Below are 55274 nucleotides of genomic sequence, written 5' to 3'. Positions count from 1 at the left end.
ACGGCTCCAATTCCAACGGGAACTGGGAGCTGACGATGATGGAGGCCGCCATCGGCATCTCCGTCTACCTGGAGGACAAGACGGTGTGGGACTCCGCCATGGCGAAGTTCCGTACCCGTACGGCCGCGTACATCTACCTCTCCTCCGACGGCGCCGTGCCGAAGACCGTGCCGAGCCAGAACCTCGACACCACGGCCAAGATCGTCGCCTACTGGCAGGGGCAGTCGACCTTCACCACCGGCCTCACCCAGGAGACGTGCCGCGACTTCGTGCACACCGGGTACGGCATCTCCTCCATCTCGCACGTCGCGGAGACCAGTCGGATCCAGGGGATCGACCTGTACACCACCGACGTGGGCGAGCGGCTGCGCCAGGCGCTCGGCTTCCAGGCCAAGTACCAGCTGGGCACGGCGGTGCCCAGCAATCTGTGCGGAGGGTCCCTCACGCTCGGGCTCGGACCGATCACCGAGGTCGGCTACAACGCCATGCACAACCGCCTCGGATATGCCATGTCGAACACCCAGACCCTTACCCTGCAGAACCGTCCGTCCGGCACCAACAACCTGTTCGTCGCCTGGGAGACCCTGACTCAGGGGGACAACCTCAGCTGACGTACGGGGACGACCTCAGCTGAACCGTCCCGCGGCCGGGTGCCCACCAGTGACACGGGTGCCCGGCCGTCAGGGTTGTGTCAAAACGCCCTCCGCCCAGCCCCCCGTCCCTTTTGCCGGGATTATTGGCCGTAAGGTCGACGCTGCGTACACAGCGGTGACGGGAAGACAATAGGGGCCATGGGACGCGGCAAGCTTCGGATCTACCTGGGCGCGGCACCGGGCGTCGGCAAGACGTACGCGATGCTCTCCGAGGCGCACCGGCGCGTCGAGCGGGGCACCGACTGTGTGGTCGCGTTCGTCGAGCACCACCGTCGCGCGCGTACCGAGGTGATGCTGCACGGTCTGGAGCAGGTCCCGCGCAAGGAGCTGGAGTACCGCGGCTCCGTCTTCACCGAGATGGACGTGGACGCCGTACTGGCCCGGCACCCCCAGGTCGCCCTGGTCGACGAGCTGGCCCACACCAATGTCCCCGGCTCGCGGAACGCCAAGCGCTGGCAGGACGTGGAGGAGCTGCTCGCGGCGGGGGTCGATGTCGTCTCCACGGTCAACATCCAGCATCTTGAGTCGCTGGGCGACGTGGTGGAGTCGATCACGGGTGTACGACAGCGGGAGACCGTTCCGGACGAGGTGGTCCGGCGGGCGGACCAGATCGAGCTGGTCGACATGTCGCCGCAGGCGCTGCGGCGGCGGATGGCGCACGGGAACATCTACAAGTCCGACAAGGTCGACGCGGCGCTGTCGAACTACTTCCGCCCCGGCAACCTCACCGCTCTGCGCGAGCTGGCGCTGCTCTGGGTCGCGGACCGGGTCGACGAGTACCTCACGGAGTACCGCACTGATCACAGCGTCAAGAAGATCTGGGGTTCGCGGGAGCGGATCGTGGTGGGGCTGACCGGCGGTCCGGAGGGCCGGACGCTGATCCGGCGTGCGGCGCGGCTGGCGGAGAAGGGTGCGGGCGGCGAGGTGCTGGCCGTCTACATCGCCCGCAGCGACGGGCTGACCTCCGCCTCGCCCAAGGAACTGGCCGTCCAGCGCACCCTGGCCGAGGATCTCGGCGGCACCTTCCATCACGTCGTCGGGGACGACATCCCGGCCGCGCTGCTGGACTTCGCGCGGGGCGTCAACGCCACGCAGATCGTGCTCGGCTCCTCGCGCCGCAAGACCTGGCAGTACGTCTTCGGCCCCGGCGTCGGCGCCACGGTGGCCCGCGAGTCGGGCTCCGACCTGGACGTGCACATCGTCACCCACGACGAGGCGGGCAAGGGCCGAGGGCTGCCGGTGGCGCGCGGAGCGCGGCTCGGCCGGTCCCGGATCATCTGGGGCTGGATCGTCGGCGTGGCGGGCCCGGTGGTCCTCGCACTCTTCCTGAACACGGTCGATCTGGGCCTCGCCAACGACATGCTGCTGTTCCTGGCGTTGACGGTGGCGGCGGCTCTGCTCGGCGGTCTGTACCCGGCGCTCGCCTCGGCGGCCTTCGGTTCCCTGCTGCTGAACTACTACTACACGCCACCGCTGCACCGGCTGACGATCGCCGATCCCAAGAACATCGTCGCCATCGCGATCTTCTTCGGGGTCGCCGTGTCCGTGGCGTCGGTGGTGGACCTGGCGGCCCGGCGGACCCACCAGGCGGCCCGGTTGCGCGCCGAGTCGGAGATCCTTTCGTTCCTCGCGGGCAGTGTGCTGCGGGGGGAGAACAGCCTGGAGGCGCTGTTGGAGCGGGTCCGGGAGACGTTCGGGATGGAGTCGGTGGCGCTGCTGGAGCGGGAGAGCGACGTCGATCCGTGGACATGCGCGGGGAGCGTGGGCCCGCGCCCGTGCGTCCGTCCCGAGAACGCGGACGTCGACATCCCGGTGGGCGACCACATGGCGCTGGCGCTCTCCGGCCGGGTACTGCCGGCTTCCGACCGGCGTGTTCTGGCGGCCTTCGCCGCGCAGGCCGTGGTGGTGCTGGACCGCCAGCGCCTTCAGCACGAGGCCGACCAGGCGAAGGAGCTGGCCGAGGGCAACCGCATCCGTACGGCGTTGCTGGCGGCCGTCAGCCACGATCTCCGCACTCCTCTCGCGGGCATCAAGGCGGCTGTCACGTCCCTGCGCTCGGACGACGTGGCCTGGTCGGAGGAGGACCAGGCGGAGCTCCTCGAGGGCATCGAGGACGGCGCGGACCGCCTCGACCACCTGGTGGGCAACCTGCTGGACATGTCCCGCCTCCAGACCGGCACCGTGTCCCCGCTGGTCCGCGAGATCGACCTCGACGAGGTGGTCCCGATGGCGCTCGGCGGCGTACCCGAGGACAGCGTCGAGCTGGACATCCCGGAGAGCCTGCCGATGATCGCCGTCGACGCCGGACTACTGGAGCGAGCTGTCGCCAACCTCGTGGAGAACGCCGTCAAGTACAGTCCCGCCGACAAAGTCGTCCTGGTGTCGGCGAGCGCCATGGCCGACCGGGTGGAGATGCGGGTCGTGGACCGCGGCCCCGGTGTCCCCGACGAGGCCAAGGACCGCATCTTCGAGCCCTTCCAGCGCTACGGCGACGCCCCGCGCGGCGCCGGCGTGGGCCTCGGCCTCGCGGTCGCCCGCGGTTTCGCCGAGGCCATGGGCGGCACACTGAACGCCGAGGACACCCCCGGCGGCGGCCTCACCATGGTGCTCACGCTCCGGGCGGTGCCCAGCCGCCCCGCCCCGACCACCGCGGTATCAACACCTGCGTCAGCAGCATCGGCACCATCAGCGGCAGCTGCATCAGCACCATCAGCAGAGAGGCAGGCCTCATGACCCGGGTCCTCGTGGTCGACGACGAGCCCCAGATCACGCGAGCCCTCGTCATCAACCTGAAGGCACGCAAGTACGAGGTCGACGCGGCCCCCGACGGCGCCACCGCGCTCCAGCTCGCCGCCGCCCGGCACCCCGACGTCGTCGTGCTCGACCTCGGTCTGCCCGACATGGACGGCGTCGAGGTCATCAGGGGGCTGCGCGGCTGGACCCGGGTGCCCATTCTGGTGCTCTCCGCCCGGCACTCCTCGGACGAGAAGGTCGAGGCCCTCGACGCGGGCGCCGACGACTACGTCACCAAGCCCTTCGGCATGGACGAGCTGCTGGCCCGGCTGCGCGCCGCCGTCCGCCGCGCGGAACCCACCGGGGGCGGTGAGGACGACGTGATCGTCGAGACCGAGGACTTCACCGTCGACCTGGCCGCCAAGAAGGTCAACCGCGACGGTCGCGATGTGCGCCTGACCCCCACGGAGTGGCACCTCCTGGAGGTCCTGGTGCGCCACACCGGCCGCCTGGTCAGCCAGAAACAGCTGCTCCAGGAGGTCTGGGGGCCGTCGTACGGCACGGAGACGAACTATCTGCGGGTCTACATGGCGCAGCTGCGCCGCAAGCTGGAGGTGGACCCCTCGCATCCGCGGCACTTCATCACCGAGCCGGGGATGGGATACCGGTTCGAGCGCTGACCCTTGTGGGTACGACGCTGTCAGCGCTCCCCGGTACGCTTTCGGTATGAGTGCTGTTCCTGGTTCCGAAAAGTCTGCGGGCCGGTTCCGGCGCATGCTGGACAGGCTCTCCTCGTCCCAGGAGGACCTGGAGTCCGAGGAGCTGCGCGAGGACGCCGAGACCGCGGGCTGCACGCGTATCGGTGACTGCCACGACCGACAGATCGTGACCGTTACTGGTACCTTGCGCACGGTCACTCTGCGGCCACGCGCCGGAGTCCCGGCCCTGGAGGCCGAGCTGTTCGACGGCTCGGCGGCCCTGGACGTGGTGTGGCTCGGCCGGCGCTCCATCGTGGGTATCGAACCGGGGCGCAAACTCATCGCATCGGGCCGCGTCTCCATGAGCCGGGGCCGTAGGGTGCTGTTCAACCCGAAATACGAACTCAGACCGCTTGGACGGGAGTAGCCGGTGACGTCGCTCGACAAGCCGACCGAAGACCCCCAGCAGGACGCGAGGGCGGTGACGGAGGCCGCGCTCTTCGAGGCGTTCGGCGGTGTGCGGGGCATGGTTGAGACGGTCGTGCCCGGCCTCCTCTTCGTCACCATCTTCACGATCAACAAGGACCTGCATTCGGCGGCCATCGCCGCCCTTGCCATGTCCGTGCTGCTCGTCGTGGTCCGGCTGGTCATGAAGGACACCGTCAAGCACGCCTTCAGCGGCGTCTTCGGCGTCGCCTTCGGTGTGATCTTCGCGATGATGACGGGCAACGCGAAGGACTTCTACCTGCCGGGCATGCTCTACACGCTCGGCCTGGCCCTCGCCTACATCATCACCACCCTCGCGGGCGTCCCCCTGATCGGCCTGATCCTCGGCCCGGTCTTCAAGGAGAACCTCTCCTGGCGCACCCGCAACCCTGGTCGCAAGAAGGCGTACGCGAAGGCAAGTTGGGCCTGGGGCCTGATCCTGCTCGCCAAGTGCGCGGTCCTCTTCCCGCTCTACTGGTGGGCCGACACCACCCAGTTCGGCTGGGTCCTGATCGCCCTGAAGATCCCGCCCTTCCTGCTCGCCGTCTGGCTCACCTGGGTCTTCCTCGCGAAGGCGCCGCCGCCGATCGACGTGTTCGCCGAGATGGAGGCCGAGGAGCAGGCGGAGAAGGAGCGCAAATCGGCGCTCGCCCAGGAGCGCGGCGACACCGCGCCGACCAGCCACCGCCGAGAGGCGTAAGCGCTTCAGCCTGGACGAGGACGTAAGCCCGTCCGCCTGGACGAGGACGTAAGCACTCAGCCCGTACGTGGATGGGGGCGCCCGGAGATCTCCGGGCGCCCCCATCCACGTATCGGAAACTGCTAGTTGTCCGCGTCCTCGCGGCGTACCGACAGCAGGTCCTCCAACTGCTCCTCGCGGGCCTGTGCTGCCACGAACAGGAGTTCGTCGCCGGCCTCCAGGGAGTCCTCCCGGGAGGGGGTCAGGACGCGGGTGCCGCGGATGATGGTGACCAGGGACGTGTCCTCGGGCCACTCCACGTCGCCGACCTGGGTGCCGGCCAGGGCGGACTCCGGCGGCAGGGTCAGCTCGACGAGGTTGGCGTCGCCGTGGCTGAAGCGGAGCAGGCGGACCAGATCGCCCACGCTGACGGCCTCCTCGACCAGGGCCGACATCAGGCGCGGGGTGGAGACGGCGACGTCGACGCCCCAGGACTCGTTGAACAGCCACTCGTTCTTGGGGTTGTTGACGCGGGCGACGACCCGCGGGACGCCGTACTCGGTCTTCGCGAGCAGGGAGACGACGAGGTTGACCTTGTCGTCGCCGGTGGCCGCGATGACCACGTTGCAGCGCTGGAGCGCGGCCTCGTCCAGGGAGGTGATCTCGCAGGCGTCGGCGAGCAGCCACTCCGCCTGTGGGACGCGCTCGACCGAGATGGCGGTGGGCGCCTTGTCGATCAGCAGGATCTCGTGACCGTTCTCCAGGAGCTCGCCCGCGATCGAGCGGCCCACGGCGCCGGCACCGGCAATGGCGACTCTCATCAGTGACCGGCTTCCTCTTCAGGGCCCTTGGCGAAGGACGCCTCGACCTTGTCCACGTCGAAGGTGCGCATCATCACGTGCACCAGGTCGCCTTCCTGCAACACCGTCTGCGAGGTGGGCAGGACCGCCTCGCCCAGCCGGGTGAGGAAGGCCACGCGTACGCCGGTCTCGTCCTGGAGCCGGCTGATCTTGTGACCGACCCAGGCGGCGGAGGCGTGCACCTCGGCGAGCTGTACGCCGCCGGTCGGGTCGCGCCACAGCGGCTCGGCGCCCGAGGGCAGCAGACGGCGGAGCATCTGGTCGGCCGTCCAGCGGACGGTGGCGACGGTCGGGATGCCCAGGCGCTGGTAGACCTCGGCGCGGCGCGGGTCGTAGATACGCGCCGCCACGTTCTCGATGCCGAACATCTCACGGGCCACCCGGGCGGCGATGATGTTCGAGTTGTCACCGCTGGAGACCGCGGCGAAGGCCCCGGCCTCCTCGATGCCCGCCTCGCGCAGCGTGTCCTGGTCGAAGCCGACTCCGGTGACGCGACGGCCGCCGAACCCGGAGCCCAAGCGTCGGAAGGCGGTGGGGTCCTGGTCGATCACGGCGACCGTGTGCCCCTGTTGCTCCAGGGTCCGGGCAAGAGCGGAACCAACTCTTCCGCAGCCCATGATGACAATATGCACGGCCTTACCCCGCACTCCCCGCTAGGCCACTGACCTGCGTAAATGTCCTGCTCATAGCTCTCTCTCGGCTCGCCGGGCAACACGCTGCGGCCTGTTTTCGGCCACTAGGCAACATCATGCCGGTGAATCCCGATGGTGATCCCGCGCAGGTGTGAGCCGTCTGCATCGCTTGTCCGCCTCCACCGTAGCGGCAAAGCCGTACGGATCGACGGGTGGTGGTGGCTCCGGAAGCCCACTCCTGTGATCCGGGTCACGTCGGTCTCGCGTCACGTAACTGACCGGAAGCCGTCTGTCGTCTCCTGTCGGCGGCGGCGTGCTCGGGGCGGCGCTGCGGCCGTCCGTGGATGCGGGGGAGCGGGGCGGCGGGGGTCAGCGGCGGTTGATGCTGCGGACGCTCAGGAGAGTCAGGATTCCGAGGCCGATGAGTCCGGCGGTCGCGCCGATGAGCTCCGCGGTGGCATGCATGGAACCTCCATAAGCGGGCAAATGTGGATGCTTTTCATATAGGCACGCGGATCTGTCCGACTGCGGAATCCGCAACGGGGCATGTGCCTGTTTTCACTCGGAGGGCAGATGTGGTGCGGCAGGTGGGCGGCCGCCCGTTCGAACGCTTACGATCCTCTGCGTGTCCAAACTGACCGACGTGCCCAAACGGATCCTGATCGGGCGCGCACTGCGCAGTGACCGGCTCGGAGAAACGCTCCTGCCGAAGCGCATCGCACTCCCCGTCTTCGCATCCGACCCGCTCTCCTCCGTGGCCTACGCACCCGGAGAAGTGCTCCTGGTTCTCTCCATCGCGGGCGTGTCGGCGTACCACTTCAGCCCGTGGATCGCGCTCGCGGTCGTGGTGCTGATGTTCACCGTGGTCGCCTCCTACCGGCAGAACGTGCACGCGTACCCGAGCGGCGGCGGCGACTACGAGGTCGCCACCACCAACCTCGGCCCCCGCGCCGGGCTCACCGTCGCCAGCGCGCTGCTCGTCGACTACGTCCTCACCGTCGCCGTGTCGATCGCCTCCGGCATCGAGAACCTCGGCTCGGCGATCCCGTTCGTGATCGAGCACAAGGTGTTGTGCGCGGTCGCCGTGATCGTGTTGCTCACGCTGATGAACCTGCGCGGAGTGAGGGAGTCCGGAAAGCTCTTCGCGATTCCGACGTACGTCTTCGTGGCAGGCGTCTTCATCATGATCGCGTGGGGCTCGTTCCGCGGGCTCGTCCTGAACGACACCATGAAGGCGCCGACCGCCGACTTCCACATCGAGGCCGAGCACCAGGGCCTCGCCGGCTTCGCCCTCGTCTTCCTGCTGCTGCGCGCCTTCTCCTCCGGCTGCGCCGCGCTCACCGGCGTCGAGGCGATCTCCAACGGTGTCCCGGCCTTCCGCAAGCCCAAGTCGAAGAACGCCGCGACCACCCTCGCGGCGATGGGCCTGCTCGCCGTCACCATGTTCTGCGGCATCATCGGCCTGGCCATGGCGACCAAGGTGCGGATGGCCGAGAACCCGGCCGTCGACCTCATCCACAACGGCGTTGCGGTCGGCACCGGTTACGTCCAGAACCCGGTGATCTCGCAGGTCGCCGAGGCGGTCTTCGGCAAGGGCAGCTTCCTGTTCGTGGTGCTGGCCGCCGCCACCGCACTGGTCCTGTTCCTCGCCGCCAACACCGCGTACAACGGCTTCCCGCTCCTCGGCTCGATCCTCGCCCAGGACCGCTACCTCCCGCGCCAGTTGCACACCCGCGGCGACCGCCTCGCCTTCTCCAACGGCATCGTGCTGCTCGCGCTCGCGGCCGCGCTGCTCGTCTGGGTCTACGGAGCGGACTCGACCAAGCTCATCCAGCTCTACATCGTCGGTGTCTTCGTCTCCTTCACGCTCAGCCAGACCGGCATGGTCCGGCACTGGAACCGTCATCTGCGCACCGAGAAGGACCAGGCCAAGCGCCGCCACATGGTCCGCTCCCGGGCGATCAACACCTTCGGAGCCTTCTTCACGGGGCTCGTGCTGGTCGTCGTACTCGTCACGAAGTTCACGCACGGCGCCTGGGTCGCGCTGCTCGGCATGGTGATCTTCTACGCGACGATGAGCGCGATCCGTAAGCACTACGACCGGGTGGCCGAGGAACTGGCCGCGCCCGAGGGGCCCTCCGACGACAGCCTCCGCCCCTCCCGCGTCCACTCCGTCGTCCTGATCTCCAAGATCCACCGCCCCTCGCTGCGCGCCCTCGGGTACGCCAAGCTGATGCGTTCCGACAGCCTGGAGGCGCTCAGCGTCAACGTCGACCCGACCGAGACGAAGGCGCTGCGTGCGGAATGGGAACGGCGCGGCATCGATGTACCCCTGAAGGTCCTCGACTCGCCGTACCGCGAGATCACGCGCCCCGTCATCGAGTACGTGAAGGGGCTGCGCCGCGACTCGCCGCGCGACGTGGTCTCCGTCGTCATCCCCGAGTACGTGGTCGGCCACTGGTACGAGCACCTGCTGCACAACCAGAGCGCGCTCCGCCTGAAAGGGCGGCTGCTGTTCACGCCGGGCGTGATGGTGACCTCGGTGCCCTACCAGCTGGAGTCTTCCGAGCTCGCTCGGAAGCGGGCCCGCAAGCGGCAGGAGTGGAACGCGCCGGGAGCGGTGCGACGCGGTCCGGCCCACGACCGTCCGAAGGAGTCGTCGGGGTCGACGAAGGGCTGAGGAAGGGCTGATGCCACGGGGCCTTGATGCTCCTTGCCTTGTGGTGAGCGGCCGGGCGGTGGCCACGTAGACTGGTGGGCTGTTGTCCGGCCGTTCCCCTTTCCCGTCCTATCCCCATCCCCTCCCCGCACCCTTTCCGCACCCTTTCGCATCTGGAGTCACCCCGCCATGCAGGCAGAACCGAAGAAGTCGCTGGTGGGGGAGGAGTACGAGGTCGAGATCGGTCCTGTCGCCCACGGCGGGCACTGCATCGCCCGTACGTCCGAGGGACAGGTCCTTTTCGTCCGGCACACCCTGCCCGGCGAGCGGGTCCTCGCGCGGGTCACAGAGGGCGAGGAGGGCGCGAAGTTCCTGCGCGCCGATGCCGTCACCGTGCTCGAACCGTCCAAGGACCGCGTGGCGGTGCCCTGTCCGTACGCCGGTCCCGGCCGCTGCGGCGGCTGCGACTGGCAGCACGCCAAGCCCGGCGCTCAGCGACGGCTGAAGGGCGAGGTCATCACCGAGCAGCTGCAGCGGCTCGCCGGCCTCACGCCGGAAGAGGCGGGCTGGGACGGCACGGTGATGCCCGCCGAGGGCGACAAGCTGCCGGCGGGTGAGGTCCCGGCCTGGCGCACCCGCGTGCAGTACGCCGTCGATCCGGACGGCAACGCCGGGCTGCGCCGCCACCGTTCGCACGAGGTCGAGCCGATCGATCACTGCATGATCGCAGCCGTTGGGGTCAGCGAGCTCGGCGTCGAGGAGCGTGACTGGTCCGGCATGGTCTCGGTCGACGCGATCGCCGCGACGGGCTCCCAGGACCGCATGGTGATCCTCGAACCCAGGCCCGGCGCCCGGCTGCCCCTGGTCGAGCTCGACAAGCCCGTCTCCGTGATGCGCGTCGAGGAGCACGACGGCGGCATCCACCGCGTCCACGGCCGCGCCTTCGTCCGAGAGCGCGCCGACGGCCGTACGTACCGGGTCGGCAGCGGCGGCTTCTGGCAGGTCCACCCGCAGGCCGCGGACACCCTGGTCAAGGCCGTCATGCAGGGCCTGATGCCGCGCAAGGGCGAGATGGCGCTCGACCTGTACTGCGGCGTCGGCCTCTTCGCCGGCGCCCTCGCCGATCGCCTCGGCGACAAGGGCGCGGTCCTCGGCATCGAGTCCGGCAAGCGCGCGGTCGAGGACGCCCGCCACAACCTCACCGCCTTCGACCGCGTCCGCATCGAACAGGGCAAGGTCGAAGCCGTCCTCCCGCGCACCGGCATCACGGAGGTCGACCTCATCGTCCTCGACCCGCCGCGCTCCGGCGCCGGCAAGAAGACCGTCGAGCACCTCGCCTCACTGGGCGCCCGCCGCATCGCATACGTCGCCTGCGACCCGGCGGCCCTCGCGCGGGACCTGGGGTACTTCCGGGACGGTGGCTACAAGGTGCGGACGCTTCGGGCGTTCGATCTGTTTCCGATGACTCATCATGTGGAGTGTGTGGCGATTCTGGAGCCGGTCGCGAAGGGCTCCTGACCTGCGGTTTTGCGTGTGTGCTTCATGTGCGGTGTGGGCGTTGCGGGCGATATCCTGACGCTGAAATGACGCTCATTTGAAGCTTGTTCTGATGGAGTGTCAGGCCCGTTGCGTCGCTGTTCAGGCGCTCTGACGGCCACTTTGTGGGGCAGGTTCGGCCGCATGGGCCTGATCCACAGTGCGCTGCTACGGGCGGTGAGCGGGAACGTCCAGGCAACACTCTGCCGTCTTGAGCCGTGCGATGCAGGGGGCGCAGGTGCCCATCGGTTCCTGGGTGGACCCCCCTCACAGACCCCTCCAGGAACCGGAAAGAGCACGACCGCCGCAGCATTGGCCGGCGAGCTGAAGCTGCCGTTGTTCACCATCCGCCTGGACGGGCTGATCAGCGCAGGATCCTGAACTCGTTCCTGCTGTTCCTGGACGAGGCTCCCTCGGAGGATCGGGTCGTCGCCGGCACCGACCACGACGCCCTGCCGAAGGTGATCCGTCAGTAACCAGGTTCGGGGTGCCGTGACCCGGTGCCCTCCTGACATGCTGGGCCGCATGGTCACACTCGATGGGAAACCGGCAGGCGCGGACGACTTACTGCCTCTGGCGTTGACGAACTTCGCCCATTTCACGTCCATGCGCGTCGGCGCCGACGGGTCGATTCGCGGCCTGTCGCTGCACCTCGAACGCCTTGTCCGAGACTGCCGGACCGTGTACGGCGTAGCCCTGGACGCCGACCGGGTCCGCGTGCAGGTTCGGGCCGCCCTTCACGGGCGTCCGGGACCATGCGTCGTTCGCGTGACGATCTACGACCCGGCTGTCGACATGGGGCACCCGGTCGACGCCAAGGATCCGCAGCCGCTGATCACCGTGCGTCCTGTCGGCCAACTGCCCCCGCCTCCGCTGCGGGTGCAGAGCGTGCGGTACGAACGTGATCTCCCGCAGGTCAAGCACTGTGGCCTCTTCGGAGCCCTCCATGCACGCCGCGCGGCCCAGCTCGCGGGAGCCGATGATGCCCTGTTCACCGGCTGTGACGGCTTGGTCTCCGAGGGCGGAACCTGGAACGTTGGATTCATCGACGGCAACGGGACGGTCGTGTGGCCTGACGCACCCGTGCTTCCTGGTGTCACGATGGCGCTCTTGAAGCAACACGCGGTCGGAGTCAGCCACCGAACGGCCGCTGTAACTCTCGGCCAGGCCAAGAGCATGGCGGCAGCGTTCGCCACGAACACTTCCATCGGAGTGCGCGCGCTGTCTGCCCTCGACAACGAAAGCCTGTCGACCGATCATCCGGTGCTGACCGCGCTCCGCGACTCGTACCTGTCCGTTCCCGGCGAAAGCCTGTAGACACAGGGAGCAGCGGTGACGACCGGTGTCACACGGTGAAACGGGGAGAGCCGGGGCGCGACGATCAGGTCCAACGCCGGAATTCAGGCCGCACTTGACACACGGCACCTCGGTCTGGGGCGACGCCTTCCGCATCGACGTACATCCGACGACCAACCTCGCCTACGAGCGGTTCGTCCGCGCCACCGGGCACGGAGCACCGGGCATCGAGCCCCGCAGCACTGGCCGAGCGGGCTCTGTCCGCGCACACTGCGCGATCATCCTGTGGTCTGGCTTAGCTGACACGACGCGGAGGCATACGCTCCGAGTTGGGCATCGGCGATAGGAGCACCCTCCGGCACGCGTCGCCGTCCGCGGCGGCTCCTACGGCGGCTCCTACGGCGGTGACGCCGCGCTCGTCGGCCTCACCTTCACCCCGGACCTCTTCGCGGCGGCCGTCGACATCGTCGGCGTCTCCGACCTGGCCCACTTCATGCGCAACCTCCCGCCGTTCACTCGCCCCTCCCCGGCGTACAACTGATACCGCTTCGTGGGCGATCCGGACGTACCGGAGCAGGGGCGGACATGCGCGCCCGCTCTCCGATCAGCCACGTCGACCGCGTGCGCGCCCCGCTCCTGGTGATCCAGGGGAAGGCGCCGCCCGACTGCCCGGGCCGGGAGCCCGCGCGCGAGCACCGGCCCGCTCCCGTGCTCGCGCGCGGCCGGTGCCCGTCACCGCCCGCCGGTCTCCCCGTGCGCGTAAGTCTCCTTCGACAGTGCGCGCAGGGTGGTCTGGGCCTTGAGGAGCATTTCCTCGTACTCGGCCTCCGGGTCGGAGTCGAGGACGATGGCGCCGCCCGCGCCGATGGTCAGTTCGCCGTCGTGGCGGACGGCGGTGCGGATGGTGATGCTCAGGTCCGCCGTGCCCGTGTAGCCGACGAAGCCGATGGCGCCGGAGTAGATGCCGCGGGCCTCGCCCTCCAGGTCGTCGATGATCTCCATGGTGCGCAGTTTCGGCGCCCCCGTCATGGACCCGCCGGGGAAGCAGGCCCGGACCGCGTCCACGGCGGAACTGCCCTCGCGCAGGGTGCCGGTGACGGTGGAGACGAGCTGGTGCACTGTGGCGTAGGACTCCACCGTCATGAGCGAGGGGACGGCGACGGTGCCGATCTCGCAGATCTGCCCGAGGTCGTTGCGGAGCAGGTCCACGATCATCAGGTTCTCGGCGCGCGTCTTGGGGTCCGTGCGCAGGGCCCGGCGCGTGGCCTCGTCGGTCTCCGGGTCCGGGTGTCGGGGCGCCGTGCCCTTGATCGGCTTCGCCTCCACCGTGCGGGCGGCGTCCACCTTGAGGAACCGCTCGGGCGAGGAGCTGAACACCGCGAGGTCTCCGAGGCGCAGCAGCGCCGCGTAGGGGGCGGGGTTGAGCCGCCGCAGGCGCCGGTAGTAGGCGAGGTCGTCGGCCGGTGCGGGCAGGTGCAGGTTGGTGGTGAGGCAGATCTCGTAGCTCACGCCCTCGCGCAGCCTGCGGTCGCACTCCTGGATGTCCGCCAGGTACTGCGCGCGTGGGCGGGCCAGCCATGCCGAGGCGTCGTGCTGCTCGGGGGGCGGCGGGGCGGCGGCGTCGGCGTGCGCGGCGGGGAGTTCGGCCAGGACGGGGATGACCGTTCTGATCCACTTCTGCGCGGCGTCGGAGTCCTGCTGCTCGCAGACGGCGACGACGTACGTGCGGTTCTCTGCGTGGTCCACGGCGACGAAGTGGTCCGCCTGGAGCCACACGGCGTCCGGGGTCCTCGACCGGTGGGCGCGCTGCCCGCCGAGGTCGGCCTTCAGCTCGTAGCCGAAGTAGCCGACGTAACCGCCGGTGAAGTCGAAGGGCAACTCCCCGGTCCCCTCGACCACGCGGCCGGTGCGGCGGTCGAGCGCGTCGAAGACGCTGCCCTCCTCCCGGCGCGAGGCGCCGTCGGGGTGGTCCACGACGGTGTGCCCGTCCTCGACGCGGTAGGTCAGCATCTCCGCGCCCGGCTCCTCGGCGGCGCCGAAGAACGAGAAGCGGGCCAGACCGGGTTCCACGTGCGAGCTGTCGAGCCAGAAGGCGCGGGTGCTCGTCCCATACAGCGCCAGGTACGCGGCCTCCGCGTCCACGGCCCGGTCCAGGATGTCGTACTCCGCGCGCAGCCGCGGCGGTGGCGCGTCCGACGCCGCGACCGATATGGGCACGGCGTCGGCCCGGCCCTCGTACGTACCCGTGCCGCTGTCGCGCCCCGCCAGTGCCAGGTCCCGGAAGTTGGCCACGAGGCGGGCGCCGTGCTCCGTGCAGATCGACTCCGGGTGGAACTGCACGCCCCACCACGGCCGTTCGCGGTGGGCCAGGCCCATGATCACGTCGTCCTCGGCGCGCGCGGTCACCTCCAGGTGCGCGGGCACGGGTTCGGCGACGCTCAGCGAGTGGTAGCGCACGGCGGTGAAGTCCTGCGCGATGCCGGCGAAGAGACCCGTACCGCTGTGCCGGATCGTGGACAGGTAGCCGTGCCGGGGCTCCGGCGCGGGTGCGACCGGCGCGCCCGCCAGCAGACCCATGCCCTGGTGTCCCAGGCACACCCCCAGGACCGGCAGCCCGGAGTTCTCCAGGACATCGCGTGAGCGGCCGAAGTCCCGGGGGAGCGCCGGGTGGCCGGGGCCCGGGGAGATGACCGCGGCGTCGAATCCGTGCGGGTCGAACCGGTCCCAGTCCTCGGCGTCGTTGCGTACGACGACGGGGGCGACGCCGTACACCTTCGCCAGCAACTGGTAAAGGTTGTAGGTGTAGGAGTCGTAGTTGTCGATGAGCAGGACGCGCATGGGTCAGCACCTTGGGTGGGGTGGTGGTCAGGGGGTTCGGGTCGACACCGTTGACCAGTCGAAGGGGAGGGTGTCCAGGACGTCCAGCTCTTGGCAGAGCTGCCGCAACCCGCTGAAGTCCTGGAGGAGCCGCTTGCCGCCGGAGGCGCTGCTGATGTCCCGCAGCATCTCCTCGCCGCCCTCCACGCCGAGCAGGTCCAGGATCCTCGCCCAGGTCGTGAAGTCGTGTGCGGCGAAGGCCTCCATCCCGTCGGCCAGGGCGGCGAGGAAGTAGTCGCGCTGCCCGGGGGAGAAGTGCTTCCACGCCTCCTGGGCGAGGGTGTCCGCGATCGAGGCGTGGCAGTACTCGTCGCGGTTGTGCAGGACGGCCGTCATGCGGTTCACGGGCTGGATCTCGTGGTTCTCGGCGACGAGGTCCAGGTGGGCGTTGACCGAGATCTCCGCGACCGTGGTGAAGGCGAGCGACACCAGGGCCCGCTCCTCGTCCGTCCCGGCCGTGGCGAGCCGGTGCGCCTGCCTGCGCGCCTTGTACGCGAGGGGCAGCGTCGTCTCCGGCATCCGCCAGCCGCGCTTGCGGCGCGTCACGGCACTCGCGTTGAGGTGCATCAGCGTGTGGTACTGCTCGTCGACCATGGCCTGGGTGACCGCGAGCGTCATGGCCTCGCTGTCGATGCCCGTGTCGAAGACGTCCTGCGTGACCAGGGCGAAGCCCGGGTTCACCACGTGCTGCTCGATGTCCATGATGTTCTTGTTGAACGAGATCCAGCCCCACGCGAGAATCCGCGCCTTCATCCCGTCGTCGAGCGCGAGGTAGGTGGGGTGCCGGCGGAAGGGCAGCAGGGCCTCGGGGAAGTCCGGCCGGTCCAGTTCGAAGACGTCGTCCAGGTTCGGCTCCTCCTGCTTGACCGTGGCACGCCGGTGCCAGTTGCCCGCGAGCCTGCTGAGGACGGCGCTCTCCACCGCGTCGTGCGGGTCGTGCTCCGGGAGCGACCGCAGCCGTCGCGCCATGGTGAACGCGCCGGGATCTGTCTCGTTGGGTATGTCGTTCATGGTGACCTCGGTCCAGGTCAGAGTCGTCCGGCGCGCATGGCGCCGGCCTTGGTCCTGAGGGATTCGATCTCGTCCGGCTCGTCCGGCTCGTCCGGTTCCAGCGCGACGCCGCCGACCTTCTCCGGGGCGAACAGGACCTCTTCCACGCCGAGTTCGCGGTGCACCGGCGCCACACCGGCCCGGATCTCGGTGAGGGTGTTCCCGATGGGCATGTGCCGCACCGCCGGCTGGGTGCGCTGGAGGATCAGCCGGTGGTTGAAGGGCGAGCGGGGGTGGCTCAGACAGAAGTGGCTGAGGAGCTCGAAGTCCGCGGGACAGCGGTTGTCCAGCAGCGAGGTACGCATCACGGACCGTCCAAGAATTTCCGGAGGGTCTGGACGTCGCCCGGTTCCAAGGTGATCCCGAAGATCTCCCCGGGAGCGGCAAGCAACTCATCCTTGTCGAGTTCCCGGAAGGTCGCCGGCCGCCCGGGACGTATTTCCGTGAGAGTGCTGCCGGCGAGGAGGTGCCTCACCTCGGGCTGTGTGCGCTGGAGGACCATCTGGCGGTTGAACGGTGAGCGCGGATGCGTGAGGCAGAAGTGGTTGAGGAGCTCGAAGTCCGACGGATAACGCACGTCCGTGGTGAAGCCGTAGAGCTCGGCCGGTCCCTCCGGCCGCAGGAACCGCAGCACGTGTTCACCGGTCGACTCTTGTACGAGATCGAACGACCAGTCGCCGTCCAGCCGCGCGTTCTCCGCGAGCCGGATCGGCTCGTGCGGTCCGTAGGCACCGAAACTCACGTCGTGGAGCCAGCGTTCGCCGTCGAGCTCCACGCACAGGGCGATGTGCAGGGCCGGTCCGAACTTGCTCCCGGTGCGGATCCGCGTTCGGCCGGCGAGCGCCGTGAACGTGAACCCGATGCGGTCGAGGACGGCCGCCATCAGCACGACCTGTTCCAGACACCAGCCGCCGCGGCCCTGTCGCACGATCTTGTCCTGGACGCTGTCCAGGTCGAGCGGTACCGCCGTGCGGCCGAACAGCGCGTCGAGGTTGTCGAAGGCGATCGCGTCGACGTGGGCGGTGTGCAGGCCGCGCAGTGTGGAGAGGTCCGCAGCCACGTCGCCCTGGTAGCCCACGCGGGTCAGGTAGGCGTCCAGGTCGACGCCACTGCCCTGCCACATCGAATCCGTCATACGTAGCTCACCCTTCATGTGAACTGCCCGGCGACCATGGCCGCGAGAATGAGCCAGCCGAAGTAGGTGTTGGAAACGAAGGCGTCCCAGCACGATTTCGGGTCGTCCAGGTCCACACGTACGATCAGGTAGGACAAAAAAATTCCCGCGAGCGCGACGATCAGGTAGAACGCCCACCCCATCGACGTCTGAGAACCGGCCCACAGCACGCCGCCGACACTGAGCACGGCGAAAATCGCCAGCCACGTCTTGGTGGCCTTGCCGAACAGCAGAGCGGAAGACTTGACACCGATCTGGCGGTCGTACTCCTTGTCCTGATGGGAGTAGATCCCGTCGTGAATCAGGGTCCAGAAGGCCCCACCGGCGTACAGGCCGCACACCGCGAGCGGGTAGTCGGCGCTTCCCGTCGCCGTTGTCCAGCCGATCAGCGCGTAGACGCTCATCACCAGCGCCAGGAACGCCGAGGGCCAGAAGAAGACGCGCTTCATGTAGGGGTACGCGACGATCAGCGGGTACGAGGCCGCGGCGACCAGGGATGTCTCCACGTTCACCATCGCCAGGACCAGCAGTGCGACCACGGCCTGTGCGGCGGCGAACAGGAGGGCGTTCTTGACGCTGACCGCCCCGGAGGCGACAGGACGCGACACGGTGCGGGCGACTCGGGCGTCGACGTCCCTGTCGATCACGTCGTTGACCGCGCAGGCAGCGCCGCGCACCAGTACCGCGGCGGTGGCGAGAAGCAGCACCGCCAGCGGGTCCGGTCGTTGCCCGGAGGCGAGGGCGACAGCCCACAGTCCTGGGAGCAGGTAGAGCACGTACCCCGTGGGCCTGTCCAGTCGCATCAACAGGAGATACGCGCGGACCGAGGTGGGGCTCTTCGTGACTACGCCTCTAGATATTTCGTGCAGCATCAGGATCCAATCGCCATGTCACCGGAAGTTGGATCAACCCGCCGATCAGCGTGTTGAGGCGCAGCCTCAGCTCGTCCACACCGACAGCCAGACGCAGGGTCGGGAATCGCGCGACGAGCTGGGTGAGCACCACCTGCAGCTGCATTCGGGCCAGCGTCGCGCCGACGCAGTAGTGCGCACCGTGCCCGAACGCGAGACTGCCCGTGGTGTCGCGATGGACATCGATGCGGTCGGGGCCGGCGAAGGCCTTCTCGTCGTGGTTGGCCGCGATGATGTTCAGCAGCACGAAGTCGCCGGTCCGGATGGTGACCCCGTCGATCTCGAAGTCCGTCAGCGCGTAACGGGGCATGCCGCCGTTGTGCGGATTCGGCATCGACATCCGCAGGGTTTCCTCGACCGCGCCGGGGATGAGACTCGGGTCGCGCAGCAACGCCTGCCACTGCTCGGGGTTGGCCAGCAACAGCGACACACAGGTGCCGATCCGGGCCACCGTGGTCTCATAACCACCGAACAGCAACAACGCCGTCAGCCCGATGACCTCGTTGTCGTTGATCCCCTCGGTCGCGCAGATCCTGGAGATCGCGTCATCGCCCGGGTTTCGCCGTTTGTCAGCGACAAGTTGCTTGCAATAGGCGAACAACTCACCCAGCCCCTGCTTGGACCTGACCGGGTCCCCGACGCTGGCGGCGTCCTGGGTCCAGCCGCCGAACCGGTCCTTGTCCTCCTTGGGCACGCCCAGCCACTCGCACATCACCTGGATCGGCAGCGAGAGCGCCAACGCCTCGCGTAGGTCCACCGGTGGTTTCTGGCCGGCCACTGCGTCCAGGAGTTGCCCGGTCACTTCTTCGATGTAGGGCCGCAGCGCCAGCATCCGTTCGGGTGAGAAGTGCGGCTCCAGCAGTGCCCGCAACCGGGTGTGGTCGGTGGCGAAGTCGCCCAGCAGGCTGGCGAGAATCGCAGAACCACTGTCCTTCGCCGCAGCCTGCGGATCGGGATTCGAGCGGCTGAGCCGGTCGTCGTCGAGCAACTGCCTCACCCAGGCATGACCGGTGACCAGCCACGCCTCGTCGCCCTCGGCAGTACGAACCCGATGGACCGCGCCCTGGGACTGGAGCGTGCGCAGCCCTGGCGCGAGGTGCAGCACATTCGTCTGCTCGAAAGGCAATTGAGCTGGGGTACTCACTGACGGCCTCCGCCGGAATCGAGGTTCGGACCACCGTGTCGAAGACGGTCACGACGAACTGGAGCTCCTCGTCCCGGTGTCCGTCGGGGAACGAGGAGGGCGGACCCGCCGGCCCGCCTCCACGCGGTGGACGGAATACCGCCCAGCGGCAGGTTGATCGGGTTCTGGGTCCGGAGCACGCAGTGGGCCGGCTCCCAGCGCTCGAACTCGCCCCGGATGACGGGCGGGGCCGGGTTGTCGTGGGCCCTAGCCATGATCATGTGCTCCGATCCAGATGCCGGCCCTGCCGGGAGTCACGGGTCATGCCGTGCGATTGACGATGCGGTCGAACAACGCGGTCAGTTCGGTGGACGCGGCCGGGGACAGCTCGGCTCGTCCGAGGTGCTCCAGAGCCGAGTCCAGATGGCTGCGGGACAGCTGCTCGGCCGTGTGTCGGCCGCCGGATTCCTCGACGAGGTCGGCCATCTCCTGTAGGTGCGCCGCCGTGGTGCTGTCGGCGTGCCACAGCCGGCGCAGTCGTTCGCCGGCCGGGCTGTGGGCGGACAAGGCTGCCAGCACCGGAAAAGTCGGGTTGCGCCGCAGGATGTCGCTGCGGACGGGCTTGCCGGTCACTGCCGGGTCGCCCCAGATGTCCTCGACGTCGTTGAAGATCTGGAAAGCGAGACCCAGGTGCCTGCCCGCGCCGCGCAGGGCAGCCAGGACGTGTTCCGGTTTCCCCGCCCGCAGGGCGGGCGTCACCAGTGCGCACTCCAGCAGCGCGGACGTTTTCTCCTCCACGATGCGGTCGTATTCCGAGATCCCGGTGCCCGGACCCAGCCGGAGGGTCAACTCGCGGGCCTGGCCCGCGAGAACGAGACCGAGGGCTTCGGCGAACACGCGGGAGATCTCCGCACGGCCGGGGCCGGGGTCGTCGACGACCATCTGCATCCCAAGAGCCTGCAACGCGTCCCCGGCCAGGATGGCCAGACTGGAACCGAACACCTTCCACGCGGCTGGGCGGCCGCGACGCAGCTCGTCCGCGTCGATGATGTCGTCGTGGATCAGGGTTGAGTTGTGCAGCAATTCCAGAGCCGCCGCCTGGCACCGCACGTCCTCCGGTCGCAGTCCGACTCCCTCAGCCGCCGCCATCATGAGGGCGGCGCGAGTCAGCTTGCCGCCCTCCTCACCGTGGGGGACACCGTGTTCGTCGATGAAGCCGAGATGGTAGGAGCAGACCCGGGCCAGGGTCGGCTCCAGTGCGGAGGCCCGGCGCCGCATCACGGGCAATACCGTGGATCGCGCCGCCTTCGGCGACAGGAAGGTGCGGGGTTTGGTCGACGAGTTGCCGAGTGCGCTCATCGGGATTCTCCTCCGGTCGCGTGCCTTCCCTATTACTGGTCAGAAGCTACGCGCATGGGGTTCGCGAATTGCACCACTGAAAATCGCTGTGCTGGATATGTTGGGGCAACTCCCGCGTCTACGCGCAATGTGAACCCGGGGTGATGCACCGGAATTTTCGTGATCGTTCTGACCGCCATCCTGGTGGGCGGCCCTGGTCGTGTCAACGATGTGGCGTGCGCATTTTCGGGTTTAGGAAAAACCCCAAAGAAGGCGGCGCAGGGCTGGATTTGGACTACTCTGCGGATTGGTAGCCGCTGGGCGGCAGCCAAGGCCGTACTTCGAGTCCGGCTGTTAAGCCGGCGTCCAACGGCGGATAAGACTTCCTGGGAAGGACTCGGTTTCCACTGACTTGCGTGGATGCCCTGTTTCGGCGACGCGAGCCTGGCGTTCCGACGCGGACGTCGTGGCGCGGAACGGAGTGGGACGAGTGGCGGTAAGCGGGTCTTCCCGGCCGAGCGGCGTGTGTCTTCTCCGCGTACGGCATCTCCCCGCAGGTGTGGCGGAACGCGGACGCACGCGGGCTGGACGTGCTCGACGTGACCTGCCCCCCTGGGGGTCAAGGTGCACCAGGGGACCCGCTGGTTCGCCCGCGACGGGCGGACGTTGCTGCTGATCGGCCACGCGGACCACGAGGAGGCCGTGGGTACCTTCGGGCACGCTCCCGACCGGATGGTCATCGTCGAAACGGTCACCGGGGCGCAAGCACTGGACCTTCTCCCTGACGCACCACAGAGATGAACGGCGCAGAACTGCCGCGCTTCGGCCGCGTCGGCCATGCCGAGGTCGCTGAATAGCTCCCAGGCCGAGCAATATCACACAACGTCACTGATCATTGCCGGGAATGGCTCACAGAAAGCTTGAGAGGCGGAATGGCGATGTCTGTTGATTCGGGGCAATTGCATGAGGACAGGTCGTTCGATCCGTATGGCGCGCATCGCGACGACCCGTATTCATTTCTGGCCGACATCGGAGAGACGGAACCGGTGTTCTACGCCCCTTTGCTCGACGCGTGGTGCGTCACCCGGCGCGAGGACATGGTTGCCGTGCTGCGAGACGACCCGAACTTCTCGGCGCGCGACCACAATCCCCGCCCAGCGGTCGCGTTGCCCGAGGACGTGAGTCGGATGCTGCGCACGTGGCGCGGTGCTGATGCTCTGGCCGTCGGCTCGCTCGATCCTCCCGAGCACACCCGGATCAGAGAAGTGCTCAATGTCGGGTTCACGCCGGCCAGGGTCAGAGAGTTCGAACCCACGATCCGCGCGGTCGCCACCGATCTCGTCGAGCGGGTCGCGGTCGCGGAGGAGTTCGACTTCATCACGGAGTTCGCGGTTCCGTACTCCCTTGAGGTGATCGGCAGGCGCCTTGGGATTCCGGACGGGTACCTCGACCGCTGCCGCACGTGGTCCGAGCAACGCATCGAACTCATGATGCTGCGGGGCGACGCCGATCTCGACCGGCTGCGTGAATACGCCCGCGGGCTGATGGATTTCGGAGCGTTCGCCCGGTCACTCGTGCAGGAGCGGCTCGCCTCGCCGCAGGACGACCTGATCAGCGAACTGCTCCACGAGGGCAAGGCCGGCCGTACGCTCACCGCCGACGAGGCTTCCGTCATGATCCCCACACTGATCTTCGCGGGACACATGACCTGTGCCGAGGCGCTTGGCACCATCCTCTTCCAGCAGTTTCAGGCACCCGGCGGCTGGGCCAAGGTGGCCGACGGGACGATCGCCACACGGGACCTTGTCGAGGAGGGGCTGCGGTTCGACAGTCCGCTGGCGGGCATGTACCGGACCGCGGTCAATGACGTCGTGGTCGGCGATGTCCACCTGGCCGCGGGGAGCCGACTGCTTCTGCTGTACGGAGCGGCCGGCCGGGGCAGTCAATCCTCCGCATGTCCGGCCGCGTTCAGTCCAGGCAGTGGGTCCGCCTCGCATCTCGCGTTCGGGCACGGCATCCATTTCTGCCTCGGAGCCGGATTCGCCCGCTCGGAACTGGAGATCGCGATACAGGCCCTCGCCACCAGGATGCCAGGTCTGACTCTGGCACCAGGGCGGCTGCCGCGTCACCGGCCGGTGTTTCCGCTTCGGGCGTTGACCGAGTTGCGGGTGCGGCAGCGGTGACACGGGCATCCGGGCGGTCGTCGGGAGACCTGGAGGACACGCTGCTCCCCGCAGAGCTCACCTGTCCGACGGCATCGAAGGGGAAAACCCTGAGTTCCACGGATCAGGACGCCGGCTGGTAGTGCTTCGTCACGTCGGGGGATCTCGCCTGGTGGTGGGCATCTTCCTTGTCTGGGGCTGGGGGAGGCGGAACGGCTCCGGGGTGAGTTGGCGGAGCTCGTTGCCGATGTGTTCGGGTCGTTGTCCCGGCGGGATCAGCGGCGGTGAGGTGAGTGTTATCTGCGAGGTCTGATGCCGGACGGACGGCGCAAGTCGATCCAGCCGATGGCGGATCGGCTGCCGGACGGCAACATGCAGGCCCTGCAGCAGTTCGTGAACCAGCCGCCGTGGCATCCACTGCCGGCCAGACGACGAAACGCCGAGCTGTCGCACGAGGCGGTCCGGCCCGAGGTGTGGGCCCATGACGACCTGCGGCGCCGACGACCCGTGGCGCCCGACGGGGCGGTGCCATGGCGCGGACTCACCAGAGCGACTCGGTACTCCGCCACGATCAACTCACGCGCCCCAGCCCCCACCATGCATGGTTCTACGATCCACCCGGGCACTGGCCATGGCCAACCGTGCACGAGGTCGTCACCCCGGCCGTACTGTGACGGCCCGTCAGTTCGACGGCTGGCCGTTTCGGTCTTTCGGACTGGTGACAAGCCTGGGGGTGAGTTCTTGCGAGGGCCTGCGCTTGATGCCGGTGGTCAGCCCCGGGCCGGCGCCCTGATAAGGGCTGTCCTACCTTTCACGCGCGGGTCTGATCCGATCGTTCGTAGGATCGGAGGGCCCGGGGGCTCCGGGTACGGCTGCAAAGGCTGAGCCGCTGGACGGGTGTGCGACGGGAGGGTGTGGACGCGGTCCCCAAGGGGTGGCCGTGGAGTCTTCCGCTGGAGGACCGTGCATCGCTGGTCGCGGCCTGCGGGCACACGAACCTGGCTATGCGGCAACTGGCCCCGTCGTTCGGGTGATCCGGTGGTGACGAGTGGCGGTCAGGTCGTGGGCGTGGCCTGGCAGGGCGGGCGAGAGCCACCGTGACCGGCCGCCGGCGCCCGTGAAGACCTGCGCGTTCACACCGTGGCGGCGGTGTTGGTCGGCCCGTCCGTCGTCGACCCGGCCGCACTCGGCGAGACTACCGTCGAGCAGGACGACGTCGGGTTCGTGTGCGCGCGGCGTCTTCGGCGGACCCGGCGCACGTTCGGCGGGCAGGTGGATGACTGCGATGGTGCAGGTGTGTGCGGTGGAGTCGCCGATCCCGAACCCGGCGGCGATCTTCGCCAGGTTGGTGTGTTCGCGCGGGTACACCAGTGCCCCCTCGCGAGTTGAGACGGGCGGAGCTTGCAGCGCCGGCCGCCCTCACGGGTGACGACGAGCATGGTGACCTGTTCCACGCGCGCCTGGGGCAGGTCGAGTGCGGCAGGACTGGAAACCGACGATGCCCCCGAGCAGCGTGATGGAGACGTCAGACATCTCGATCAACAGCTCGGAAGCCTCGCTCGTCGCGCTTTACGGCCGACAGTTGACCGGTGGCCGGCTCGAAGAAGCTCACCTGTTCAGGAAGCGTCAGAAAGTACCTCGACCTCGGCCTTACGCCATGAGACGCCCGGGGACGGCACTCGCAGTCAGGCGCGGACCGCGGTCAGGAAGAGGTAGCCGCTCTCCGGGACGGACCCGAACTTACGCATGAAGTCGAGGAGCGAGGTGGCCTGTTCCTCGCCGACCAGTTCGGCCAGCTTGTCGCGGACGGTCTCCACGGCGTCGGCCATGAGCCCAAGGGTGCGGATGACGTTGTCGGTGATGTCGGTGATCTCCACATCGACGAAACCGTTGTCGGCCAGCGCTGTCCGGTATTCGTCCACCGTGCCCAAGGAGCGCACCCCGTAGTGCTCGACGACGTGGTCCAGGACCACACGTCCTTCAGGGCTGATCGGGTCGCGCTGGATGACGTCGGCGATGGCGAGGCGGCCGCCGGGGCGCAGGACGCGGGCGGCCTCGGAGATCACCTGGCCGCGGTCGGGCATGTGCCACATCGATTCGAACGCCCATGCCGCGTCGAACGAGCCGTCGGGGAAGGGCATGTCCATCGCGTCGCCGAACTGGAACGTGGCCCGGTCGGCCAGCCCGGCCTCGGCCGCGAGTTTCGTGGCGTCCTCCACCTGGATCCGGCTGATGGTGATGCCCACCACGTCCACGTCGGAAGTGCGGACGAGCCGCTGTGCGGGGTAGCCGATGCCGCAGCCGATGTCCAGGACCCGCTGGCCGGGCTGCGCGGCGAGACCCGAGATCATCAGGTCGGTCAGGCGGTCCGTGGCCTTTTCGACGGAGCTGTCGTCGGCGTCGTTCTCCCAGTAGCCGTAGTGGATATTGGGGCCCCACGCGGAACCGTAGATCCGGCCGAACCCGTCGTACACGTTGAGGACATCGCTGTGAGCGGGAGACTGTTCGAGCGTCATGAAGAACTCCGTATCCTTGTGAAGGCTGCGGGAAGCTGGCGGCGGTCCAGCTCTACCGGCGGTGAGCCCGCGAATGATCGTGCCGGTACGCCACCGCAGGTCCTGCCCGTCGTCCCCAGTGCTCTGGTGGAGCGGCGCGACTCGCAGCCCTACCGGCCGGCCGCCGCCGTCTACCTCGACGGTGGGCTTGTCCGCGGCACCTTTCGTGTACCAGCCGTTGATCACGAACTGGTCCATGTCGGCCGATGACGGATCCTCCTGTGGCGAAGATCCTGGTCAACCGCCCTGGAATTCGGCGGTCACATTGAAAGACGAGCGGAAACCCGCTGCGCTGGGCTGGGCAAACCCAGCCCAGCGCTTGCTTGATCTACTGACAACCACGTAAGCCGTCAGGTGCCGCGAGGACCCCGGCTTGCGTGCGGATTTTCGGCCTCTTGCCACGTTCCTTGCTTACTTCAGCTCGAAGCGCAAGAAACCCAGCCGCACGCCCCCGGCTTGCCATTCAGCGCCAAGCGCCTGGTTCGCCAGCAGAGATATCCTCAGCTGCCTGCGGTCAACTGGTGAGAGGCTGCTGTCACTGTCCAGTACCGCCTTCGTCCAGGCGGCACTCTCCTCCCAGAACGGCGCGGTTTCTGACGTAGCGTCGACGTCATCGACCAATTCGAAACCCGCGGCCTGTGCGGCCTTTACGTAATCGAGCACCGAAGCCGGTTTTGTGTAGAAGTATTCGGCCCACACATCGGCCCCGTGAGGACGTGTGATGAATACTTCCTCGATGCATACACTCGCGCCCGGACGAAGCACGCGCGCCAGACGCTCGAACCACAGAGGACGGTCGAAATACCCGCTGCTCTCGATTGCTACTGCCGCGTCATAGGGGCCGCCGTCCAAGGGCAGGCGCTTCGCATCGCTGACCAGTGTGCGGACCCTCCCGTCCACACCGCATTCCCGCGCGAACCCTTCGACCACCGGCGCGTGTTCCGGCGCGTTGGTGACCGCCGTGACGTCGGCGCCGTATTCCTGCGCCCAGAAGAGCGAGCCTCCGCCGAGACCGCAGCCGACATCCAGGATCCTGCCCGACAGCCGCTGTTCAGCGTCCCAGATCTTGGCCGCATACCGCAGCAATTCCTCTTGATGAAGCCGTATGCTGCCGCGAATGGAATCCGGCGTCACATCGTCAGCACGCAGCGGCGCTTCGGAGGAAGGGTAGTGACCCACGTGATAGTGAATCCTGGGCCCAGGCCCGTATTTGCGAACAAGCCTGGCTGTTTTGTCGTCGTAATATTGGCCAACTATTTTCACCTCATCCTGAGGGTCCAGCGCTGTTTGAGGTGAACTTGTAAGCTCATCCAGATTCGACACGGGTCACTCCTCCAGAGCGCGGATGCCGACGACGTTGGCGAATGGCCTGCTTTGAACGTTACGCTGCGCTCGCCACGATTTCGGTGAGGATGCCTGGTTCGGCAAGGATCGCCGGACCAGATTCCATGTTCATCAACTGTGCCAGCACCTTTCGCAAGTGCGAGAGTCACCCGGAACTGAGGAAATTAGGCGATCCATGAAGCCGCCCTCATGATTCGGAATCCTGAGTGGTACCGAAATCGAGTGGCAGCTATTGGATTCCATCCTGGAGGGCGGCCCTGGTCGTGTCAACGATGCGGCGTGCGCATTTTCGGGTTTAGGAAAAACCCCAAAGAAGGCGGCGCAGGACTGGATTTGGACTACTCTGCGGATTGGTGGCCGCTGGGCGACAGCCAAGGCCGTACTTCGAGTCCGGCTGTTAAGCCGGCGTCCAACGGCGGATAAGACTTCCTGGGAAGGACTCGGTTTCCACTGACTTGCGTGGATGCCCTGTTCGGCGACGCGAGCCAGGCGTTCCGACGTGGACGTCGTGGCGCGGAACGGAGTGGGATGAGTGGCGGTAAGCAGGTCTTGCTGGCCGAGCCGCGGAGTTTTTGTGCCGGTGTGCGCCGGGCGATAGCCATCATCGACCTCGCGCTGGAACAGCACGGCGCGCCCGTCTACGTCCGCAAGGAGATCGTGCACAACCACTACGTGGTGCGCGAGTTCGAGCGCCGGGGTGTCCGGTTCGTCGATTCCGAACAGGAGGTGCCGGAGGGCGCGGTGTGTGTCTTCTCCGCGCACGGTGTCTCGCCGCAGGTGCGGCGGAACGCGGACGCACGCGGGCTGGACGTGCTCGACGCGACCTGCCCACTGGTGGCCAAGGTGCACCAGGAGGCCCGCCGGTTCGCCCGCGACGGGCGGACGTTGCTGCTGATCGGCCACGCGGACCACGAGGAGGTCGAGGGTACCTTCGGGCACGCTCCGGACCAGACGGTCATCGTCGAAACGGTCGCCGGGGCGCAAGCACTGGACCTTCCCCCCGACGCACCGGTCGCCTACCTCACCCAGACCACGCTCTCGGTGGACGAGACCAGGGACATCATCGCCGTGCTCCAGCGCAGGTTCACCGACCTGCGCGGGCCCGCCGGCGACGACATCTGTTACGCCAGCCAGAACCGTCAGGACGGCATCAGGGCCATTGTGGACCGGTGCGACCTGGTGCTGGTGGTCGGTTCGACCAACTCCAGCAACTCGATCCGGATGGTCGAGGTGGCGCGCAGGCTCGGCGGCAGGGCCGAACTGGTGCCGGACGTGACCCACTTCGACCCCACGTGGCTGGCCGGCGTGAGCACGGTCGGCGTGAGCGCCGGGGCGAGCGCGCCGGAGATCCTCGTCGACCAGCTGCTCGACCGGCTCGCCGAACTCGGCTACGCGGACACGTCCGTGGAACGGGTGGCGACCGAGGACATCGTGTTCTCCCCGCCCTCGCGGCTGACCGGAGTGGCGGACGTCCCGTGACCGATCGAGACCGGGCGATTCCCGTCGCCGATGGCGCCGGCAAGGACACCGTCGGCGAGAGCGCGTCGGCGCCGAGCCGCGTCGGCCGTCGTCCCGGCCTGTCCGACCAGCCGCGGCCACCACATGCCGTGCGGGCCTTCCCGGCGCCAGCCGGCACACGAGGCCGTCGGCCGAACCGGCATCGCGCCGGGCGGTCGGTCCGAACCGACCGAGAGGGCGGCCACGACCGCTTACCACACCCGGTGAGGAGCACTGTTCGGCATGACGCTGCTGGAAACCGTGCGTGACCCCGCGCGGCTGCGTGAGCTGGCCGCCGGGGAACTCCGCGACTTCGCCGGGGAGTTCCGCGCGTTCCTGATCGAGCGGGTCTCCGCGACCGGAGGACACCTCGGGCCCAACCTGGGCGTGGTCGAGCTGACCATCGCGTTGCACGCGGTATCCGAGTCCCCGCGCGACCGGTTGGTGTGGGACACCGGGCACCAGTCCTACGCGCACAAGATCCTCATGAGCCGCCAGGCCGGGTTCGACCGGCTGCGCAGGTCGGGAAGGGTGTTCGGCCACCCGAGCCGGGAGGCGTCCGCGCACGACCTGATCGAGAACTCGCACGCGTCCACCGCGCTGTCCTACGCGGACGGACTGGCCAGAGCGGACGCACACCTCGGCCGACCCGACCGGGCGACCGTCGCGGTCATCGGCGACGGCGCGATGACCGGCTGCATGGCCTGGGAAGCGCTCAACAACATCGCGGGCGGGCCGCAGCGGTCGCTCGTCATCGTGTTCAACGGCAACCAGCGCTCCTACGCGCCGACCGTCGGCGGGCCGGCCGAGCACCTGGCCGACCTGCGCACCGGACGCGGACCGGGCGTGTTCGAACAACTCGGGCTCGGTTACCTCGGCCCGATCGACGGTCACGTCCTCTCCGCCGTCCAGGACTCCCTGCGCCACGCGGGCGCACTGGGCGGGCCGGTGGTGGTGCATGTGATCACCGCCAGGGGCAGGGGATACCGGCACACCGAGAACAACGACCTCGACCGCGGCCACGCCGTCAAACCGATGGATCCGCGCAGCGGGCAGGCGCTGAAGGCATCGCCCCCGTCGTTCACGTCCGTGTTCGGCGAGAAGCTGGTCCAACTGGCCGAGCAGCGCGACGATCTCGTGGCGATCACCGCCGCGATGGCCGAGCCGACCGGGCTCCTGCCGCTCCAGCGCAGGGTTCCGTACGGGGTGATCGACGTCGGCATCGCCGAGCAGCACGCGGTCATGAGCCGGAAGGGCGCGAATCGGTCCCGTGCGAAGATCCGCGCCCTCGTCGAGCAGGCCATAGCCACACTGGAGGTGCCCGATCGGCGCACCACGGTGCTCCACCACCCGAGTCACCGTCCTCGTCCAAGCCGTCCTCGCCCCGCATCCGGCCGGCTCGGACCGATGGGATGGGGGAAAGGAGCAGTTACACGATGACGCAGCCGGTCATGCATAAACGTACGGAAATACGATCTCGTCAACTACCGAGCATTAATCCACAGTTTCATAGGCGATCTGCGGGGGCCACACATCTGTTCGCAGAATCTGAAGGACGAACGCCTTCGAAACTAACGCGACACGATTCGGTGCCTGAAGCTTGTCGGACATGACGCGGACGTGGTAGTCGATGGTCTTCGAACTGAGGTACAACTCTCTGGAAAGTCGCCCACTGGAGAAGCCGGCCGCAACGCCCTCCAGGATCCTGACCTGGATCGAGCTGGGAACCCAGTCACCGACCGGCTGGGGCACTTCGCAGCCATTCTGATCAATATCCATGGCACCCATCTATTCCGTACAGCCCGAGTGGGCCGTGTCCTTCGGATGATCTGATCGTTGGTTGATGTGTGTCGTTGAGTGGTGTCCAGTGGGCGAGGATCGAGCCGTTATCGCCGGACCGGACACCGAAGCGGGGAGTTCGGTGGTGTGATCACCGGCAGGTGATCGACGCGATCGCGTTCAAGTACCGCGCGGAGACTCCATGGATGGACCTGCCCGAGCGTTTTGGTCCGTGGAGGGCGTCCACAACCGCCTGCGGAAGTGGGCTGCCGATGGCACCTGGGAGAAGGCTTCCACCGCCCTGCTCGCCCAGGCCGATGCCGAGAAGGCCCTCGACTCCACCGCCGTCCGCTCGCGCTCGTCACCCCGCATGGCCGGCGCGGTGGCGCACTCGCATTTCGCGAGGTCGTGGTCCCCTGCCGATCGGTCGGCCAAGGACCACACCGGACGTGGTCCTTGGCGACAAGGCGTACTCGTCCCGGGCGATCCGCGACCACCTGCGGCGGCGCGGTATCCGGGCGGTGATGCCGCAGCCGACCGACCGAGCGGCCCATCGCAAGCGTCTCGGCAGCCGTGCGGCAGACCACCGGCCTTCGACCGCGACGCCTACAAGCAGCGCACCACCGCCGAGAGCTGCATCAACAAGCTCAAGCAGTGGCACGGCCTGATCACCCGCTACGACAAGACCTCCACCGTCTACCTCGCCGCCACCTTCATCTGGTCCACGCGGTGATCCGGGAGAAACGGCCTGGCGGCCACCCGGGCGCGGCACCCGCGCGAACTCCGCGCGAACTCCCCGAAGATACGGGCGTCGAAGGAGAGCGGGGCGAGCTGGCGCGGGACCGGCACGAACGGCTCGTCCTCGATGCGGCCCGTCTCGCCGAGGACGGCCATCTCCCGCTTGGCCTCGGGGACTTCGCGCGCGGATTTGTTGAAGCCGCCGAGGGCGTAGTGGTGGTACAGCCCGTCCTCCTCGCCCAGCGGGAGGTTGGTCGGGTCCAGGGTCCTGGTCTCGTAGTGGGCCGGTGCGCGGCGCCCGAACTCGGAGCGGATGACAGGGGGAGCGGAGCTGTCGTGAGTGGGGGGCATTGTGGGGGGCTACTCCTATCGAGATGTTGCGCCTGCGGGTGGTGCGGTCACGCCGTGCGCTTGACGATGCGGTCGAACAGGATGGTCGGTTCGGCGGTCGCGGAGGGGAAGTCCCGCCTGTGCCAGGTGCTTGACCGCCGTGTCCAGGTGTTGTCGGGACAGTTCCTCGGCCGTCCGGCGGCCACCGGCTTCCTCGATGGGACCGGCCGGCGTGCGCAGGTGCGCCTCGGTGGTGTCCTCGGTCTCCCCCTGCCGGCCCGGCCGAGCCGGCAGGGGGAGACCGAGGACGAGGTAGGTGAGGTCGCGGCGCTTGAGGTCTCCCCGGATGGGCGATGTCCAGGTGCCGGGCCGCGTCGCGCAGGGTGGCCGGCGCGCTCTTGGGTGCCTTCACCCCGCTGGTGCCCCGGAGCGAACCGCAGCAGTGCCGACGCCTTCTTTCTCATCACCTACTCGTACGTCGTCAGTCCGGCGCGCAGGCCCGGCAGGAGGGGGGAGTTCGCGGGCCTGGCCGGTGTGCACCAGGGTGAAAGCCTTGGCGAACGACTGGGCGATTCCTTGCTTCCGGGTGCGGAGTCGTCCACGACCAGTTCTAGGACGCGCCCCGGAGTGCGTTTCCGGTGTCAATCGCCGGACTCAGGCCGAATGCCTTCCACGCGACCGGCCCCGCCGCAAGTCGTCGGAGTCCGCGATGTCGTCGCGGAGCAGTGCCGCGTTGTGCGGCGATTCGACCGCCGCCTGGACCCGTACGTCCTCGGGACGCATCCCGAATCCGTCGGCGACGGTCATCGTGAGGCGCGCGCGGGTCGGTTTCCCGGTGCCGATTCTGCTGGGTTCCCTGCTTTCGCCGATGAAACCGAAGTGGTAACCGCAGATACGGGCCGGGGTCGGCTCCATCGCGGAAACGTTCTTCTCGATGAAAGGCACCACCGTGGTGCGTGCTGTATCAGGTGATATCAGGGCACGCGATCCGGTGGGCGAGGCGATGTCTGTGCTCATCGCTTTTCTTCTCCAGCCGCGTGAGTGGACCACATGGAATTCGCTGACGGAAGCATCAAGCAGTTGTCAATTTGACGAACATTTTGCAAGTGTGTCATGACACCCCTTCACCTCCTGCCCGCTTCGCCGTGCAGCGGAGTTCCGATGCGGAGGTGCGGGAAGTTTCTGGGCGCGCGGCAACATCGCAGATCATCCGGGTTCCTTTCCGGAATTCGGCTGGCTGCCGGAACCGGCCCTACCGGATGTGAGTCTCTGTGACCTCTCCCAGTCATGTCAACGACTTGGGGTCAGCCTGGCGGGATTCATGCCCAGCAACCGGGCGTGCGGGCGCAGGCGCGGACGACGCTGAATCCCCGTCCGATGATCATGGTTTGGCCTGCCTTGGGTGTTTTAGGGCTCATGTAATTTTCCATCCAGGATTCGCCGGGATGCCTCGGCGGGGCGGTGTGGATAGGTGGCCTATACAATGCCGGGTTGACCAGTGCTACCGGTTCTTTTCCGTCTCCATGGCGTATGCGCGTGCATGTTCGTGTGCGGGTGGGGGAGGGTGGGTCATTCGGGCGGGAAACGGGCTGATGAGAACCGCATTCAGGCATCTATCGTGCCTGAATGGCAGGGACCCTCTTCCGGCGGTGGCCGGAATTGTGCGTCTGGCTCCGCTTCCGCTCGACACCGCCTTCGCTGGTGTGCCTTTCGTGGGGGTGAACGCCCGCTACGCCGCGATGAACTGCGCGAATTCGGCCGGTGAGCATTTTCGGCGTTGTCTCTCCAGGGTGTGCACAGGTTTGGTGATGACGGTTATGCGGTTGGGGCTGGTGCGGGATCTGCAGAAGATCTGCCAGGACTTCAGCCGTGCCATGCCTCGTTCGACCGGTACCCTCACCGAGGCCAGGGCCCGGTTGACGGTGCGCTGGGTGAGGGTTGGTTCGCCGCCCGGTGGCCGTTCGGGTCCGGTGCTGACTCCGGGGCCGGCGCCTGTGTAGGCGCGGTCGGTGAGGATCGGGACGACGTGACGCTCGCAGATCCGGATGATGCGGTGGGTGAGGGCCGCGGTCAGGTCGTGAGGGCCGGGTGGCCTGCGAAGTGGCTGGGCATCTCGGAGGCGGCCTCGAACAGGGGTGGCGCGGGCTCGGACGGCCCGTCGTCACCCCGGAGGCTGTCGAGCCCCGTGGTCGGCCAGACCGAAGCCGCGTACGGGCACCGGACCTATGCCGAACTCGTCCGGTACCGGACGACCGCCGCCACGTCGTACTGGCCGCACTCGGGCGGGACGGGCCGCCGCGGAAGGAGGAGAAGTGACGCGTCCCGCGCAGTTCGACCGGCACAGCGCCCCCGACGTCCTGTACGTCGCCGAGCACCCGGTCCCCGAGCCCGGCCCCGGCAGGTGCGGATCGCCGTCGAGGCGGTCGGCGTGGGCCACGCCCAGACCCAGCTGCGGCGCGAGGTCTTCCCCGCTCCCATGTGGCGGCCCGTCTTCCCCGTCGTCCTCGGCGGCCACGTGGTCGGCAGGGTCACCGTGGTGGGACCGGACGTCGAGGGCGCGCCTTCGACGCTCCGGAGCGGCGCCTTCACCCTCGCCGCCACCGTCGTACCCGAGGACTGGACGCGGTCGAGGCCGCTGTCCTGCCGGGCACCGGACTGATCGACCTCGGCATTCTCAGGACCGGGCGGCTGCGCAAGGGCGAGACCGTGCTGGTGCACGCGGCGGCCGGCGGCGTGAGCCACATCGCGGCCCAGCTCGCCCGTGCGGCCGGGGCCGGCCAGGTCACCGGCACCGCGGGCGCAGGTGCCAAGCGGGAGTTGGCCCGTGCGACGGGAGCCGACGCTGTCGTCGACCTCCGCTCCCCGCACCGGGCGGCTGCCACCTGACCCGAGCCGCCGCGGCGTACCGCTCGGGCTGGTGCGGCCGGCCGGCGCCGTCTGGAACGCACGCCGGGGTTCCGCGCACCGCACAGCCGCGACGAGTTCGGTTGACGGCTCGGCGGCGGCCGGGTGTCGGCGTACGGGATTGTGGTGGACCTGACGGACACCCCGCGCGGTGGGACCGGACGCGGGGTGTCGGTGGGTCGGTCGGAGGTCAGGCGCAGAGGACGCGCGTCTCCGGTGTGTAGACCGGGCCGCCGCTGGTGTTCGTGGCGTCGCTGAAGTCCGCGTAGTAGTAGGAGTAGAAGCCGATGTTGCCGTTGCAGCCCGAGTCGGCGGCGACCTGCAGGGTCAGGTTGACCGTCCGGCTCTGCCCGGGCGGGATCGTGGCGCCGTAGTTCGTGCCCAGGTTGGTGGGCCCGGTCCCGGAGCAGGGGGTGCTGCCGGCGCTCGTGGTCAGGCTGCAGCCGGTGAAGCTGTACTTGAGGTCGGGCCGCTGGGTGGTCAGCCAGGTGGGATCGATCGTCTGGTAGACGAACAGGATGTCGTACGTCTTGTTGTTGGTCAGCGTCATCGAGAGGTTCACCGTGCCGCCGGGCGTCGTGGTGGCGGAGTCGGTGGCGAACGTCAGGTCGGTGTCCGCCGCGCTCGCACTCGTGCCCAGGCCGAAGACGGCGAGGAGGAAACCGAGGAGGGGGGCGAGGCCCAGACGTGTCATCAGTGGTGATCGCATGGCTCGGGAGGCTAGGTGGGCCGTACGCACGCCGTCTGCCCCGCGAAGCGCGCCCCGACCGTGGACCGGCTGAATGTGTTCCTTGTGTGACGGCGGTGCGGCGAGTGTGTGAAGTGGGTGCCTGGGCTGCATATCCGCACGGCATGGGGAGGGGGCGCGAGGCTCACAGGGGCGGAGCCCTGCCGGCCGGCTGTCAGGCGGTGCATGCCGATATTGGCGTGATTCCTGATGCGTGGGACGCCGTGACGTCTCGCGTGGGGCGGATGTTCTCAGGCAGTTGTCGCGTTCTGCTCGGACCACGCACCGGGCGCCCGGCGTTCGGGTCGGCGCTGGGGACAGCGCCGACCCGGAGCCCGCTACTTGCTCACGGCGAAGCGCATCAGGGCCTTTTCGTCGCCCTGCTTGATCTTCCCGGTCTCGTTGATGACCTGGAGCTTCCAGTTCGCGCCGTCCCGAATGGCCTTGGCCACGGCGCAGCCGTTGTCGGAGCTGAGCAGGCTCGGCCAGATGTCGGCGACCTGCTGGGAGCTGCCGCCCGTGGCGTCGTACACCTTGAAGCTGATGTTCCGGGCCTTCTGGAAGTTGCTGCCCTTCTTGTATGCGGCGGCGACGAACACGATGGACGTGATGTTGGACGGCACCTTGGCGAAGTTGACGGTCACCGTCTCGTCGTCGCCGTCCCCCTGGCCGGTCTGGTTGTCCCCGCTGTGCAGCAGCGAGCCGTTGCCCAGCGGATCCGGGGAGTCGAGGCCGGCCAGTCGCACCGGGTCCGGCCCCTGCATCGCGATGGCGATCAGGTCGAGATCGGTCCCGACTTTCTGCCGGATCTTCCCGATCAGGCCGCCGCTGCTGCCGACGGTCGGGTCCCAGGACGCTCCGATGGTCAGGTGGGTCACCCCATCCAGATCCGCCGGGCCGTCTTCTTTCGTAAGTGTGATCATGCGTGAACCCCTTGGTGAGGTGACTGCGACACACGAATTGTGTCTGGAGCGGTCGAAGTCGAGCACACCAGGTCCAGAAATACCGGGACAGCGGAGCCGGGAGAGGCGACTGGGTCGAGACAGGTCGCTGAGCGTGACAGTCGTACGGCTGCGTGCGTTCGCCTCGTTCGGCACGAGACCGGTGAGAGGCGTACCAGGCCCGACCGGTAGGCGATCGCGGGCGTTGGGCTTCGTCATCGTGCGGTGGAGTACGCCGTCGAGGCGTCCTCGCTCACCGCCTTCGCCCGGAAGGAGCTCACCGCACAGCCGACCTGCAAACCGTCGGACCCCTCGGCCGGGAACTTCTCGATCACCGCACGGTTCTCGGACGAGGTGCCCCGCTGCCCGTCGGGCGCGACGAACACGACACGGGCGCTCGCCCCGTCGGCGACCTCGGCACCGCCTCGGCCCGCTCGCGATGGCGTTGGTACGGGGGATGCCCTGGCCCCCCGGTGCATGCATCACTGCGAGAGGCTTGGTCGGACCGACGATGCCTGCCTGGAGGCGGTGTACGCGCCTTGGGCCGCGCTGCCTGACAGGCTCGCCTCGGGCGCGGTGTTCTCCGGGCGGGGTGTACCCCAGGCGCTAGACGCTGTACCCGCCGTCCACGCCCAGCGCCTGTCCGGTGATGAAGCCGGCCCGGTCGGACGCCAGGAACGCGACCGCTTCGGCGATGTCCGTCGCGTCGCCGAACCGGCGCAGGGGGATGTTGCGTCGGGTGATCTCCAGTGCCGCCTCGTCGAGGTCGCCGGAGTTGATCAGGCGGGCGGCGATGCCATCGGTCAGCATGCCGGGGCCGACGCAGTTCACGCGTACCCCGTACCGTCCCTCTTCGGCGGCCAGTGCCCGTGCGACCGCCTCGACCGCGCCCTTCGTGCCCGACGAGAGCCCGTCCCGGACGGGGAACCGGCGGGTGGCCACGGTGGTGACGGCGACGATGCCGCCCCGGCTCTCCCGCAGTCTCGGCAGCGCGGCATGGACCAGGTTGAAGAACGCCCCGGCGTCCGCGTCGAGTTGGGCGCGGTACTGGCTCGGCGTGACCTTGCTCAGGTGCACCATCGGCACGTGCGGGCCCGCCGCGTACACCAGGGTGTGGATGCCACCGAACGTCGATGCGGCCTCGGACACCGCTCCCGCCGTGGCCGACTCGTCGGTCAAGTCGAGCCGCAGGGACAGGACTTGGCGCCCGTACGCCTTCACCTCAGCGGCAAGGGCGTCGGCAGCGGCCTGGTTGGCGCGATACGTGAACGTCACGTCACTGCCCCGCTCGGCGAGCGTCCGTACGACCGCCGCGCCGATACCGCCCGTGCCGCCCGCGACGAACGCGGTGCCTGTGCTGTTGGCGAAGTCCGGCATCCCAGCATTCCAACACGCGCCCGTACCCGCGGAACAGCCGCGGGCAGCGACCGAACTCCGGGGCCCGCACTGGATTCAGTGGCGCCGGCGACCGGTCAGCCCTGGCCGGTCCTGACGGCAGGCAGGTGCACGTTCGCGCTCGACAAGGTCGTCGGCGACGCCGAGACGGCCCGGATGCGGATGCCCACTCCGGCGTGGGGGAGGGTGAACCTGTCGTAGGGCGGCAGGAGTTCGTAGCGGTGCCGGGCCGTGGGCGGGGAGTTCGGTGGGTCCGGACGCGAGGGGCCGGTAGCGGCTCACGCCCTGCTCGGCGGTGAGGGCGAAGTGCGGACGCGGGGCGGAGTCTCCCAAGCCGTGTGCTCGGAAAGTGAGTTCGGCGAGGACGCCGGTGGACCGGCGTGCACCGACGACAGGGGTGGTGAGCCCGTCGCCGCCAGGGTCACCGCCGTCATGGACGGGGCCGGCAGGAGCGGGGCCGTGGCCATCATCAACAAGTAGTGGCCGTCCTGCGAGCCGGTCACTGGATGGAAGGCGCACCAGGGCAGGACCGTCGCCGCTGAGCCGGACGCCTGTACGCGGCTCAGGCCGCGCTGCCTGGCAGGCTCGCCTCGGACGCGGTGAACACCGGTCGGCGGTGCGGCGACTTTACGAAGACCACGAACAGAGCCGGCGGCCCGGCGGCCGGGCGCGGGCTCGCCCGTCAGGCGTTCGAGAGTGACACCTCGGTCGCCTTGATGAGCGCCACGACCGGGGAACCGGTGGCCAGGCCGAGTTCCGTGACCGCGTCCTTGGTGATCGCGGAGGTCAGCTCGCCGCCCGCGACGTCGACCTTCACGCGCGCCATGGCGCCCCCGGTGGCGACGTCGGTGACCGTGCCGGGGAGCTGGTTGCGGATGCTGACCCCGCTCACCGGGCCGGTGGCCAGGGACACCTCCGTCGACTTGATCAGCGCGCGGACCGCGGAACCCGTGGTCAGTCCCAAGTCCTCGACGGCCTCCAGGGTGACGGCCGCCGTGAGGTCCTGACCGCCGTCGAGACGCACCTTCACCGTCGCCATCACCTCACCCGGGGTGACGGAGGCGACGGTGCCGGGGAGTTGATTGCGGATGCTCAGACTCATGAGGAACGCCTCGATTGCGGTACGGGCTGGAAGGTTCGACCCATTATGTCTGTCTTGCCGCTGGTTCGGGGCTCGCGGACGGGTCGCCGACCGTGTCGCTATTGGGCCGAACGGGTGACCATGCGTAAGAATTGCCCGGTGCAGACAACGAGTGCGAGCCAGGACGGGGTGGACCTGTGAACGGCCACGACGCCACCGACGAACAGTGGGAGGGGCTCGCCCAGGTAGTTCCGTTGCGGGGCCGGGACGCCTGGCCCTCGGCAGTCGACCACCGGTCGATACCCGAGGCCCCGACGGAGGCGCGCCGCCGCTTCATGGTGCTGCGGATCAACGTGTTCGCGGACGCGCGCGAGGTCGCCGAGACCCTGATGGCGGGCATACCCGTCCTCCTCGACCTGACCGGCGCGGAGACCGAAGTCGCCAAGCGGGTACTGGACTTCAGTACCGGCGTGGTCTTCGGGCTGGCGAGCGGCATGCACCGCGTCGACAAGAACGTGTTCCTGCTGACGCCGCCGGGGACCGAGGTTCAGGGGCTGATGGAGGGAGCGCGGATTCCTGGGGTGTGACGGCGGGGTCCTCGGTACGCCGTAGCCAGTCGGGTGCGGCTTGGGGATCGGTCGGTGGTCCGTCCCTCGATCGTAGGAAGGTTTCCGAGGTGGAACGGTTCGCCTGACGGCGGAGGCCTACCGTCCGGATATGACCCTGCCCTCTCTGGAAGCCCCCGCGGTGGCGGAGGTGCGCCCCGACCGCCCGGGCGTCACCGAGCTGCGGCTCGCCGCCTTCGCCGCGCACCGGCGTGTCCGGTTCCCGCTCGGACCGCTCACCCTCGTCGCCGGGCCGAGCGGCAGCGGCAAGACCAGTGCCCTGCGGGCGTACGAGGCCTTGGCGCGGCTCGGCAGCGGCGCCGAGCTGGGAGAGGTGTTCCCGGCTCCGGTCACCTGTGTGCCCGAGCGGGCCCGGCCCGATGCCCAGCGACGACGCGGCTTCCGTATCGGCTGCACCGTCAACGGTCCGCAGGGCCCGGTCCGTCTCGATATCGCCGTACAGGCCGAGCCCGAACTGCGCATCGTGGGCGAGCGGTTGACGGCGGGCGGCCTGACCCTGCTGGAGACGGCGCTACGGGACCCGGGGCGCCCTGTGGTCCAGGCCGCCTGGCACACCGGGGGCTCGTCCGCGGTGACCCGGGGCCCGCTCCCCGACGACCGCCTCGGTACCGCGCTCCTGCCGCTGCGTGTCTCGGGCCGGACGGCCGGGGAGCGCCAAGTCCTCGCTGCCGCCGAGCAGATGGTGCTCGCGCTGCGGTCCGTTTTCGCCTGCGACCCGAGCCCCCGGCTGATGCGCGCCCCCGTCCCGGTCGGATCCGGTCTGCTGCTGCGCGGCTGCGACAACATCGCCGAAGTGCTCTGGCGTACCCGCGCGGAGTGCGGCCGACGGCACGCGCAGCTGGTCACCGCGGTCGACTCCGGATGCGCTGGCCGCGTCACCGACGTACTGGGCGAGCCCCTGTGCGACGGCACGATCCGAGCGTTCCTCGACCGCGGCGACGGCCTCCGTACGGAGCTGGGGCTGCTCGGGGACGGCGAGTTGAGGTACCTGGCGCTGGCACTGGTGCTGCTCACCGGGCCGGGAGTCCTGGCGGTCGACCAGGCCGGTGAGGTTCCCGCGGCCCTCCAGACGCTGACCGTCCTGGCCGACGGTCTCGACCGCTGCCTGGACGCCCGGCAGACGGGGGAGCTGGTGCGGCTGGCGGCGCGGATGTGCGAGCGTGGGCACATCCGGCTGGTCGGCACGGTGAGCGACGCCTCCTGGGGGTATGGGGTGCCTGGCGTGACGGTGGTGGAGCTGTAGCCTTCAGCGGTTGCGGGGGCTGGTACACCGGGGCTGGTACTCGGACCGGACGTAAGTCGTGACGGAAGCTGGACGTGACTCGTGAGTGAACTGGACGTGGGGAAACTGCAGCGCCGGCTGGCCGAGTTCGCGGCCGCGCGGAACTGGCAGCCCTTCCACACACCCAAGAACCTCGTCGCCGCGCTGAGCGTGGAGGCGTCCGAACTGGTGGAGATCTTCCAGTGGTTGACGCCGGAGGAGTCGGCCCGGGTGATGGACGACGCGGACACCGCCCACCGCGTCACCGACGAGGTCGCGGACGTCCTGGCCTATCTGCTCCAGTTCTGCGAGGTGCTCGGCATCGACCCGCTCGCGGCGCTCGACGCGAAGATCGACCGGAACGAGCGGAGGTTTCCGGCGCCGGAGGGGCCGTGACGGCCGGGACATCTCAGGAACCCCGGTAGCCCGGGCAGTTCAGGGTGTTCGGGTAGTTCGGGAAGTCCGGGTAGTCCGTGGAATTATCACGCTCCGGAGTTATCGAGTTGTCCACGTTCAACTCTGTGTCCACAGATTTCGGGCTTCCTCTGGCTTTTCGTCCCGCCTGAGCTCACTCTGGGTAGTGGACAGCGGGGTTCGGGTGGACGTGTGGTGAGCACGTCGGGACAGACGGGGACAGCGCATGGAGGCGATGCGGCTCATCGTGGCGAGCAGGCGTGCTCTGGCGGGGACCGGCGAGACCCCGGAGGTGATGCGGGAGGCGTGGCAGGCGCATGCCCTGGCCCAGGCGATAGGCAGCCGGTTCGCCGTCTCCGGACCGCCCGAACTCCGGGGCGAGGCCCTGGGGCTGACCGAGTTGGCGGGCCGAGGCTGCGGCGTCCTCGGCGCCCATGCCCTCGACGTCAGCGCCTTACGGGCCGCCCGGCTCACCGAGTTGGGCGACGCCCGCGAGGCACTCGTCTGCCTGGGCTGTCTCCTGGGCGAGGTCGGGATCGCCCTCGTCGGAATCGCCTGCGCGGCGGACGACCAGGCGACGTACTGGCAGTGCATGGAAGCCATCGACGCGGCGGACGAGTCCCGGGACCGGGTGCTGGAGATGCTGAGACGACTGACACTGCAGGACAAGGCGGCCGGGTGAAGAGTCGCCGGCCTGTCCGGCGTTCGAAGAGGAGGCCGTGCCATCCCGATTCCCCACCCACCTGTGGGGGTGGCTTCTTCAGCCTTGGCCGGGGAGGTCTTTGAGTCCGTCCGGTGTTTGAGGGCGAGGCGGCGCCATCCCGATTCCCCACCCACCTGTGGGGGTGGCTTCTTCAGCCTTGGCCGGGGAGGTCTTTGAGTCCGTCCGGTGTTTGAGGGCGAGGCGGCGCCATCCCGACTCCCCACCCACCCGTGGGGGCGGCATTTTTCAGCTCCGGGCCGGGAAAGATTCAGCCTGTCCGGCGTTTGAGGACGAGGCCGTTCAGGCCGATGCGGGGGTGTGGGGGCGGTAGCCCCCAGGGACAAGGGACGGGTAGGGGCGGAGGGGGCGAAAAATCGCCCCCCGGCGTCAGCCGCGGTCGCCCTCGTCCGCGAGAGCGGGCCGGGGCCCCGAAAGATCCGCGTCCAGTTGGGACAGATCGGCGTTGAGCGCCGCCATCAGCTCCTCCATCTGCTGGAGCAGCCCTTTCGGCTGCGCAGGCACCACCTGCTGTGGAACTGCGTCTTGGGACATGACGGCCTCCTCGGCCCGTGGTCCCGACAGGGGACCGGTGCGGGTGACGCCCCGGCGACCGCCGGCGACGGTGCCGGGCGGTCCGGCTCCGCCCGAGCCAACGATCATCACCGAACCGGGTCACTGGCGCGGAGATGTGCCACACACGGGGTTGACGGAATTTCACCCGACCGGGGACAGGAGTACCCCCGTGGGACCGATGGGTTGACCGGTGCGCGACCGTGCAGGATGGAGGCATGGATCTTCGAATCTTCACCGAGCCCCAGCAGGGCGCGACCTACGACACCCTTCTCGCGGTCGCCAAGGCCACTGAAGACCTCGGCTTCGACGCCTTCTTCCGCTCCGACCACTATCTCCCCATGGGCTCGGCCGACGGCCTCCCGGGCCCGACCGACGCCTGGATCACCCTCGCCGGGCTCGCCCGCGAGACCAGGCGCATCAGGCTCGGCACGCTGATGACCGCCGGCACCTTCCGGCTCCCCGGCGTCCTCGCGATCCAGGTCGCGCAGGTCGACCAGATGTCCGGCGGCCGGGTGGAACTGGGCCTGGGCGCAGGCTGGTTCGAGGAGGAGCACAAGGCGTACGGCATCCCGTTCCCGAAGGAGAAGTTCGCTCGTCTGGAGGAGCAGCTGGCGATCGTCACAGGGCTCTGGGCGACCGAGCCCGGCAAGACCTTCAGCCACCACGGCACCTACTACGACCTCACCGACTCGCCCGCCCTGCCCAAGCCCGCCCAGGCGAAGGTGCCTGTCCTCATCGGCGGCCACGGCGCGGTCCGCACGCCGCGGCTCGCCGCCCAGTACGCCGACGAGTTCAACATGCCGTTCGCGTCGATCGAGGACAGTGAGCGCCAGTTCGGCCGGGTGCGCGCCGTGGCGGAGCAGGCCGGGCGCAAGGGCGAGGACATCACGTACTCCAACGCGCTCGTGGCCTGTGTCGGCAAGGACGACGCGGAGGTCGCCCGCCGCGCCGCCGCGATCGGCCGGGAGGTCGACGAACTGAAGGCCAACGGCCTGGCCGGTACTCCGGACGAGGTCGTCGACAAGATCGGCCGGTACGCGGCGATCGGGTCCCGGCGCATCTACCTCCAGATCCTCGATCTCGACGACCTCGACCACCTCGAACTGGTCTCGGCACGGGTTCAGTCGCAGCTGGCGTAGTTCGGGAGCCATGCTCGGGCCGGGTGTCCGGCGACGGCGTGGGCGGCGCGCTCCAGGAGTGCGCCGCCCACCGGCTCACCGAGTGGGCGGGCCCGTCCCTGTCATCTGCGCGAGCCGGTCGGTGTTCAGCCGGGCGCCGCCGATCCTGTCATCTGGGCGAGTGGGTCGGTAGGTTGCGGGCCTGTGCTGAGCCCGGTGGGCCCGCCCCGGTCATCGGAGAGAGCTGGTCGGTGAGTTGTGGGCCCGCGCTCAGCCGGTCAGTGCCGTTGTCACGTCGTCGAGGACGATCCGGGCCGCCAGCGGGCCGCCCGCGCTGTTCCACGCCGAACCCTGGATGACCACCACGTGGCCCTGCTTCTCGGCCTCCAGCTTGCTGAAGTTGGGCACTTTCTGGGCCTCGGCGTAGGCCTTCGTCCCGTCGGTCCTGTCGGCGAGGGTGCCGAAGAAGAGCCAGTCGCCGTCGATGGTGGTGAGCTTCTCCAGGCTGACCGGCTCGCTGTGTCCGCTGCTCTCGCCCTGCTGGTCCGTGGGCCGGTCGAGGCCCAGCGCGGAGAGGGTGGAGCCCACGTGTCCCTTGCCCTTGCCGACGACGGAGGGGGCGTTGTCCTGCCAGCGGATGACACTGACGACCGCGCCGGAGTTGGCGCCGAGCTTCTCCTTCGTGGCGGCGACGTCGGCGTCGAAGTCGCTCAGTATCCCCTCGCCCTGTTCCTTCTTGTTCAGCGCGTCGGCCGTGGCCGTGAAGGCCACCTTCCAGTCCTCGTTGAGCTTGGCGGTGACCACGGTCGGTGCGATGGCCTGGAGCTTGGCGAGCTCCGTCTTCGCACCGGTCGTCTCGTCGAGCAGGATGAGGTCGGGCTGGAGCGTGGCCAGCTTCTCCATGTCGGCTTCGGCGACGGTGGCGACGACCTCCGCCTTCGAGACCTTGTCGGCGAGATAGGTGGACACCCCTGTCTGGCCTCGCCCCGCCGTGGCGCCGACGGGCTCGATGCCGAGGGCGAGCGCGGCGTCCAGCGTCGGCTCGCTCAGCGCGACGACGTTCTGCGGCTCGGCGGGCACCGTGACCTTGCGGCCCTGGGCATCGGTGATCGTGCGCGTGGCCGACGCGCTCGAATCCGCGGCGGCACTGCTGCTGCCGTCGTCACTGCCGCAGGCGGTCAGGAGCAATGCTCCCGTCATGACGGCGGCAGCCGAGGTCAGGACCGCTCTGCGGGAGGCTCGGGTGGAGGGCATCTGCGTAAGCTCCTAGGTGGCAACGGGAGTTGAAAGGGAATGGATGGGGGAGGGGTGGGCCTTGGGGTGGCGCGCGGGGCGAGGCCGGGTCAGCCGGGCCCCGGGCCCAGCAGCCGCACCAGGCCGTCGGCCAAGGCGCTGTGCCAGCAGGCGTAGTCGTGGCCGCCGTTGTACTCGTCGAAGGGCATCCGGTAGCCCGCCGAGCCCAGGGCGTCGTACACCACGCGGCTGTGGTCGACCATGAGCCCCTCGTGCAGTCCGACGTCCAGGTGGATCGTGAGGGGCCGGGGGCCCGCTTCGGCGTAGAGGTCGATGACCCAGGGAATGTCCTCGGGCACCGAGAACGACACGATCATCCGGGACCTCAGGCTGCCGCGCACCCTCATCGGGATCGCCGTCGGCGCGGCGCTCGGCATCGCGGGCGGCGTCATGCAGACCCTGACCCGCAACCCGCTCGCGGACCCCGGGCTGCTCGGCGTCAACGCGGGCGCGTCCGCCGCCGTCGTCACCGCGATCAGCGTGCTCGGCATCACCTCGTTCACCGGATACCTGTGGTTCGCGCTCGCCGGGGCGGCCGTCGCGGCTACTGCCGTGAACGCGCTCGGCGGCGGCCGCCTCGCCACCCCGGTCCGGCTCGCCCTCGCCGGAACCGCCATCAACGCGGCCCTCTTCGGTTACGTCAACGGGCTTCAACTGTGGGACCTGAGCGCCCTGGACGCCATGCGGCACTGGTCGGTGGGCACGCTCGCCAAACGCGATCCCCAACTCCTGCTCACCGTGCTGCCGTTGCTCGTGGCCGGCGCCCTGCTCGCCTTCGCGCTGGCTCGGCCGCTCGGCGCGCTCGCGCTCGGCGAGGACCACGCCCAGGCCCTGGGCACCCAGGTGAGACGCACCCGCGTGCTGTCGGTCGTCTCCATCACGCTGCTGTGCGGCGGCGCCACCGCCGTGTGCGGGCCGATCGGCTTCGTCGGGCTGATGATCCCGCACGCGGCCCGCGCGCTCGCCGGCCCCGACCCGCGCCGGCTCCTGCCGTACTGCGCGGTGCTCGCGCCGGTGCTGCTGCTCGTCTCGGACGTGATCGGGCGGGTCGTGGTGCCGCCGTCCGAGATCGAGGTCGACATCGTCACGTCGTTCCTCGGCGGGATTCTCTTCATCCATCTGGTGCGGCAACGGAAGGTGGCCCAGCTGTGACCCTGATCGAGGGCGAGCGGCGCCGGTCCGGGGCCGTCCGTACCGACCTGCGGCACGGCCTGCTCCGTACCGGCCGCTGGTCGCTGCGGTACGACACACGCGCGCTGCTGGTCTGCCTCGGCATCGTCGCGCTGACCGCCTGCGTGACCGTGCTCTCCATCGGCACCGGCACCTACCGGCTGTCGCCCGTGGAGGTCGTGCGCACCCTCGCCGGGAACGGCCCGCCCGGAGCCGAGTTCATCGTGCTCGATCTGCGGCTGCCGCGCGCCCTGGTGGCGCTCCTGGTGGGCTTCGCGATGGGCATGGCGGGCGCGGTGTTCCAGTCGCTGACCCGCAACCCGCTCGGCAGCCCGGACATCATCGGGTTCGGCAACGGCGCCTCCGCGGGTGCGCTCGTCGCGATCATGATCTTCGACGCGGGGGCACCCCAGACGGCACTCGGCGCGGTGGGCGGCGGCTTCGCCACGGCCGCCGCGGTGTATCTGCTGGCCTGGAAGCGGGGCGTGCACGGATACCGCCTCGTCCTCGTCGGCATCGGCGCCTCCGCGGTGCTCGGCTCGGCGACCAGCTTCCTCTACGTACGCGCCGAGATCGGCAAGGCGGCGCAGGCCGCGAGCTGGATGATCGGTTCGCTCAACGCCCGCGACTGGAACGAGGTCCGGATCGCCGCCCTGGGCCTGGTGCTCCTCGTCCCGGTCGTCCTGGTGTACGGGCGGCGGCTGACGACGCTGGAGATGGGCGACGACACGGCTGCCGCGCTCGGAGTGCCGCCGGAGCGCAGCCGTCTGCTGCTGCTGTGCGCGGGCACCGGGCTGACCGCGATGGCGGTCGCCGCCTCCGGACCCATCCCGTTCGTCGCGATGGCCGCGCCACAGCTGGGCCGCCGGGTGACCAGGGCAGCCGGACCGAACGTCCTGCCGGCCGCGTGGATGGGCGCGCTCCTGGTCTCCGCCGCGGACCTGGCCACCCAACGCGTCACCGGCTCCGCCTTGCTGCCCGTCGGCGTGGTGACGGGCGTGGCCGGCGGCATCTACCTGGCCTGGCTGCTGCTGCGGGAACGCCGCGACCACCGCCTGTGAGCCGCCGGGCGGCGCGGAAATTCCTGAGCCCGGCCGGGGAGTTCGCTGTACGTTGAGCATGCGCGCCGCGCCGGTCCGTATGTCAAGTATCCGCAGTTCAGAAGACGTTTCGAGGCAACCCACCGTGTTCCTGACGATCACCGCCACCGGCACCCCGGAGCGCCCCGCGACCGACCTCGGCTTCCTGCTGCACAAGCACCCCGACAACGAGCAGGCGTTCTCGACGTCGTACGGCACAGCCCACGTTCTGTATTCCGAGGCGTCCGTCGAGCGGTGCACCGCCGCGCTGCTGCTTGAGGTCGACGCGGTCGCGCTGGTCCGGCGCGGCAAGGGCAAGGGCCGCGGCGGCGCACCCGACGCCGCGCTCGCGCAGTACGTCAACGACCGCCCGTACGCGGCCTCTTCACTGCTCGCCGTGGCGCTGAGCGCGGTGTTCTCCAGCGCCATGAAGGGCCAGTGCAACGCCAGGCCCGAGCTGCCTGCGCGGCCCCTCCCGCTCCGTGTCGAGGTGCCCGCACTGCCCGCCCGCGGCGGCGCGGACCTCGTACGGGAACTGTTCGAGCCGCTGGGATGGACGGTGACGGTCGAAGCCGTGGCCCTGGACGCGGAGTTCCCCGAGTGGGGCGACTCGCGGTACGTACGCCTCGTACTGGAATCGGCGCGACTGACCCTGTCCGAGGCCCTGCGCCACCTCTACGTCCTGCTCCCGGTACTCGACGACGCCAAGCACTACTGGGTCTCCTCCGACGAGGTCGACAAGCTGCTGCGGGCGGGCGAGGGCTGGCTGCCGGAGCACCCGGAGCAGAAGCTGATCACCAGCCGGTATCTGTCGCGCCGTTGGTCGCTGACGCGCGAGGCGCTGGAGCGGCTGGAACTCGTCCGGCTCGCCGAGGCCGACGACAGCGCGGTCGAGGAGATCGACAACGCGGTCGCCGAGGAGCCGGAGGACACAGAGGCCGTGGACGGCGCGCAGGAGAGGACCGTGTCGCTCGCCGTCCAGCGGCGGGACGCGATCCTCGCCGCACTGCACGCGTCCGGCGCGGCACGGGTGCTCGATCTCGGTTGTGGGCAGGGCCAGTTGGTGCAGGCACTGCTCAAGGACACGCGGTTCGACGAGATCGTCGGCGTCGACGTGTCGATGCGCGCGCTCACCGTCGCCTCGCGGCGGCTCAAGCTGGACCGCATGGGAGAGCGGCAGTCCGCGCGCGTCAAGCTGATCCAGGGCTCGCTCGCGTACACCGACAAGAGGCTCAAGGGGTACGACGCCGCCGTGCTCAGCGAGGTCATCGAGCACCTCGACCTGCCCCGGCTGCCCGCCCTGGAGTACGCCGTGTTCGGCTCCGCACGCCCGAAGACCGTGCTCGTGACCACGCCGAACGTCGAGTACAACGTCCGTTGGGAGACCCTCCCGGCCGGCCACTCCCGGCACGGCGACCACCGCTTCGAGTGGACGCGGGAGGAGTTCCGGGCGTGGGCGGGCCGCGTCGCCCAACGGCACGGATACGGCGTGGAGTTCACGCCCGTCGGCCCCGCCGACCCGGAAGTGGGTCCGCCGACCCAGATGGCCACGTTCACGATAACCACAGCCGCGCTCACCGCGAAGGAGGAGAAGGCAGCATGACCGACACCAAGGGGCGCACCCTGCCCGTCACCGACCTCTCCCTCGTGGTCCTGGTCGGCGCGTCCGGCTCGGGCAAGTCCACCTTCGCCCGCAGGCACTTCAAGCCGACCGAGATCATCTCCAGCGACTTCTGCCGGGGCCTGGTCGCCGACGACGAGAACGACCAGAGCGCCAGCGGCGACGCCTTCGACGTGCTGCACTACATCGCGGGCAAGCGGCTCGCGGCGGGCCGGCGCACGGTCGTCGACGCGACGAATGTGCAGCAGGAGGGCCGCAAGCAGCTCATCGAACTCGCCAGGCAGTACGACGTGCTGCCCATCGCCATCGTGCTCGACGTGCCCGAGGAGGTCTGCGCCGAGCGCAACGCCGCACGCGTCGACCGAGCCGAGATGCCGCGCCGTGTCATCCAGCGCCACACCCGCGAACTCCGCCGTTCCCTGCGCCACTTGGAACGCGAGGGGTTCAGGAAGGTGCACATCCTGCGGGGTGTCGAGGAGGCCGAGAGCGCCGAGATCCGCACGGAGAAGCGGTACAACGACCTCACCCACCTCACCGGCCCCTTCGACATCATCGGCGACATCCACGGCTGCGCCTCGGAGCTGGAGACCCTGCTCGGCAAGCTCGGCTATGTCGACGGGGTGCACGCGCAGGGCCGTACGGCCGTCTTCGTCGGCGACCTCGTCGACCGTGGCCCGGACACCCCCGGCGTACTGCGCCGCGTGATGTCCATGGTCGGGTCCGGCAACGCCCTGTGCGTGCCCGGCAACCACGAGAACAAGCTCGGCCGTCACCTCAAGGGCCGCCAGGTCCAGCACAGCCATGGACTCGCCGAGACCGTCGAGCAGTTGGCGCAGGAGAGCGAGGAGTTCATCGCGGGTGTACGGGAGTTCGTCGACGGGCTCGTCAGCCACTACGTCCTGGACGGCGGACGTCTCGTCGTCTGCCACGCCGGTCTGCCGGAGAAGTACCACGGCCGTACGTCGGGCCGGGTGCGCTCGCACGCGCTGTACGGGGACACCACCGGCGAGACCGACGAGTTCGGGCTGCCGGTGCGGTACCCGTGGGCGGAGGACTACCGGGGCCGGGCGGCCGTGGTGTACGGCCATACTCCAGTCCCCACCGCCACCTGGCTGAACAACACCATCTGTCTCGACACCGGTGCCGTCTTCGGCGGCAAGCTCACCGCGCTGCGCTGGCCGGAGCGCGAGCTCGTCGACGTACCGGCGGAGCGCGTCTGGTACGAGCCGGCCAGGCCGCTCGCCACCGAGGCACCCGGTGGACACGAGGGGCGGCCGCTCGACCTCGCGGACGTGCACGGCCGGCGGGTCGTCGAGACACGCCACGCGGGCCGGGTGTCGGTCCGCGAGGAGAACGCCGCCGCGGCCCTGGAGGTCATGAGCCGCTTCGCCGTGGACCCGCGGCTGCTGCCGTACCTGCCGCCGACCATGGCACCGACCGCGACCTCGCACACCGAGGGCTACTTGGAACACCCGGCCGAGGCCTTCGCGCAGTACAAGGAGGACGGGGTCGAGCGGGTCGTGTGCGAGGAGAAGCACATGGGTTCGCGGGCGGTGGCGCTGGTGTGCCGCGACGCGGAGGCGGCGCGGCAGCGATTCGGGGTGGACGGTGGCCCGACGGGTGCGCTCTACACGCGCACCGGGCGTCCCTTCTTCGACTCCGCCGAGGTGACGGAGGAGATCCTCGGGCGACTGCGGGCTGCCGTGGACACAGCGGGGCTCTGGGCGTCGTTGGAGACCGACTGGGTGCTGCTGGACGCCGAGTTGATGCCTTGGTCGCTGAAGGCGTCCGGGCTGCTGCGTACGCAGTACGCCGCCGTGGGCGCCGCGTCCGGGGCCGTGTTCCCCGGCGTGCTGGCCGCGCTCGAAGGGGCGGCCGCGCGAGGCGTCGACGTACGGGAGCTGCTGGGCAAGCAGCGGGAGAGGGTCGCCGACGCGGCGGCGTTCACCGACGCCTACCGGCGGTACTGCTGGACCACGGACGGACTGGAGGGCGTGCGCCTCGCTCCCTTCCAGATCCTCGCGGTCCAGGGGCGCAGCCTGGCAGGACTTCCGCACGACGAGCAGCTCGCGCTGCTCGACCGCCTCGTCGAGCACGACGGGAGCGGGCTGCTCCAGACGACCCGGCGGCTGTTCGTGGACACGGGGGACCCCGAGTCCGTACGGGCGGGCGTCGACTGGTGGTTGGAGATGACCGGGCGCGGGGGTGAGGGCATGGTCGTCAAGCCGGTGGCCGCGCTGGTCCGCGGCGAGAACGGGCGACTGGTGCAGCCCGGCATCAAATGCCGCGGCCGGGAGTACCTGCGCATCATCTACGGCCCCGAATACACCCGCCCGGAGAACCTCGCCCGCCTACGCGGCCGCTTCCTCAACCACAAGCGGTCACTTGCGATCCGCGAGTACGCCCTGGGCCTCGAAGCCCTGGACCGCCTCGCAGAGGGCGAGCCGCTGTGGCGCGTCCACGAGGCGGTGTTCGGCGTACTGGCCCTGGAGTCGGAGCCGGTGGACCCGAGGTTGTGAGGACCAGACGCCGGCCGGGCTGGAAATCTTCCAGCCCGGCCGGAGGTCTTTCAGCCGGTCCGGTGTTTGAGGTCGAGGCGGTGCCGTCTCGATCCCCCGCCCACCCTCATCCGGGGCTCCGCCCTGTTTCAGCCCGTCCGGCGTTCGAGGACGAGCGAGTTCAGCGCGATGCGGGGGTCCGGGGGCGGCAGCCCCCAGGAACAAGGGACGGGTAGGGGCGGAGGGGGTGAAAAAACCATCACCCCACCAGCCGCAACCTCGCCTCCGCCATCCCAAGGCGGACGGTCTGCCCCCACGTAAGCTCCAGCGCATCCCCCTCCATCCCGTCCCCGAACGCGATGAGCCGGTCGGACTCCACCGTGAGCCGGAGCCGCGCGGTCGTACCGAGTTCACCCGCCACCAGCGACGTCCCGGTGGCGGGCGACGGCCACGCCTCCCGCACGAACCAAAGCAGCCGCGTCTCCGTGGGCCCGGGCAACGCCACCCGACCACCCCTCTCCTCCCACAGCGACCGCAGCCACCCCGTCGCCCCGGTCCCCGTCCCCACCAGCACTCCGGACGAAGCCTGGGACTCGACGACACCCCTGTCGTCGTCGAGCCCCAGGCGGTATCGGACGGTCTGGTGCCCGGCCGCTCCGAGATAGATCTCGTTGAGCGCCAGCAGCCGCTGGGTGTCGTCGGCGACGGCTTCGACCATGGTGAGTTCGTCGGCCGCCCCGCCCCGGGCCACCGCCGAGGCGATCAACGCGCCCGCGTCACCGACCCGATGCCGCACCAGCACCCCGGGATTGCGCCCGGGGTCGGTGTCGATCCCCACAACGGGCTGCCCCGTCAGGTACTTGGCGACGTTGGCGACAAGCCCGTCCTGCCCGACGACGACCACGACGTCCTCGGGCGCGAACAGGAACCGGTCCAAGTCGGCCCGCTCCACCCTGGCTTGACGCCATGTCAGTGGAATGTCGGAGGCGACCTCGGCCAGCGCCCGGCGCGTCCGACGGCTCCGCTCCGCCACCTCCCCGATGTCCCGCCCCCGGGAGGAGAGAAAGAACGCCGCTTGCCCGTGGGTTCCGTGCCGGGCCACCAACTCCTCGTACTCCGTGGTGCGATGGACCAGCACGACCCGCGGCGCGAGACTCACGCCGGTTCCCCCGAGGACCCGTTGCCCAGCTTGGCGAGCAGCCCCGTCAGAACGTCCGGCGACACGGTGACGCTCTCGATCCGCGGCAGGTTCTCGGCGAGCCGCGTCCCCGTCAGAGCGTGCAGCGTGGCGACATCGACGTCCGCGTGCACCCGCAGCCAGGCGGCCTGTGCCTCGGCCCGGGCGTCGCCGAGCCCCCGCGCGGCCTCCGCCTCGGCCTTGGCGAGCCGCACGGTACGTGTGGCCTCAGCCTCCGCGAGACGGACCGTCCGCGCCGCCTCCGCCGTGGCGCGCACCGCGTCAGCCGCCGCGAGTTCCTCCGCCTCCCGCCGCGCGTTCGTACCCCGCTGGTCGACCAACTGCTCCTCGCGCCGGGCGAGTTCGATCTGACTGGCGAGTTCGTTCTCGGCGATGGCGCGCTCCCGCTCGACCGCGACGGCGCGGCGTTCGTACGTCGCCTTGTCCGCGTCCTGCTGGATCTGCTCGCGGGCGGGGGTGCGCAGCGCCCGCTCGACCTCGGGCTCGGGGCGCAGGGCGACGACCCGTACGGCCACGATCTCGATCCCCGTCGCGGGCAGCCGGGGTTCCGCGGCGAGCCCGCCCGCGATCCGTTCCCGTACCGCCGCGACGCCGTCCATCAGGGCGGCGGCCAGCGACGTACGGGCCAGCACGTCCAGCGCGTGCTGCTGGGCCGTCTCCGTCATCAGCGACCCGAGCTGTTCGAGAGGCGCGCCGCGCCAGGCACCCGTGTCGGGGTCGATGGAGAAGTCCAGGCGGGTGGCCGCGATCGCCGGGTCGCTGATGCGGTAGGTGACGGTTGCCTGTACCGCCACGTCCTGGAAGTCGGACGTACGGGCGTGGAAGGTCATCGCCAACTCGCGGTCGTCGACCGGGACTTCGGAGAGCGCGGCGGTCAAGGACCGGTACCAGAAGCTGAGCCCGGGACCGTCGTGCACCAGGCTCCCCGACCGGTGGTGCCGGACATGGGCGGTCGGCGCTCCCCGCAGATGGCGCCAGCCCAGACGGCGGGTGATGTCAGCCATGGATAACCCCCTTGTCGCTGAGCGGCCCAGCGGCCGCAGCGACCTTCGTCAGTCGTTCGTCGTCAGTCGTTCGTCGTTCGTTTTCGTCAACGCGACGATAATAGAGGGGCTTGGTTATCGTCAAGAGGACGAAATGAAACGGACCGGGTCGGCGCGATCAGCGGGTGAACACGCGTCCGGATGGTCAGGATGGAGGCATGGGATTCCATGTCGACTCCGAGGCCGGGCCGCTGCGCCGCGTCATCCTGCACCGGCCGGATCTTGAGCTCAAAAGGCTCACCCCCAGCAACAAGGACGCCCTGCTCTTCGACGACGTGCTGTGGGTGCGCCGGGCGCGCGCCGAGCACGACGGGTTCGCGGACGTGCTGCGCGATCGCGGGGTCACCGTCCATCTCTTCGGTGACCTGCTGACCGAGGCCCTGGAGATCCCGGCGGCCAGATCGCTCGTCCTGGACCGGGTCTTCGACGAGAAGGAGTACGGGCCGCTCGCCACCGACCACCTGAGGGCCTCATTCGAGACTCTGCCCGCACCGGAACTGGCGGCCGCACTGGTCGGCGGCATGACCAAGCGGGAGTACCTGGACGCGCACATGGAGCCGACCTCCGTGCGCTTCCATGTCATGGACCTCGACGACTTCCTGCTCGACCCGCTGCCCAACCACCTCTTCACCCGGGACACCTCCGCCTGGATCTACGACGGGGTTTCCATCAACGCCATGCGCTGGCCGGCGCGGCAGCGCGAGACCGTGCACTTCGAGGCGATCTACCGCCACCACCCGCTCTTCCGCGACGAGACCTTCAACCTCTGGTCGCAGGGGCAGGCGGACTACCCCTCCACCATCGAGGGCGGAGACGTGCTCGTCATCGGCAACGGCGCGGTCCTCATCGGCATGAGCGAGCGGACGACGCCCCAGGCCGTCGAGATGCTCGCGCACAAGCTGTTCGAGGCAGGGTCCGCGAGCACCATCGTGGCGCTCGACATGCCCAAGCGGCGGGCCTTCATGCACCTCGACACCGTGATGACGATGGTCGACGGCGACACCTTCACGCAGTACGCCGGCCTTGGCATGCTCCGCTCGTACACCATCGAACCGGGCGTGGGGGACAAGGAGCTGAAGGTCACCGACCATCCTCCCGAGCACATGCACCGCGCGATCGCCGCGGCGCTGGGCCTGAGTGAGATCCGCGTCCTCACCGCCACTCAAGACGTGCACGCCGCCGCGCGGGAGCAGTGGGACGACGGCTGCAACGTCCTCGCCGTCGAACCGGGGGTCGTGGTCGCCTACGAGCGGAACGCGACCACCAACACGCACCTGCGCAAGCAGGGCATCGAGGTGATCGAGATTCCGGGGAGCGAGCTGGGGCGGGGGAGGGGCGGGCCGCGCTGTATGAGCTGTCCGGTCGAACGAGGGGCCGTATAGTCATTCTGGCGGCCGTATAGAAATGTCAATCATCGTATAGAATTCCAGGGTCCCTCTCTCCTTACCCACGTCATCCTGGAGCGCTCTCATGGCGACAGTCCCGACCGCCCTCGCAGGCCGCCACTTCCTGAAGGAGCTGGACTTCACGGCAGAGGAGTTCCGCGGGCTGGTCGAGCTGGCCGCCGAGCTGAAGGCGGCCAAGAAGGCCGGGACCGAGACCCAGCAGCTGCGGGGCAGGAACATCGCGCTGATCTTCGAGAAGACCTCGACGCGTACGCGCTGCGCGTTCGAGGTCGCGGCGGCGGACCAGGGTGCCTCGACGACGTATCTGGACCCGTCCGGTTCGCAGATCGGTCACAAGGAGTCGGTGAAGGACACGGCTCGGGTGCTCGGGCGGATGTTCGACGCGATCGAGTACCGGGGTGACAGCCAGGCCGCCGTCGAGGAGCTGGCCGCGTACGCCGGTGTGCCCGTCTACAACGGTCTGACCGACGACTGGCACCCCACCCAGATGCTCGCCGACGTGCTCACGATGACGGAGCACAGCGACAAGCCGCTCGGCGAGATCGCCTTCGCCTACCTCGGCGATGCCCGCTTCAACATGGGCAACTCGTATCTGATCACCGGCGCGCTGCTCGGCATGGACGTCCGTATCGTCGCCCCCCAGGCGTACTGGCCCACCGACGAGATCGTCGCCCGGGCCCGCAAGCTCGCCGAGAGCGCCGGCGGCCGCATCACGCTCACCGAGGACGTCACCGAGGGAGTCCAGGGTGCCGACTTCGTCGCGACCGACATCTGGGTCTCCATGGGTGAGCCGAAGGAGGTGTGGGACGAGCGGATCGCCGCGCTGTCCCCGTACGCCGTGACCATGGACGTCCTGCGCGCCACCGGCAACCCGGACGTGAAGTTCCTGCACTGCCTCCCGGCCTTCCACGACCTGGGCACGAAGGTCGGGCGGGAGATCCATGAGAGCCATGGCCTGGACTCGCTGGAGGTCACCGACGAGGTGTTCGAGTCGGCGCACTCGGTCGTCTTCGACGAGGCCGAGAACCGGCTGCACACGATCAAGGCGGTCCTGGTCGCGACCCTCGCCTGACTGTTGTCGGCGATTACACCGGTCGTCGCCGCTGCGGCGGT

Annotated in this window: 53 protein-coding genes and 8 pseudogenes (2 of these 61 cut by a window edge); 34 read left to right on the top strand and 27 right to left on the bottom strand. The window is 69.2% G+C overall.

Annotated elements, in window-relative coordinates; genetic code table 11:
* The 5 genes from ACFWP7_RS05495 to ACFWP7_RS05475 form a co-directional block, all read left to right on the top strand.
* On the top strand, window positions 1-611 hold the 3' portion of the coding sequence (locus tag ACFWP7_RS05495) for an alginate lyase family protein (RefSeq protein ID WP_384376394.1). Its footprint begins 610 nt before the window's first position; the window shows 611 of its 1221 coding nt (coding positions 611-1221); the start codon falls outside the window, past its left edge; its stop codon occupies window positions 609-611.
* 180 nt (window positions 612-791) lie between these two features.
* On the top strand, window positions 792-3386 hold the full coding sequence (locus ACFWP7_RS05490) for an ATP-binding protein (protein WP_384376391.1): 2595 nt from the start codon (window positions 792-794) through the stop codon (window positions 3384-3386).
* The gene (locus tag ACFWP7_RS05485) at window positions 3383-4066 is read left to right on the top strand and encodes a response regulator (protein ID WP_384376388.1); all 684 of its coding nucleotides are present in this window, start codon (window positions 3383-3385) and stop codon (window positions 4064-4066) included. Before ACFWP7_RS05490 ends, ACFWP7_RS05485 begins: the two co-directional genes overlap by 4 nt.
* A 46-nt stretch (window positions 4067-4112) precedes the next feature.
* Window positions 4113-4511, top strand: coding sequence for an OB-fold nucleic acid binding domain-containing protein (locus tag ACFWP7_RS05480; RefSeq protein WP_384376385.1), 399 nt, complete (start codon window positions 4113-4115; stop codon window positions 4509-4511).
* Window positions 4512-4514: 3 nt separating this feature from the next.
* Window positions 4515-5270 (top strand): DUF3159 domain-containing protein, encoded by a 756-nt coding sequence (locus ACFWP7_RS05475; RefSeq protein ID WP_384376378.1) that lies wholly within the window; start codon window positions 4515-4517, stop codon window positions 5268-5270.
* A 122-nt stretch (window positions 5271-5392) separates the two neighbouring features.
* Here ACFWP7_RS05475 and ACFWP7_RS05470 read toward each other — a convergent pair whose 3' ends face one another.
* Window positions 5393-6070: a potassium channel family protein gene (locus ACFWP7_RS05470; protein WP_384376375.1), complete on the bottom strand. Its 678-nt coding sequence runs from the start codon at window positions 6068-6070 to the stop codon at window positions 5393-5395.
* Entirely contained in the window at window positions 6070-6741 is a 672-nt protein-coding gene (locus ACFWP7_RS05465; RefSeq protein WP_384376372.1) for a potassium channel family protein, read from the bottom strand. The genes ACFWP7_RS05470 and ACFWP7_RS05465 overlap by 1 nt, the downstream gene beginning before the upstream one ends.
* A 625-nt stretch (window positions 6742-7366) precedes the next feature.
* Here ACFWP7_RS05465 and ACFWP7_RS05460 point away from each other — a divergent pair.
* From ACFWP7_RS05460 to ACFWP7_RS05440, 5 genes and pseudogenes are all read left to right on the top strand, one after another.
* Entirely contained in the window at window positions 7367-9421 is a 2055-nt protein-coding gene (locus ACFWP7_RS05460) for an APC family permease (RefSeq protein WP_384376369.1), read from the top strand.
* Between the two features lie 168 nt (window positions 9422-9589).
* A complete protein-coding gene (locus tag ACFWP7_RS05455) occupies window positions 9590-10918 on the top strand; it encodes a class I SAM-dependent RNA methyltransferase (RefSeq protein ID WP_384376366.1) in 1329 nt (442 codons plus the stop codon).
* 162 nt (window positions 10919-11080) lie between these two features.
* Window positions 11081-11317, top strand: a complete 237-nt coding sequence (locus ACFWP7_RS05450) for an AAA family ATPase (protein ID WP_384376363.1) — start codon at window positions 11081-11083, stop codon at window positions 11315-11317.
* Between the two features lie 132 nt (window positions 11318-11449).
* Window positions 11450-12253, top strand: coding sequence for an aminotransferase class IV family protein (locus ACFWP7_RS05445; RefSeq protein ID WP_384376360.1), 804 nt, complete (start codon window positions 11450-11452; stop codon window positions 12251-12253).
* 412 nt (window positions 12254-12665) lie between these two features.
* Window positions 12666-12773, top strand: a pseudogene (locus ACFWP7_RS05440) (hypothetical protein); the annotation flags it as partial.
* A 191-nt stretch (window positions 12774-12964) separates the two neighbouring features.
* Here the strand turns inward: ACFWP7_RS05440 and pabB are convergent.
* From pabB to ACFWP7_RS05405, 7 genes are all read right to left on the bottom strand, one after another.
* The gene (gene pabB / locus ACFWP7_RS05435) at window positions 12965-15070 is read right to left on the bottom strand and encodes an aminodeoxychorismate synthase component I (RefSeq protein WP_384376357.1); all 2106 of its coding nucleotides are present in this window, start codon (window positions 15068-15070) and stop codon (window positions 12965-12967) included.
* 27 nt (window positions 15071-15097) lie between these two features.
* A complete protein-coding gene (locus tag ACFWP7_RS05430; protein ID WP_384376354.1) occupies window positions 15098-16120 on the bottom strand; it encodes a diiron oxygenase in 1023 nt (340 codons plus the stop codon).
* A 17-nt stretch (window positions 16121-16137) separates the two neighbouring features.
* Window positions 16138-16464: a hypothetical protein gene (locus tag ACFWP7_RS05425; protein WP_384376351.1), complete on the bottom strand. Its 327-nt coding sequence runs from the start codon at window positions 16462-16464 to the stop codon at window positions 16138-16140.
* Window positions 16464-17294 carry an arylamine N-acetyltransferase gene (locus ACFWP7_RS05420; RefSeq protein ID WP_384376348.1) on the bottom strand — a complete coding sequence of 277 codons (831 nt, stop codon included), beginning with the start codon at window positions 17292-17294 and terminating at the stop codon, window positions 16464-16466. The genes ACFWP7_RS05425 and ACFWP7_RS05420 overlap by 1 nt, the downstream gene beginning before the upstream one ends.
* Window positions 17295-17308: 14 nt before the next feature.
* Window positions 17309-18136, bottom strand: coding sequence for a 4-hydroxybenzoate octaprenyltransferase (locus ACFWP7_RS05415; RefSeq protein ID WP_384376345.1), 828 nt, complete (start codon window positions 18134-18136; stop codon window positions 17309-17311).
* A 49-nt stretch (window positions 18137-18185) separates the two neighbouring features.
* Entirely contained in the window at window positions 18186-19370 is a 1185-nt protein-coding gene (locus ACFWP7_RS05410; protein WP_384376342.1) for a cytochrome P450, read from the bottom strand.
* A 318-nt stretch (window positions 19371-19688) separates the two neighbouring features.
* Entirely contained in the window at window positions 19689-20726 is a 1038-nt protein-coding gene (locus ACFWP7_RS05405) for a polyprenyl synthetase family protein (protein ID WP_384376339.1), read from the bottom strand.
* A gap of 603 nt (window positions 20727-21329) precedes the next feature.
* Here ACFWP7_RS05405 and ACFWP7_RS05400 point away from each other — a divergent pair.
* The 4 genes and pseudogenes from ACFWP7_RS05400 to ACFWP7_RS05385 form a co-directional block, all read left to right on the top strand.
* Window positions 21330-21506, top strand: a complete 177-nt coding sequence (locus tag ACFWP7_RS05400) for a hypothetical protein (protein ID WP_384376336.1) — start codon at window positions 21330-21332, stop codon at window positions 21504-21506.
* 245 nt (window positions 21507-21751) lie between these two features.
* Window positions 21752-22888 (top strand): cytochrome P450, encoded by a 1137-nt coding sequence (locus ACFWP7_RS05395; RefSeq protein WP_384376333.1) that lies wholly within the window; start codon window positions 21752-21754, stop codon window positions 22886-22888.
* 171 nt (window positions 22889-23059) lie between these two features.
* Window positions 23060-23359: pseudogene (locus ACFWP7_RS05390) on the top strand (transposase); the annotation flags it as partial.
* Between the two features lie 401 nt (window positions 23360-23760).
* Window positions 23761-23898 (top strand): annotated as a pseudogene (locus tag ACFWP7_RS05385) (IS5/IS1182 family transposase); the annotation flags it as partial.
* Here the strand turns inward: ACFWP7_RS05385 and ACFWP7_RS05380 are convergent.
* The 3 genes and pseudogenes from ACFWP7_RS05380 to ACFWP7_RS05370 all read right to left on the bottom strand — a co-directional run.
* A pseudogene (locus ACFWP7_RS05380) lies at window positions 23894-24306 on the bottom strand (IS5/IS1182 family transposase); the annotation flags it as partial. The pseudogenes ACFWP7_RS05385 and ACFWP7_RS05380 sit on opposite strands and share 5 nt — an antisense overlap.
* A 246-nt stretch (window positions 24307-24552) precedes the next feature.
* Window positions 24553-25383, bottom strand: a complete 831-nt coding sequence (locus ACFWP7_RS05375) for a methyltransferase domain-containing protein (RefSeq protein ID WP_384376330.1) — start codon at window positions 25381-25383, stop codon at window positions 24553-24555.
* A 450-nt stretch (window positions 25384-25833) separates the two neighbouring features.
* On the bottom strand, window positions 25834-26745 hold the full coding sequence (locus ACFWP7_RS05370) for an SAM-dependent methyltransferase (RefSeq protein ID WP_384376327.1): 912 nt from the start codon (window positions 26743-26745) through the stop codon (window positions 25834-25836).
* A 549-nt stretch (window positions 26746-27294) separates the two neighbouring features.
* On the opposite strand from ACFWP7_RS05370, the gene ispH reads away from it, so the two are divergent.
* The 3 genes and pseudogenes from ispH to ACFWP7_RS05355 form a co-directional block, all read left to right on the top strand.
* Complete coding sequence (gene ispH / locus ACFWP7_RS05365; protein ID WP_384376324.1) at window positions 27295-28245, top strand: 4-hydroxy-3-methylbut-2-enyl diphosphate reductase; 951 nt, start codon at window positions 27295-27297, stop codon at window positions 28243-28245.
* A gap of 261 nt (window positions 28246-28506) precedes the next feature.
* A pseudogene (locus ACFWP7_RS05360) lies at window positions 28507-29220 on the top strand (1-deoxy-D-xylulose-5-phosphate synthase N-terminal domain-containing protein); the annotation flags it as partial.
* A 234-nt stretch (window positions 29221-29454) separates the two neighbouring features.
* Window positions 29455-29722 (top strand): annotated as a pseudogene (locus ACFWP7_RS05355) (hypothetical protein); the annotation flags it as partial.
* Window positions 29723-29757: 35 nt separating this feature from the next.
* On the opposite strand, the gene ACFWP7_RS05350 reads toward ACFWP7_RS05355, so the two are convergent.
* Complete coding sequence (locus ACFWP7_RS05350) at window positions 29758-30042, bottom strand: LuxR C-terminal-related transcriptional regulator (RefSeq protein WP_384376321.1); 285 nt, start codon at window positions 30040-30042, stop codon at window positions 29758-29760.
* A gap of 68 nt (window positions 30043-30110) precedes the next feature.
* Between ACFWP7_RS05350 and ACFWP7_RS05345 the strand changes: the two are divergent.
* Window positions 30111-30775: pseudogene (locus ACFWP7_RS05345) on the top strand (transposase).
* Here the strand turns inward: ACFWP7_RS05345 and ACFWP7_RS05340 are convergent.
* Together ACFWP7_RS05340 and ACFWP7_RS05335 are read right to left on the bottom strand one after the other, a co-directional pair.
* Window positions 30739-31131 (bottom strand): hypothetical protein, encoded by a 393-nt coding sequence (locus ACFWP7_RS05340; RefSeq protein WP_384376318.1) that lies wholly within the window; start codon window positions 31129-31131, stop codon window positions 30739-30741. The pseudogene ACFWP7_RS05345 and the gene ACFWP7_RS05340 sit on opposite strands and share 37 nt — an antisense overlap.
* A gap of 633 nt (window positions 31132-31764) precedes the next feature.
* Window positions 31765-32025 (bottom strand): polyprenyl synthetase family protein, encoded by a 261-nt coding sequence (locus tag ACFWP7_RS05335; RefSeq protein WP_384376315.1) that lies wholly within the window; start codon window positions 32023-32025, stop codon window positions 31765-31767.
* Between the two features lie 19 nt (window positions 32026-32044).
* On the opposite strand from ACFWP7_RS05335, the gene ACFWP7_RS05330 reads away from it, so the two are divergent.
* On the top strand, window positions 32045-32227 hold the full coding sequence (locus tag ACFWP7_RS05330; RefSeq protein ID WP_384376313.1) for a hypothetical protein: 183 nt from the start codon (window positions 32045-32047) through the stop codon (window positions 32225-32227).
* Window positions 32228-32839: 612 nt separating this feature from the next.
* Here the strand turns inward: ACFWP7_RS05330 and ACFWP7_RS05325 are convergent.
* A pseudogene (locus tag ACFWP7_RS05325) lies at window positions 32840-33202 on the bottom strand (transposase family protein); the annotation flags it as partial.
* Between the two features lie 336 nt (window positions 33203-33538).
* On the opposite strand from ACFWP7_RS05325, the gene ACFWP7_RS05320 reads away from it, so the two are divergent.
* Window positions 33539-33769: a hypothetical protein gene (locus tag ACFWP7_RS05320; RefSeq protein ID WP_384376310.1), complete on the top strand. Its 231-nt coding sequence runs from the start codon at window positions 33539-33541 to the stop codon at window positions 33767-33769.
* A gap of 47 nt (window positions 33770-33816) precedes the next feature.
* Complete coding sequence (locus ACFWP7_RS05315) at window positions 33817-33996, top strand: zinc-binding dehydrogenase (RefSeq protein ID WP_384376307.1); 180 nt, start codon at window positions 33817-33819, stop codon at window positions 33994-33996.
* 208 nt (window positions 33997-34204) lie between these two features.
* On the opposite strand, the gene ACFWP7_RS05310 is transcribed toward ACFWP7_RS05315, so the two are convergent.
* The 4 genes from ACFWP7_RS05310 to ACFWP7_RS05295 form a co-directional block, all read right to left on the bottom strand.
* Window positions 34205-34723 (bottom strand): hypothetical protein, encoded by a 519-nt coding sequence (locus ACFWP7_RS05310; RefSeq protein WP_384376304.1) that lies wholly within the window; start codon window positions 34721-34723, stop codon window positions 34205-34207.
* 356 nt (window positions 34724-35079) lie between these two features.
* A complete protein-coding gene (locus ACFWP7_RS05305) occupies window positions 35080-35664 on the bottom strand; it encodes a TerD family protein (protein WP_384376301.1) in 585 nt (194 codons plus the stop codon).
* Between the two features lie 233 nt (window positions 35665-35897).
* Entirely contained in the window at window positions 35898-36068 is a 171-nt protein-coding gene (locus tag ACFWP7_RS05300) for a hypothetical protein (RefSeq protein ID WP_384376298.1), read from the bottom strand.
* Window positions 36069-36288: 220 nt separating this feature from the next.
* The gene (locus tag ACFWP7_RS05295; RefSeq protein WP_384376295.1) at window positions 36289-37059 is read right to left on the bottom strand and encodes an SDR family NAD(P)-dependent oxidoreductase; all 771 of its coding nucleotides are present in this window, start codon (window positions 37057-37059) and stop codon (window positions 36289-36291) included.
* Between the two features lie 78 nt (window positions 37060-37137).
* On the opposite strand from ACFWP7_RS05295, the gene ACFWP7_RS05290 reads away from it, so the two are divergent.
* Together ACFWP7_RS05290 and ACFWP7_RS05285 are read left to right on the top strand one after the other, a co-directional pair.
* Window positions 37138-37278, top strand: a complete 141-nt coding sequence (locus ACFWP7_RS05290; RefSeq protein ID WP_384376292.1) for a hypothetical protein — start codon at window positions 37138-37140, stop codon at window positions 37276-37278.
* Between the two features lie 135 nt (window positions 37279-37413).
* Window positions 37414-37557, top strand: a complete 144-nt coding sequence (locus ACFWP7_RS05285; RefSeq protein ID WP_384376290.1) for a hypothetical protein — start codon at window positions 37414-37416, stop codon at window positions 37555-37557.
* A 202-nt stretch (window positions 37558-37759) separates the two neighbouring features.
* Here the strand turns inward: ACFWP7_RS05285 and ACFWP7_RS05280 are convergent, their stop codons facing one another.
* Complete coding sequence (locus tag ACFWP7_RS05280) at window positions 37760-38179, bottom strand: molybdopterin-binding protein (RefSeq protein ID WP_384376287.1); 420 nt, start codon at window positions 38177-38179, stop codon at window positions 37760-37762.
* Between the two features lie 176 nt (window positions 38180-38355).
* Here ACFWP7_RS05280 and ACFWP7_RS05275 point away from each other — a divergent pair, with 176 nt between their 5' ends.
* From ACFWP7_RS05275 to ACFWP7_RS05260, 4 genes are all read left to right on the top strand, one after another.
* Window positions 38356-38745, top strand: a complete 390-nt coding sequence (locus ACFWP7_RS05275; RefSeq protein ID WP_384376284.1) for a cell division protein SepF — start codon at window positions 38356-38358, stop codon at window positions 38743-38745.
* 130 nt (window positions 38746-38875) lie between these two features.
* A complete protein-coding gene (locus ACFWP7_RS05270; protein WP_384376281.1) occupies window positions 38876-40027 on the top strand; it encodes an AAA family ATPase in 1152 nt (383 codons plus the stop codon).
* Between the two features lie 81 nt (window positions 40028-40108).
* Window positions 40109-40441 (top strand): nucleotide pyrophosphohydrolase, encoded by a 333-nt coding sequence (locus ACFWP7_RS05265; protein ID WP_384376278.1) that lies wholly within the window; start codon window positions 40109-40111, stop codon window positions 40439-40441.
* A 244-nt stretch (window positions 40442-40685) separates the two neighbouring features.
* The gene (locus ACFWP7_RS05260; protein ID WP_384376275.1) at window positions 40686-41141 is read left to right on the top strand and encodes a DUF6099 family protein; all 456 of its coding nucleotides are present in this window, start codon (window positions 40686-40688) and stop codon (window positions 41139-41141) included.
* 408 nt (window positions 41142-41549) lie between these two features.
* On the opposite strand, the gene ACFWP7_RS05255 is transcribed toward ACFWP7_RS05260, so the two are convergent.
* Window positions 41550-41714: a hypothetical protein gene (locus tag ACFWP7_RS05255; RefSeq protein ID WP_384376272.1), complete on the bottom strand. Its 165-nt coding sequence runs from the start codon at window positions 41712-41714 to the stop codon at window positions 41550-41552.
* A 236-nt stretch (window positions 41715-41950) separates the two neighbouring features.
* Between ACFWP7_RS05255 and ACFWP7_RS05250 the strand changes: the two genes are divergently transcribed.
* Window positions 41951-42874, top strand: coding sequence for an LLM class F420-dependent oxidoreductase (locus ACFWP7_RS05250; protein ID WP_384376270.1), 924 nt, complete (start codon window positions 41951-41953; stop codon window positions 42872-42874).
* Between the two features lie 249 nt (window positions 42875-43123).
* Here the strand turns inward: ACFWP7_RS05250 and ACFWP7_RS05245 are convergent, their stop codons facing one another.
* Both ACFWP7_RS05245 and ACFWP7_RS05240 read right to left on the bottom strand, forming a co-directional pair.
* Entirely contained in the window at window positions 43124-44107 is a 984-nt protein-coding gene (locus ACFWP7_RS05245) for an ABC transporter substrate-binding protein (RefSeq protein ID WP_384376267.1), read from the bottom strand.
* Window positions 44108-44196: 89 nt separating this feature from the next.
* Entirely contained in the window at window positions 44197-44445 is a 249-nt protein-coding gene (locus ACFWP7_RS05240; RefSeq protein ID WP_384376264.1) for a hypothetical protein, read from the bottom strand.
* Here ACFWP7_RS05240 and ACFWP7_RS05235 point away from each other — a divergent pair.
* From ACFWP7_RS05235 to ACFWP7_RS05220, 4 genes are all read left to right on the top strand, one after another.
* On the top strand, window positions 44432-45298 hold the full coding sequence (locus ACFWP7_RS05235; RefSeq protein ID WP_384376261.1) for a FecCD family ABC transporter permease: 867 nt from the start codon (window positions 44432-44434) through the stop codon (window positions 45296-45298). The genes ACFWP7_RS05240 and ACFWP7_RS05235 overlap by 14 nt on opposite strands.
* A 2-nt stretch (window positions 45299-45300) precedes the next feature.
* Window positions 45301-46377: a FecCD family ABC transporter permease gene (locus ACFWP7_RS05230; protein WP_384376653.1), complete on the top strand. Its 1077-nt coding sequence runs from the start codon at window positions 45301-45303 to the stop codon at window positions 46375-46377.
* 124 nt (window positions 46378-46501) lie between these two features.
* Entirely contained in the window at window positions 46502-47998 is a 1497-nt protein-coding gene (locus ACFWP7_RS05225) for a 3' terminal RNA ribose 2'-O-methyltransferase Hen1 (RefSeq protein ID WP_384376258.1), read from the top strand.
* Window positions 47995-50535, top strand: a complete 2541-nt coding sequence (locus tag ACFWP7_RS05220; protein WP_384376255.1) for a polynucleotide kinase-phosphatase — start codon at window positions 47995-47997, stop codon at window positions 50533-50535. The genes ACFWP7_RS05225 and ACFWP7_RS05220 overlap by 4 nt, the downstream gene beginning before the upstream one ends.
* 238 nt (window positions 50536-50773) lie before the next feature.
* Here the strand turns inward: ACFWP7_RS05220 and ACFWP7_RS05215 are convergent, their stop codons facing one another.
* Together ACFWP7_RS05215 and ACFWP7_RS05210 are read right to left on the bottom strand one after the other, a co-directional pair.
* Window positions 50774-51673: a hypothetical protein gene (locus tag ACFWP7_RS05215; RefSeq protein WP_384376252.1), complete on the bottom strand. Its 900-nt coding sequence runs from the start codon at window positions 51671-51673 to the stop codon at window positions 50774-50776.
* The gene (locus ACFWP7_RS05210; protein WP_384376249.1) at window positions 51670-52716 is read right to left on the bottom strand and encodes an SPFH domain-containing protein; all 1047 of its coding nucleotides are present in this window, start codon (window positions 52714-52716) and stop codon (window positions 51670-51672) included. The genes ACFWP7_RS05215 and ACFWP7_RS05210 overlap by 4 nt, the downstream gene beginning before the upstream one ends.
* Before the next feature lie 197 nt (window positions 52717-52913).
* On the opposite strand from ACFWP7_RS05210, the gene ACFWP7_RS05205 reads away from it, so the two are divergent.
* Window positions 52914-54137 carry an arginine deiminase gene (locus ACFWP7_RS05205; RefSeq protein WP_384376246.1) on the top strand — a complete coding sequence of 408 codons (1224 nt, stop codon included), beginning with the start codon at window positions 52914-52916 and terminating at the stop codon, window positions 54135-54137.
* Between the two features lie 88 nt (window positions 54138-54225).
* On the top strand, window positions 54226-55233 hold the full coding sequence (argF, locus tag ACFWP7_RS05200) for an ornithine carbamoyltransferase (RefSeq protein WP_384376243.1): 1008 nt from the start codon (window positions 54226-54228) through the stop codon (window positions 55231-55233).
* A gap of 13 nt (window positions 55234-55246) precedes the next feature.
* On the opposite strand, the gene ACFWP7_RS05195 is transcribed toward argF, so the two are convergent.
* On the bottom strand, window positions 55247-55274 hold the end of the coding sequence (locus ACFWP7_RS05195; RefSeq protein WP_384376240.1) for an ATP-binding protein. 428 nt of this gene lie beyond the right edge of the window; only the last 28 of its 456 coding nucleotides appear in the window; its start codon lies off the right edge, out of view; it ends in the stop codon at window positions 55247-55249.

Source organism: Streptomyces sp. NPDC058470 (genome assembly GCF_042721055.1).
Classification (GTDB): Bacteria; Actinomycetota; Actinomycetes; order Streptomycetales; family Streptomycetaceae; genus Streptomyces.
This window is presented reverse-complemented; position numbering and strand designations above follow the sequence as displayed.

Excerpts from the sequence above, each read along its gene's own strand:
- ACFWP7_RS05490 (WP_384376391.1), top strand. The coding sequence starts at position 792 with ATGGGACGCGGCAAGCTTCGGATCTACCTGGGCGCGGCACCGGGCGTC.
- ACFWP7_RS05485 (WP_384376388.1), top strand. The coding sequence starts at position 3,383 with ATGACCCGGGTCCTCGTGGTCGACGACGAGCCCCAGATCACGCGAGCC.
- ACFWP7_RS05480 (WP_384376385.1), top strand. The coding sequence starts at position 4,113 with ATGAGTGCTGTTCCTGGTTCCGAAAAGTCTGCGGGCCGGTTCCGGCGC.
- ACFWP7_RS05470 (WP_384376375.1), bottom strand. The coding sequence starts at position 6,070 with ATGAGAGTCGCCATTGCCGGTGCCGGCGCCGTGGGCCGCTCGATCGCG.
- ACFWP7_RS05455 (WP_384376366.1), top strand. The coding sequence starts at position 9,590 with ATGCAGGCAGAACCGAAGAAGTCGCTGGTGGGGGAGGAGTACGAGGTC.
- ACFWP7_RS05450 (WP_384376363.1), top strand. The coding sequence starts at position 11,081 with ATGGGCCTGATCCACAGTGCGCTGCTACGGGCGGTGAGCGGGAACGTC.
- ACFWP7_RS05445 (WP_384376360.1), top strand. The coding sequence starts at position 11,450 with ATGCTGGGCCGCATGGTCACACTCGATGGGAAACCGGCAGGCGCGGAC.
- pabB (WP_384376357.1), bottom strand. The coding sequence starts at position 15,070 with ATGCGCGTCCTGCTCATCGACAACTACGACTCCTACACCTACAACCTT.
- ACFWP7_RS05430 (WP_384376354.1), bottom strand. The coding sequence starts at position 16,120 with ATGAACGACATACCCAACGAGACAGATCCCGGCGCGTTCACCATGGCG.
- ACFWP7_RS05425 (WP_384376351.1), bottom strand. The coding sequence starts at position 16,464 with ATGCGTACCTCGCTGCTGGACAACCGCTGTCCCGCGGACTTCGAGCTC.
- ACFWP7_RS05420 (WP_384376348.1), bottom strand. The coding sequence starts at position 17,294 with ATGACGGATTCGATGTGGCAGGGCAGTGGCGTCGACCTGGACGCCTAC.
- ACFWP7_RS05415 (WP_384376345.1), bottom strand. The coding sequence starts at position 18,136 with ATGCGACTGGACAGGCCCACGGGGTACGTGCTCTACCTGCTCCCAGGA.
- ACFWP7_RS05405 (WP_384376339.1), bottom strand. The coding sequence starts at position 20,726 with ATGAGCGCACTCGGCAACTCGTCGACCAAACCCCGCACCTTCCTGTCG.
- ACFWP7_RS05375 (WP_384376330.1), bottom strand. The coding sequence starts at position 25,383 with ATGACGCTCGAACAGTCTCCCGCTCACAGCGATGTCCTCAACGTGTAC.
- ispH (WP_384376324.1), top strand. The coding sequence starts at position 27,295 with ATGAGTGGCGGTAAGCAGGTCTTGCTGGCCGAGCCGCGGAGTTTTTGT.
- ACFWP7_RS05350 (WP_384376321.1), bottom strand. The coding sequence starts at position 30,042 with ATGGATATTGATCAGAATGGCTGCGAAGTGCCCCAGCCGGTCGGTGAC.
- ACFWP7_RS05340 (WP_384376318.1), bottom strand. The coding sequence starts at position 31,131 with ATGCCCCCCACTCACGACAGCTCCGCTCCCCCTGTCATCCGCTCCGAG.
- ACFWP7_RS05335 (WP_384376315.1), bottom strand. The coding sequence starts at position 32,025 with ATGGAGCCGACCCCGGCCCGTATCTGCGGTTACCACTTCGGTTTCATC.
- ACFWP7_RS05330 (WP_384376313.1), top strand. The coding sequence starts at position 32,045 with ATGAAAGGCACCACCGTGGTGCGTGCTGTATCAGGTGATATCAGGGCA.
- ACFWP7_RS05310 (WP_384376304.1), bottom strand. The coding sequence starts at position 34,723 with ATGCGATCACCACTGATGACACGTCTGGGCCTCGCCCCCCTCCTCGGT.
- ACFWP7_RS05305 (WP_384376301.1), bottom strand. The coding sequence starts at position 35,664 with ATGATCACACTTACGAAAGAAGACGGCCCGGCGGATCTGGATGGGGTG.
- ACFWP7_RS05295 (WP_384376295.1), bottom strand. The coding sequence starts at position 37,059 with ATGCCGGACTTCGCCAACAGCACAGGCACCGCGTTCGTCGCGGGCGGC.
- ACFWP7_RS05280 (WP_384376287.1), bottom strand. The coding sequence starts at position 38,179 with ATGAGTCTGAGCATCCGCAATCAACTCCCCGGCACCGTCGCCTCCGTC.
- ACFWP7_RS05270 (WP_384376281.1), top strand. The coding sequence starts at position 38,876 with ATGACCCTGCCCTCTCTGGAAGCCCCCGCGGTGGCGGAGGTGCGCCCC.
- ACFWP7_RS05260 (WP_384376275.1), top strand. The coding sequence starts at position 40,686 with ATGGAGGCGATGCGGCTCATCGTGGCGAGCAGGCGTGCTCTGGCGGGG.
- ACFWP7_RS05255 (WP_384376272.1), bottom strand. The coding sequence starts at position 41,714 with ATGTCCCAAGACGCAGTTCCACAGCAGGTGGTGCCTGCGCAGCCGAAA.
- ACFWP7_RS05250 (WP_384376270.1), top strand. The coding sequence starts at position 41,951 with ATGGATCTTCGAATCTTCACCGAGCCCCAGCAGGGCGCGACCTACGAC.
- ACFWP7_RS05245 (WP_384376267.1), bottom strand. The coding sequence starts at position 44,107 with ATGCCCTCCACCCGAGCCTCCCGCAGAGCGGTCCTGACCTCGGCTGCC.
- ACFWP7_RS05235 (WP_384376261.1), top strand. The coding sequence starts at position 44,432 with ATGTCCTCGGGCACCGAGAACGACACGATCATCCGGGACCTCAGGCTG.
- ACFWP7_RS05220 (WP_384376255.1), top strand. The coding sequence starts at position 47,995 with ATGACCGACACCAAGGGGCGCACCCTGCCCGTCACCGACCTCTCCCTC.
- ACFWP7_RS05210 (WP_384376249.1), bottom strand. The coding sequence starts at position 52,716 with ATGGCTGACATCACCCGCCGTCTGGGCTGGCGCCATCTGCGGGGAGCG.
- ACFWP7_RS05205 (WP_384376246.1), top strand. The coding sequence starts at position 52,914 with ATGGGATTCCATGTCGACTCCGAGGCCGGGCCGCTGCGCCGCGTCATC.
- argF (WP_384376243.1), top strand. The coding sequence starts at position 54,226 with ATGGCGACAGTCCCGACCGCCCTCGCAGGCCGCCACTTCCTGAAGGAG.